Source organism: Ruegeria sp. HKCCA5463, assembly GCF_013034175.1.
GTDB lineage: Bacteria > Pseudomonadota > Alphaproteobacteria > Rhodobacterales > Rhodobacteraceae > Ruegeria.
This window is the reverse complement of record NZ_WQFL01000001.1, coordinates 851,080-905,706: the sequence shown is the minus strand read 5'-3', so window position 1 is coordinate 905,706 and position 54,627 is coordinate 851,080. Positions and strand designations below refer to the sequence as shown.

The window sequence follows — 54,627 nt, the reverse complement described above, 5'->3', positions numbered from 1 at the left end:
GCCGAGGGCGTTGTTCTGGGCCGTCTTGCGTCGATCGTCGCCATGCGTCTGCGTGGCAAGCACAAAGCGTCGTTCACCCCGAACATGGACATGGGCGACAACGTCATCGTGATCAACGCTGACAAGATCCAGATGACCGGCAAGAAGCGCGAAGAAAACTTCTACTGGCACACTGGCCACCCGGGCGGCATCAAGTCGCGCACCAAACAGCAGATCCTGGAAGGTGCACACCCCGAGCGCGTCGTGACCCAAGCGGTCAAGCGCATGCTGCCGGGCAACCGTCTGGCGCGTCAGCAAATGACCAACCTGCGCGTTTATGCCGGTGCCGAGCATCCCCACGAGGCGCAAGCGCCCGAAGTTCTGGACGTCAAGTCCATGAACAAGAAAAACACCCGGAGCTAATGACCGATGGCTGATCAGATCAATACTCTCGAAGAGCTGAGCGCCGTCGCAGGCGTTGAAACCGTGGCCGAAGAAGTCATCGTGCGTGAACCCGTACGTGACGAGCTGGGCCGTTCCTATGCCACCGGCAAGCGTAAAGACGCTGTTGCCCGCGTTTGGATCAAGCCGGGTTCCGGCAAGGTCACCGTGAACGGCAAGGATCAGGACGTCTATTTTGCACGCCCCGTTCTGCAACTGATCCTGCGCCAGCCGTTTCAGGTTGCTGGTGTCGAAGGCGAGTTCGACGTTGTCGCCACTGTCAAAGGCGGTGGCCTGACCGGTCAGGCCGGTGCGGTCAAGCACGGCATCTCGAAAGCGCTGCAACTGTACGATCCCAACCTGCGCGGCGCCCTGAAAGCCGCTGGCTTCCTGACCCGCGACAGCCGCGTTGTGGAACGTAAGAAATTCGGTAAGCGCAAAGCCCGCCGTTCGTTCCAGTTCTCCAAGCGTTAATTCGCCGGGAAAACCCAACAAAGAAAGGGCTCGCAATTGCGAGCCCTTTTGCATTGTTTTGCGGGAAATCTTATTCTTCGTAAACCAGTTTCCATGCGCCGTTTTCAACGACATTGACGAAAACCGTATCCGCCCCCTGGTGATCATCCGGGCCATAGGTAATGTGGTTGCCGACCAGGTCATCCTGATAGTCCAGCGACTCCATCGCTTCGATAAAGCTGTCATGCGTCAGGTCAGGGCCCGCTGCTTCAAGCGCCTTGACCATCATTTCGGCAGCGGAATAGCCCAACATGGCAAATCCAACCGGATCTTCGCCGGTCGCGGCCTTGTATTCTTCGATAAATGCCGCCGGGGCAGGTTGGTCCGCACGCGCCCAAAGATCCTGCCACGAGGCTGCTGCATAAAACCCGTCAGTCACCCCACCGGGAACCTGTGCCACGACAGTCAGGAAACTGGCCGAAGTCCCGAGGAACTTCATGTCCGTCAGACCCATCTTCTTGGCCGTGCCTACTACGGTGATCGCCTGCCGCACGCCAAGCGCCATGGTGACGATATCGCAGCCCTCTTCCTTTAGCTTGCTGAGCGACCCGACAAAATCTGTCTCATCCGGCTTGTGGGTCGTTTCAGATCCAAAAGCAATCCCGGCTTCTTCGGCGCCGGTCTTGCTGCCTTCAAGAATTTCCTCACCGAAATCTGTTGGCAGATACATGGTGCAAACCGTCTTTGATCCAAATTCGCCGGCCAGATATTTCACACCGACACGCGCCTGATCATAGTAGGTCGAGAAAGACGTGAACTTGTTTCGCATCGGCTCTTGCAACATCTGACGCGCAGCGGTCAGAGGTGCCACGTTGGGAATGCCCTTGGGATCCAACAACTTGAACCCAGCCATGTTCATCGGCGTGCCAAGCGATTGCAGCATGGCGAACACCTTGTCGCGGTTCAGCAGTTTGTTGTAGCCCTGCATCGCACGCGGCATCTGGTATCCGTTGTCCTCGACCACATAGCGGATTTTGCGCCCGTGTATGCCACCGGCTTCGTTCACCCGGTCGAATACCACGTTGGCACCTTTGGTCGCCGGGACACCCACCGCGGCAAAGATGCCGCTCAGGTCGTTGACGGACCCGATGACAATCTCATCATCCGTCACGCCCTGCGTCTGAGCCCAACCGATGCTTGCCGAGGCGGTCAACGCCGTGGCGGCGGCCAGCCATTTGAATGACTTCTTCATCTTTCTCCTCCCGAAAACTCTTTGGCTAAGTGTACATGTCTTCAATCAGATGTCCGTGTTTCTTTTCGACCAGGCCGCGTTTCAGCTTCATTGTGGCGGTAAGCTCATCATCCTCGGCGGTCAGCAGAACGTCGATCAGGCGAAAATCCTTGATCTGCTCGACCCGTGCGAATTCCTTGTTCACCGCGGCCACTTCGGCGCCGATCAGCTCCTTGACTTCGGCCGCGGCGCAAAGCGAGGCAAAGTTCGAGAAAGGGATTTTCTGGTCTTGCGCATATTTTTCGACATTTTCCTGATCGATCATGATCAGCGCCGTGAGGTATTTGCGCCGGTCGCCGATGATCACCGCGTCCGAGATGTAATGGCTGAACTTCAGCCGGCTTTCGATTTCGGCCGGGGTTATGTTCTTGCCACCGGCGGTGATGATGATGTCTTTCAACCTGCCGGTGATGGTAACGTACCCGTCCTTGTCGATACGCCCCATATCGCCGGTGCGCAGCCAGCCATCGGCGGTAAAGCTTTCCGCCGTCTTTGCGTTGTTGCGCCAATAGCCCTGAAAGGTGTTCATGCCTTTGAGCTGAATTTCACCCTCGTCCGAGATGCGGATATCGCACCCCGGGACGACCTTGCCGATGGTTCCGATCTTGTTGCTTTCCACGGTGTTGAGTGTGGCAAGGCCGGACGTTTCGGTCATGCCGAAGCCCTCGACGATCGGCACGCCGATGGCCCAGTACCATTTCAACAAATCCGCCGAAATAGGCGCAGCACCCGTGCCACCCCGGCGCAGTTTGTCCAAACCGAGCATCCGGCGCAAATTCTTCAGAACCAACTGATCCCAAAACCAGAACCGGGCCGCGATGGCGGCGGGAACGGGTTTTCCTGAACTCACGTAATCGGCCCGCCGTGCGCCGGCCTTCAGGGCAAGACCGTATGCCATTCGACCCAACGGCGTTGCATCCTGCGCCAGGATTTGCACATGCGCATAGATCTTTTCCCAAACTCTCGGCACCGCCGTGAAGGTCGAAGGCGAGACCTCTTGCAGATTTGCAAAGACCGTCTCGGGGCTTTCCGCGAAATTCACGGTGCAGCGGGCGGCCAGTGGGAAATAGACTGATACGTCGCGTTCCAAGATATGGCAGAGGGGCAGGAAACACAGTTGTTCGTCACTGGCCTGCGTTGGCAATGACCAGGCACCGGCCTCGATGCCGGCCAGGATGTTCTCATGGCTTAACATCGCACCCTTGGGCTGGCCGGTGGTGCCGGATGTATAAACCAGCAAGGCTGTATCCTGAGGTTTGGCCAATGCGATTTCGGCTTCGAACCGTCCCGGATCTTCCTGTTCGGCCTGCTGGCCCAAAGCGTAAAGATCGTCGATCATCATGCAGCGCGGATGGGTCAGGTCGTGCAAGCCTTCGTCTTCCAGAATGATCACCTTGATCAGATCCGGAATTTGATTTTCGACTTCCAGAAACTTGTCCAGATGCTCTTCGTCCTCGACGATGAGGAACTTGCTGCCACTGTTGTTGACCAGATATTGCAGTTGATTGGCCGAATCCGTCGTGTAGACGCCAGAAGAAATACCCCCGACGCACTGAATACCCATATCGAACCACATCCATTCCTTGCGGTCCTCGGACAGGATCGAAACAACGTCACCGCGTTCCAGGCCCAGCTTGCGCAGGGCAAGCCCGATCCACTTGGCGTGCTGCCAATAGTCGGCCCAGGAATATGACTTCCAGATGCCCAAATCCTTTTCGCGATGGGCTGTACGATCCCCCAGTTCCGCGCAACGGTGTTGAAACAGCATGCTGATGGTGGTGCACCCATCTACGCGCAACGGGCGTTGTCCGGGGGTTGCATTCAGTTCAACGCCGTTGATCTTGACCTGCGAGGCGAGGGGCGTGGCATCCATCTTGCTTACCTCCACGTCTTCTTGCGTTTCCAACGGCGGCTTTCGCGTGCGCCTTCTTCCTGCACGCCAAGATAGAAGTTCTGGATGTCTTCGGATTTCAGCAACGTATCCGCAGCGCCGTCCATGACGATGCGGCCTACCTCCATCACGTATCCATGATGCGCCAGCCGCAACGCCGCATTGGCGTTCTGTTCGACCAGCAGCATCGTCATATGCTGTTCTTCGTTCAGACGTTTCAGAATGGCGAATATTTCCTGCACCAAAAGCGGTGACAGACCCAGCGACGGCTCATCCAGCAGCATGATGCGGGGACGGGCCATCAGCCCACGTCCGATTGCTAGCATTTGTTGCTGCCCGCCCGAAAGGGTGCCGGCCTCTTGCGTGTGACGATCTTTCAGAACGGGAAAGTAACTGAAAACAAGCTCGCGATCCTGGTCGATCTGCACTTTGTCCGTTCGGGTATACGCGCCGAGGCTCAGGTTTTCATCGACGGTGAGCAGAGGAAACACCTCGCGCCCTTCGGGTACATGCACGATCCCGCGCTGGACGACGGTATGCGGCTCGGCCCCCTGAATGTCGTCTCCATCAAAGGTGATCGTGCCTTTTTCCGGGTCCATCACCCCCGAGACGGTTTTCATCAACGTCGTCTTGCCGGCACCGTTTGCGCCAAGGATCGAAACAATCGTACCTTCGTGAACGTCCAGCGAAACACCGCGAATGGCCATGATCGGGCCATAAAAGCTTTCGACATTTCGGATTTTCAGGATTGGCGCGCTCATGAAGCCTTCCCAAGATAGGCTTCGATCACTGCCGGGTGCGATTGAACTTCGGCCGGGGTCCCAAGCGCCAGTTTTGCGCCGTCTGCCATGGCCAGAACCCGGTCTGACACGCCCGAGACCAGGCCCATGTCATGTTCTACCATCAAAACGGTGATGCCCATCTGCCGTCGGATATCATCGATCCACCAACGCATGTCCGTTGTTTCTTCCACGGACAACCCCGAGGCCGGCTCATCCAGCAGCAAGAGTTTTGGGTCAGTTGCCAAAGCCCGTGCAACTTCGACCACTTTGCGCACGCCGTAGGGCAGCCCCGATATCATCTTGTCGCGATAGGCTTGCAGATCGAGAAAGTCGATTATCCGTTCGACTTTATCGCGGTTTTCCAGTTCCTGTCGCTTTGCCGACGGGGTGAACAGAATCTCGGAAATCAAGTTTGTCCTGCGGTGGCGGTGGCGTCCGACCAGCAGGTTTTGCAGAACGGTTGCGTGTTCGAACAGCTCGATGTTCTGAAATGTCCGCGCCACGCCATAAGCGGCGACACCGGACGGTTTGACCCGAAGCAGATCATGACCGTCATACCGGATCGCCCCGTCAACGGGATCGTAGAACCGGGAAATCAGGTTGAAAACAGTGGACTTGCCCGCACCGTTTGGACCGACGATGGCAAAGACTTCACCTTCCCGAACGTCGAATGACAGGTCATCCACCGCCGTCAGGCCGCCGAACTTGAGGGTGACATTTTCGAACTCCAGCAAGCTCATCTCAGACGCTCCGTCTTGAGATAGGATTTCTGCCGTTTGAACATGTCTTTTCGATAGAAGGGGAACAGCTCGAACCACGTGCGGATTTTCAGCCAGCGGCCATAGATGCCCATGGGTTCGAACAGGATGAAAGCGATCAGGATCATGCCGAAGATGCCGAACTCCAACCCCGGAATGGCGACTGTATTGCCGCCGAACAGGGCGCCGGCATATTCTTTTGAGATCGACAGAAACTGAGGCAGGAACCCGATCACGATCGCGCCCAGAAACGCGCCGTGGATCGACCCCAGCCCGCCAATGACGATCATCATAAGCAGTTGGATCGAGATCAGAACGCTGAAGGTTTCGTTGTTGAACGCTCCGGCGAACAACCCCATCAGCGCCCCGGCCCAGCCTGTCACCGCGCAGGACAACGCGAAAGAGATCATCTTTGTCCGCGCGATGTCGATGCCCATCGCCTGTGCCGAAACCTCAGAGTCGCGCACCGCGATGAAGCTGCGCCCCAAAGGCGCGCGCAGCAGGTTGATATATCCCAGTGTGACCAGCACGGCGACGGTTAGGACCAGCCAGAAAAACTGATCGGGCGTTCCCCAGCGGTCCACCAGATGGCCGAAGATTTCGACCCCGCCGACATATTTGCCCGCAACGCCGCCAGTGATGGGTTCGGACAGAACGATGATGTCGTCCATCAGGATCGAAAGAGCCATGGTGAAGATGGCCAGATAGATGCCATGCAGGCGCAGGGCAGGGACCGCAACGGTCACGCCCGCGATCCCCGTCAGGATGCCGGCCAGCGGAAAAGCGAGAAGAAAGGGCACCCCGGCTTCAATCAGGGCAACGTTGGCATAGCAGCCAAAAGCCAGAAAGGCCGCGTGGCCCAGACTGACTTGCCCTGTATGCCCGGTCAGGATCATCAGGCCCAACCCGGCAATGGCCCAGATCAGGACGTTGGTCAGTTCACCCAGATAGAACTCGTCAAGCCACCAGGGGGCTGCGGCAACAACCGTCAGAAGGATCAGATACAGGACAAGCTGATAGCGGTCTTTCCACGGGCGGATATCCTGCATGTAGTCGGTTTTGAAGACGATCCGCATGGCTCAGACCTTTTTGACCCGAACCTGACTGAACAACCCGTTGGGGCGAAAGATCAGCACGGCAAGCAGCAGGGCGTATGGCGCGATCTGGCTGTAACCCGCCGCGATATAGCGGCTGGCAAAAGGTTCGATCACGCCGACAATAAGTCCACCGGCCAATGCACCGGGCAGGCTTCCGAATCCGCCGATAACGGCGGCGGCAAATGCCTTGATGCCCAGCAATCCGGTTGTCGGATCCACCGCGCCCTTGGCGGCGAACAGAATGCCCGCAATCCCCGCAACGACACCGGCCAGCGCCCAGATGAACCCCTGAACCCGCTTGACAGGTACGCCCATGTAATACGCTGCCAGCTGGTTTTGCGACGCCCCCTGCATCGCCAGCCCAAGTTTGGAGCGTTTGAAAAAGACGTAAAGGCCCCATGTCAGCAGGATGGTCACGACGATCACGGCGACATCCTCCAGCCCCAGCACAAGGCCGCCAAAGCGCAGATCTTTCCCCGCCAGCGGGTTTTGCAGTGTTTGCGGTTCGTGCCCCCAGATCAATCCGGCCACGAAACGGATCACAAAGCCCAGGGCGATGGTCAGGATAACAACGGCGGTCTGACTTTCGCCAAACAAGCGACGGATGATCAGGCGATCCAGAAGATATCCCAATGCCCCCATGATCCCCAGTGATATCGGCAGGGCCAGCCAGAACGGCAGGCCCATGTACTCGGTGTTGGTCAGGCCGATGGTGACAAAGGCCCCCAGCATCATGAAATCGCCCTGCGCGAAATTTACCGCTTCGGTCGCCTTGTAGATCAGAACAAAGCCAAGCGCGATCAGGCCATAGACACATCCGTTTGCCAGTCCGCTGATCAGCAGCTGTGCGTTATCCAAACTGTCCTCCCTCGACCGGTTTGCCGGTGTCGCGTTCCGCCCGCGCGCGTCGTTCGGTAACGCAGGTTTGTTCTACTATGGCGTGATAATCACCTTGCCGTCACTCTTTTTCAGCGCATCTGCCAGATTTGGCACAAGATTTTTCAGCCTAAGATGTTCTGAAACATCCGTTTTCCAGCGCCCGTCGGCAAACCGGGCCTGAACCTCGGCCACGACGCGCATCTGATCGGCGGGCGGGGTCGACATCATCCAGTTTGTCAGCCAGAAGCCTTCGATCCGCTTGCTCATGAAGATCAGCTGTCCGGTCTGCGTCAGCGTCGGCGCCTCGGTAGACAGCTTGCCATAACTGATCCAGCGCGCCCGGTTGGGCATGGCGCAGAACAATTGTTCAGACAACTGGTCCGTCACGGCATCCAGAAACACGCGCGGTTTCAGCTGCGCGCTCAGATCCGCAAACTTGGCGACAACGTCTTCATCGGTTGTCACCAGCACTTCGGCCGCGCCAAGGTCTTTCAACATCCCTGTCGTCTCGGCCCGGCGCACCAAGGCGATCGGCTTCAACCCCAGGTCGCGGCCAAGGCTGCACATCAGCTTGCCCAATTGGCTGGTCGCGGCTGATACGACAAAGGCATCTCCATCAGCCTTGGCCATATCCACCATGGCCATCGCCGTCATTGGATTGACGATCTGAGCAGCCCCATCATCGTCCGAGATATCAGGGCGCAGAGGGATGCACATCTGCATCTGCGTAACGACATATTCCGCCCAGGCCCCCGATCCGGCGGCAACAAACGCGACGCGTTGCCCTTGCAGGGCTTCGGCGCCCTTGCCGGCGGCCACGACGTCTCCGCATCCTTCAAAGCCGGCGGGGGATCCCTTGACCCTCGGCTGCCCGTATTCACCCTTGATGAAATGCAGATCTGACGGATTGACCGAAGCCGCGCGCAACCGGATCAGCACCTGACCCGGGCCGGGTTCCGGCGTGGGAACTTGGGCTTCTTCCAACCAGTCGGCGGCGTTTTCAATGGCCGGTCCGGTGGCCGTGCCGGAATACCCGTCATGCTTCAGGATTGCGGCGAACATAGTCTGGGGCAGGTCGGTCATCGGATCATCCTTGAAATGGCTAAAGCACAGCGCGCAGCATATCTGGAAAGCCCCCGATAGTACGGGCAAGGTGCGGGCTGTTTGTCAGGCACAGCCAATCAAAAGCCGCGAAGGAGGTCAATTCAACCACGCCCTAACGTAGGGGCAGCGCAGATGCGCCCTTGGGAAAGGCCGACCCGTGGATCGGCCTTCAACACTTTACTGTTGGGTCAGCAGGTTGGTCAGTTCCTGAATTTTCTGAACAATCGTTTCAGGCGAATCCTTGATATCATTCACAATCTTGATCGCCTGATCTTTCAGATCGGTGGCCAGAGTGCTGTCCTGAAGGGATGTCATAATGCCATCATAGTCGAAGTTGGTCGGGTCCAGCTTGCCTTCCTGAATCCATGAGTTCAGCAACTCCTGCCCTTGACCGGCCAGCGCGGCCACCTGATCGCTGGCCTCCTGAGCAGCATCAGAGGCCTGATCCGCCACCGATGACGCCGCTTCGCTTGCCTGATCTGCAACCGATGACGCCGCTTCTGTCGCTTGGTCCGTCAGCGACGAAGCTGCTTCGGCGGCTTGTTCGGTCGCGGCATCGACAGCGTCAGAGGCAGCGTCCTGTACAGATGAAGCTGCGTCTGTCACCGCTTCGGCGGCTTCTTCTGCCGCGGTTTCCAAACGCTCGGCGGGTGTGGGTTCGGGTTGATTCAGGTAATAGTATCCGCCGGCGCCAATTGCGGCGATGACGATGGCAAGAATTAGAGTACGCGACATGTGTGTCTCCTTTGGAAATTGTGTCGCCGGGATGCGCTAAAAATAACTCAGGTACAAAGGGGAATTCCCGATAATTCTCAGCAGAATAGAGTATAAGCCGGGCTATGCTCATTGTCCTTTGAAACGCGGCAAGAACACGCCGGCACAAAGATGTCGCGCCCTGTTTTGGCGGCGATCCGCCGGGAATGACCCGCAGACGCAACCAATTTTCGGGCGCTTCTTGTGGGCCAAAAGGCAGCATTGAGCCTGCATTGGGATAGTGGCGGAGAGACAGGGATTCGAACCCTGGGTGGGCTTGCACCCACAACGGTTTTCGAGACCGCCCCGTTCGACCACTCCGGCACCTCTCCGCGGGGGTCTGTGAGGGGGGGATTTAGTGAGGAACGGGCAGGGGTGCAAGCAGAAAATTCGGGAATTGAAGAAACCCGGGATTTTCCGTTGCCTGCCAGCGCAAAACTCCTAGTCTGATATCCATGATACAGTTTGTACGCCGCTCCGCCTTTTGGTTTCTGGCCCCGCTCTTTGCGCTTGTTGTGATCCCGTTGGAACTTTCCGCCGCCAGCCGTGATCGGATAGAGGCCTTTCTGACCACGACCGGGTTTGACGTTGCCCTGGAAAGCATCGCGCTGAGCTCGAGGTCTGCCCCCCAGATGCTGGGGATTGATCCCGATGGCTTCGGTTCGGACTGGACGCGTCTGGCAGACGAAGTCTTTGACGTCGGCGCCATGCACGAGACCGCGGTTTCCATCCTCGAACAAACCCTGAGTGATGAGGCTCTGACACACGCGGTTGACTTTTATGCATCGGATCTGGGTCAGCGCTTGGTAGAGGCCGAAAACGCCTCGCATATGCTCGAGGACGATGAGGCCAAGCAGCTGGAAGGCCAAAAAATCATCGCAGACTTGATCAAGGACGGATCGCAACGGGTCGAAAGTTTCAAGCGTATGAACAAGGCGATCGATTCGACCGGTACCGCGGTGCGGGCCCTGCAAGAAATTCAGGTGCGTTTTCTTCTGGCAGCCAGCGCATCAGGTGTCATCGAACTGCAACTGGATGCCGATGAATTGCGTGCGCTGATGAAGCGGAACGAAGCCGGTATGCGCCAGTCACTGCAACTGTCCAGCCTTGCGGGGGCAGCTTATACCTATCAGGACTTTTCTGATGCGGATGTCGACTCGTATGTCGAGGCGCTGGAACAACCCCTGATGCAAGAAGTGTATGAACTGCTGAACGCGATCCAATACGAAATCATGGCCATGCGGTTCGAAGTACTTGCGGCCCGAATGGCCGAACTGCACCCCGCACAGGATATTTGATGCACCGCGTTTTTCTGGCGATTGCGTTTGTTCTGTGGGGCGCTCAATTGCTGGCCGATCAAAGGGTCGACCGGCTGGCGCAGGCCATGCATCTTTCGCATGTGATGGAAATTCTCGTACAGGAAGGTCAAGGGCACCGCGAGGAACTTGACGAAACGCTGTTGGACAATACCGGCGGCGCGTATTTTGAAGCGCAGGTCAAAGATATTTACGATCCGGTCTGGATGCAGAAATTCCTGACGGATGCCTTTGAGGCGGGTCTGTCCGTTGCGCAGCTTGATCAGGCGATCCTGTTTTTCGAAAGCGATCTTGGTCAGACGATCGTGTCGCTGGAAAACTCGGCCCGTCAGGCGATGTCGGACCCGGCCATTGAGGACATGGCCCGCGAAGCTTATGAGTCCGTTGAGCGCGTCTCGACTCGTTTCGAGTTGGTCGATGAGTACATCCAGGCAAATGACCTTGTCGAAAAGAACGTTCATGGGGCGCTGAGTTCCGACTACAGCTTCTTTCAGGGTCTTGATGTCGACGCGCAAGGCGACGATCAGGAATTGCTGGCCGAACTTCTGTCACAGAAAGAAAGCCGCGCAGCGGAAACCGAGGCGTGGCTTTATTCCTTTCTTCTGATGGCCTATCGGCCGTTGGACGAGACCCAGATGCGTGAGAATATTGCGTTCTCCAGAACCGAAACCGGACGCGCCCTGAATGAGGCGCTTTTCGACGGCTTTGACCGGATGTTCAACGATATCTCTTTCCGGTTGGGGCGGGCGGTTGCACAGACACTCAGGGCGTCTGATCTCTGACGACGCTTTGGTGTTGACTTTTCCCGGCGATCTATGGATAAGCGCGCATCCCGGCCGGTTTTCCGTGCCGGGTATAGTTATTATTTGACCCTTGGGATGTCCTGATGGTCATTCACACAGCCCGAAAAGGGCGCGCTGTTCGAGGTGGCTTTCAAGTGTCTTGGAGCCGGAAACTCCCGGAAGGGGACCACAGAACGCGGTTAGACAAAGGAAAGACGCATGTTTGCGGTCCTCAAGACTGGCGGCAAGCAGTACAAGGTTCAGGCGGGTGATATCCTCCGCGTTGAAAAGTTGGCTGCCGACGCAGGTGAAAAAGTTCAATTCAACGATGTTCTGATGCTGGGTGGCGACGCTCCGGTCGTTGGCGCACCGTTCATCGAAGGCGCAGGCGTTCAGGCCGAAGTTATCGAACAGATCAAAGGTGACAAGGTCATCAAGTTCGTCAAGCGTCGTCGTAAGCACAGCTCGAAGCGTACCGTTGGCCACCGTCAGAAGCTAACACTGGTCAAGATCACCGACATCCTGTCGTCGGGCGCTGACAAGTCGGGCATCAAGGCTGCAACCGGTTCGGCTCCGGCTGGCGAAGCGGCACCTGCTGCAAAACCTGCCAAGAAAGCCGAAGCCAAGGCAGAGGCACCTGCCGCTGCTGCTGCGGACGATCTGACCAAGCTGAACGGTGTCGGCCCTGCCGCTGCCAAGAAGCTTGCCGAAGCCGGTATCGAGAGCTTTGCCGCTCTGGCCGCCTTGTCGGACGAGCAGATTGCTGCTATCGAAACGGTCAAAGTGAAACCCGAATGGGTTGAGCAGGCCAAAGAGCTGGCCAAAGGCTAAGGAGAGAGAGAATGGCACATAAAAAAGCTGGCGGTTCCTCCCGTAACGGCCGCGACTCAGCGGGTCGTCGCCTTGGCGTCAAACTGTATGGTGGCCAGGCTGCCATCGCAGGCAACATTATCGTGCGTCAGCGCGGCACCAAGTTCTGGCCGGGCGAAGGCGTAGGCATGGGCAAGGATCACACCATCTTTGCAACTACTGATGGCGCCGTGAAGTTCCACAAGGGGCTCAAAAACCGCACCTTCATTTCGGTCCTGCCAGTGGCGGAGGCCGCAGAGTAAGCCGAAACCCAGAAGGTTTAAGAAAAATTCATGGGGGACCGGCACAAAGTGCCGGTCCCTTTTTCGTTTTAACGCAGTCGTGATCAAACAAACCGATGACAGTTGCAACCACCAGTTTCCTGATCTTTGCTGCCAGCCAGGTCGGCACGCCGGGACCGGCCAACATGGTCCTGCTGGGTACTGGTGCGCGCTTTGGCTTTCGCGCCGCGTTGCCTTTTGTCGGGGGTGTTATCCTTGGGAAGCAGTTGATCATTTGGCCGGTCGGCTTTGGGTTGCTGCATCTCGCGGATCAGGCGCCCGCGGTGTTTACGGTGCTTAAATACGCGTCAGCGGCCTATATTTTTTGGCTGGCGTGGAAGATCGCCAACACGCGTTTGTCGCGACAACAGGCTGAAGGGAACGCCCCCGGCTTTCTGGCCGGGCTGATTGTTCATCCGCTCAACCCCAAGGCCTGGGCCATGATCATTGCCGGGTTCACCGGGTTCGTGGCTGCGGGCACCCCCAGTTTCGAAGCGACGGTTACGATTGCTCTGTGTTTGTTGTTTTGCCAGGTGATCCTTCATCCGATCTGGACTTTTGCGGGCGATAGAATTGCCCATGCGGTTGAAGGACGACCCGTTGAAAAATATCTGATGTGGACGTTGGCAGGCCTTACGGTTGCGTCCGTACTTTTCGTGTTGTTCGGAGGAGGAACACACCCATGAAACTTGAAACAATAATAAATCAGCCGGTCATCGAAACCGAGCGGTTCGATCTGCGCCCTCTGCGTCGGTCGGATATGGGGCTGATCGAGCACTATGCCGGTGATGAGCGTGTGGCGCGCATGACGACGAGTATCGCGCATCCTTTGGCCCCCGGCTCGACCGAGGCCTTTGTGACGCGCTCAATGGCCGAGGACCGGGACGAGGACGTCTGGGTCATGGATGCCACCAAGGACGGCGGTCCGGAACTGATTGGTCTGATCACGCTTAAGCGGCTGGATCGGAACCAGTCCGAAGTGGGCTATTGGGTGGCGCCGATCTACTGGAACACCGGCATTGCGTCGATGGCTGTCGAAGCACTGGTAAATGCCAACCCGCTGAAAAACGCGACGATGTTTGCCAGCGTGTTTCAGGACAATCCGGCCTCGGCCCGGGTCCTGACTCATTGCGGGTTCCAGTATCTTGGCGATGCAGAAAGCTATTCGGTGGCGCGTGATGCGAATGTGCCCACCTGGACATACAGTAAAAAACTCTGACTTGTGGCCGATGGGGCCTTTGCAGTAGGGGACAGACCATGAAATTTCTCGATCTTGCAAAGGTCTACATCCGGTCCGGGGCCGGCGGTAGCGGCTGCGTCAGCTTCCGACGCGAAAAATACATCGAATACGGCGGCCCTGATGGCGGGGACGGCGGTAAGGGCGGGTCTGTCTGGGCCGAAGTCGTGGACGGGCTGAACACCCTGATCGACTTCCGGTATCAGCAGCATTTCTTTGCCAAGAACGGCCAGCCGGGCAGGGGCCAGCAACGTACCGGCAAGGATGGCGATGACATTGTCCTGCGCGTGCCTGTCGGCACCGAGATCCTGGATGAGGATGAAGAAACCGTCATCTGCGATCTGACCGAGGTGGGACAGCGCGTTCTGCTTGCAAAAGGGGGCAATGGCGGTTTCGGCAATCTGCACTTCAAATCGGCCACCAACCAGGCCCCCCGGCGTGCAAATCCGGGGCAGGCGGGCATTGACCGCACGATCTGGCTGCGTCTGAAGCTGATCGCCGATGTGGGCCTGCTGGGCATGCCAAATGCAGGCAAATCGACCTTTCTTGCAGCTACCTCAAACGCGCGGCCCAAGATCGCGGATTATCCGTTTACCACGCTGCACCCAAATCTGGGTGTCGTGGGGGTCGACAACGTGGAATTCGTGGTGGCTGACATCCCCGGCCTGATCGAAGGCGCGCATGAGGGCCGTGGGATCGGAGACCGCTTTCTTGGTCATGTTGAGCGCTGCGCCGTGCTGCTGCATCTTGTCGATGGTACCTCTGAAACGGTTGCCGATGACTACCGCACGATTATCCACGAGCTTGAGGCCTATGGCGGCGAACTGGCCCAGAAACCCCGGATCACCGTCCTGAACAAGGTCGATGCACTGGATGACGAAGAACGTGATTTGGCCAAAGCCGAGCTTGAAGAGGCCGTTGGCGGCCCGGTGATGATGATGTCCGGTGTTGCTCATCAAGGTGTAACCGAGGTTTTGCGCGCGTTACGCGGCCGGATCGATGACAATCGTGTGCGTCAGAAACCCGCTGAGGAGGCGCAGCCTTGGCAACCCTGACTTCAGCACGTCGATTGGTTGTCAAAATCGGGTCGGCTTTGTTGGTTGATCGCGAAACCGGCCTGTTGCGCAAGGAATGGTTGTTTTCGTTGGCGCAGGATGTCGCGTGGCTCAAGGGGCAGGGGACAGATGTAATCCTCGTCTCGTCCGGATCGATTGCACTGGGCCGCGGCGTTTTGGGTCTGCCCATGGCGACATTGCCGTTGGAAAAGTCGCAAGCTGCGGCCGCCGTCGGGCAAATTCGTCTGGCGCGCGCATATGAAGAGGCGTTGACACCTCATGGGATCACCACGGCGCAGGTTTTGGTGACATTGGAGGACAGCGAGGATCGCCGCCGCTATTTGAATTCACGCGCGACCCTGGAGACTCTGCTGGGTTTGGGTGTCGTGCCGATCGTCAACGAAAATGATACCGTGGCAACGGATGAGATCCGGTATGGCGACAATGATCGTCTGGCCGCGCAAATTGCCGTGACCGTGGGGGCGGATCAGTTGATCCTGCTTTCGGATGTCGATGGATTCTATTCGGGCAACCCCAACGAGGACGCCTCGGCCACGCGTTTCGAAACGATCGACAAGATCACGCCCGAGATCGAAGCCATGGCGGGCGATGCGGGCTCTGGCCTGTCAAAGGGCGGAATGAAGACAAAGCTGCTGGCCGCCAAGATGGCCACCGCGGGCGGATGTGCGATGGCGATCACTGAAGGATCGATTCTGAACCCTCTGAAAACGCTGGAAAATGGCGCGAACTCGACGTGGTTTACCGCAACGCTGGATCCGCATGCTGCGCGCAAACGTTGGATTTCGGCCATGAAACCGCGTGGCGAAATCACCATCGATGAAGGGGCTGCCAACGCGCTGGCAAATGGCAAAAGCCTGTTGCCCGCGGGTATTGTCGAAGTGACCGGCGATTTCGGGCGCGGCGACCCTGTCGCGATCCTTGACCCCATGGCCCGCCGGCTGGCGCAGGGGATCAGCCGTTACACCGCGCAGGAGGCTGACGCGATCAAGGGGCGCAAGTCGTCCGAGATCGAGGCGACACTTGGATATCCCGGCCGTGCGGCCCTGATTCACCGGGATGATCTGGCCCTGTAAATACTGAAAAGACGACCTGAAAGGCACGCGACATGAAAGATTTCGACAGCATTCCCGCTCTGATGGCTGATCTTGGGAAACGTGCCAAAGCGGCATCGCGCGATCTGGCTTTTGCAAACCCAGAACGCAAACATACCGCCCTGATTGCAGCGGCCGACGCGGTTTGGGCCAATCGGGCGCAGATCATCGAAGCCAACCGGAAGGATCTGGAGTTCGGCCGCGAGAAAGGTCTGAGCCCGGCGATGATGGATCGGTTGATGCTGGATGAGGCGCGTGTTCAGGGCATGGTCGATGGTCTGCGCGCAGTGGCTGATCAGACCGATCCGGTGGGCGAAGTGCTGGCCGAATGGGACCGCCCGACAGGATTGAAAATCCAACGCGTACGCACCCCGCTGGGTGTGATCGGCGTGATCTATGAAAGCCGCCCCAATGTCACGGCTGACGCAGGTGCGCTGTGTCTGAAATCCGGAAATGCCGTCATTCTGCGTGGCGGCTCCGAGAGCTTTCATTCTTCGACAGCGATTCATGCCTGCCTGGTCGAGGGGCTGAAGGCCGCCGATCTGCCGGAAGATGCGATTCAACTGGTGCCGACACGTGACCGTGCGGCGGTTCAGGAATTGCTGACCATGACCGACTATGTCGACGTCATCGTTCCGCGCGGCGGCAAGGGGTTGGTCGGGCTGGTCCAGCGTGAGGCCCGTGTGCCTGTTTTTGCCCATCTTGAAGGCATCGTGCACATCTATGTCGACAAGGCCGCTGATCCGCAGAAAACGCTGGACGTGGTGTTGAACGCCAAGACACGCCGTACCGGGATCTGCGGCGCTGCCGAATGCCTGCTGATCCATCAGGACATCGCCGAAACGCTGGGGCGTGACGTGATTGCCGCGTTGCTGAAAGCAGGGGTCGAGGTTCACGCCGAAGGCGCACTTGCGGTCGAGGGTACAATTCCCGCGACGGCGGAGGATTGGGGAAAAGAGTTTCTGGACAGCGTGATCGCGGCCAAGCCCGTCGCCGATATCGATGCTGCCATTGCGCATATCCAGCATTACGGGTCGAACCATACAGATTGTATCATGACCGAGGATGACACGGCCGTGGCCCGTTTCTTTGAGCGTTTGGATAGCGCGATCCTTATGCACAACGCTTCGACTCAGTTCGCCGATGGTGGTGAATTCGGGATGGGCGCCGAGATCGGTATCGCCACGGGCAAAATGCATGCCCGCGGCCCGGTGGGGGCCGCACAGTTGACCAGTTTCAAATATCTGGTGCGCGGGAACGGAACAATTCGGAATTAAAAACGCAGCACAAGGCGGGGCGCGGCGGTTTCCACGGAAACGCGTCGACCCATCGCATTTGCCGTTTCCGGCAGCAGAGCGAACTGGACCTGCGCGGGGGTAATCTTGTTGGGGAACCGGCCGGTTGCAACGTGTTTCCATAAGGTATTGTCTACGTTCAACTTGTCGGCAGTTCCGGTCACTGTCCAATTGGTGCCTTGGTTCTCGATCTCAACCTCTCCGCCCATCGGCATGGCACTTTCGCAGCACATGAGCGCAAGGAACGCCAGCTTGATTTGGTTGCGCGGCATGGGCTCGGTCATAAACCAGTTTACCCGCACCCGTCCGGTGCGTTCGATGTCCTTGAGCAGTTCGGCCACTTCGGCCCGGCCCAGCGGCTGTTCTCCTGCTGATCCGAAGGCAACCCGAAAAAACCGGATACGCGCGCCCGCACTGCCGACGCTGCCCGAGATCAACTCCATCTCGGGGCCCTGAACAGCACCAACCATGTCCAACAGTTCCAGCCCGTTGGTGATTGCCCCGATCGGGCTGATCAAATCGTGGCAGATCCGTGAGCCGATCAATTCAGCCAGGTTGACGTTCGTGTTGCCCATGCGTACCTCCTGCGGTATCTGCCACAGGAACCGGAAGCCCCAAATGACAGACATGAATGCTATTCTTGCACCGGGCATGTTTGTTCGCCACCCGGATTTCCCCGAATGGGGTGTCGGACAGGTTCAATCCAACATCGCAGGCAAGATCACCGTAAACTTTCGCGAGCAGGGGAAAGTGGTAATCGACGGAACACGCATCGCCCTGATGCCGGTCTTTGATCCGTGAAACTGGTTTAAGAAGAGTTAACGGAAAAGACCAGATCTCCACTTGTTGCCTTCCCCCGAAGAACTGAGGTATCAGCCGCGTTGATAAAACAGGATTGATAAATCTGACATGCCGGACGCTGACCCCTCGTTCACGATCAAACTGGCGGAAACCCAGGACGAACTGCGCGCAGCGCAGCGGTTGCGTTATGACGTATTTGTGCGCGAACTCGGCGGCGGAGGGGCGCTGGTCGATCATGTGGCCGGGCTGGAACGGGACCGGTTTGATCTCTATTTCGATCACATGCTGGCCATTGATGATGCGACCGGAGAAGTTGTCGGCGTTTACAGGCTGTTACCGGGGAATCGCGCCGCTGAATTGGGGCAGTTTTATTCCGAGGATGAATACGATCTGAGCGTTCTCAAGCAAAGTGGCCGCAAGTTGCTGGAACTGGGCCGGTCGTGCCTGCACAGGGACTACCGGGGCGGTACGGCCATGTATCATCTCTGGAATGGTCTCTCTCGCTATGTGGCCGAACGCCAGATCGAAGTTCTGTTCGGCGTCGCCAGCTTTCACGGCACGGATGTTCAGGAACTGGCCCAGCCGCTGTCGATGCTGCATCACAATCATCTGGCGCCGCCAGACCTGCGGGTGCGCGCCCAGCCGAGCGTGTTTCAGACCATGGATCTTGTCGCACCGGACGCGCTGGATCGTCGCCGTGCCATGGTGCGGGTTCCGGCCCTGATCAAAGCCTATCTGAGGCTTGGCGGTTTTGTGGGTGAAGGGGCGTTCATCGATCATACCTTCAATACCACCGATGTGTGCCTGATCCTGGATACGACCCGTATGAACGAGCGGCAGAAGCGCATCTATGGCGGGGCTTGATCCGGTGAATGATCCGCTTTGGAACAGTGAGGATGCGCCGGATCCGATCGAACTGGGTTTTGTCGGCTGGATTCTTGTGATCCTGAGGGGCTTGCCCTTGGCCATCCTTGTGTTCGGTGGGCTGCTTGTTCTGTTGGCCATTCGACTGATCGAGTTGCCACTCTGTGGTGTTCGTCGCCCCGTTACACCGTTCATCAGCCAGTTCGTGTGCCGAAACGCGTTCCGAATCCTGGGAATCGGATTTCGCTGCTCGGGCGCGTTGATGAAGGAACACGGTGCCGTTGTCGCCAATCACACATCCTGGCTGGATATCTTTGCCCTGAACGCCCGCAAAAGGGTCTACTTCGTGTCCAAGGCAGAAGTTGCGAACTGGCCGGGTATCGGGTGGTTGGCACGGGCCACCGGGACCGTATTCATCGAAAGGGATCGCAAAAAGGCGCGCGAGCAGACGGCGATCTTCGAAGAACGCCTGAAGGCCGGACATAAGCTGTTGTTTTTCCCCGAGGGCACCTCGACCGACGGATTGCGTGTTTTGCCATTTAAAACAACGCTCTTTGCCGCTTTCTTCGCAGACGAGCTCCGGGATTTCATATATGTTCAACCGGTCTCGGTGGTGTTTCACGCGCCGAAAGGTCAGCCTGACCGGTTCTATGGCTGGTGGGGCGATATGGATTTCGCGCCTCATCTGCTCAAGACATTGGGCGCGCGCAGGCAGGGGTCTGTTGAACTGATCTATCACTCTCCCGCCCGGGTCAGGGATTTCGCCGACCGCAAGGAACTGGCGGCCCATTGCGAGGCAGCAGTGCGCCACGCGCATGCATTGGCGCGGCTTGAAAAATAAGGCTTTGACCCTTGCGCTGCCTTCAAACCTGCCGTATACGCGCGCCATTCAAACCCGCAGGCGGGGTTTGGGCCTTGTAGGGGAGACATCCCTATCTGGCCCGCCGGTTGGAGCATTCGCTTCTTTCACCCCCGCCGAGGCGTAAACCGGAAAAGGAAAACACAGCATGGCTCTTCCCGAGTTCACCATGCGTCAGCTGCTGGAAGCTGGCGTTCACTTCGGCCACCAGACACAGCGTTGGAATCCCCGCATGGGCCCGTTCATCTACGGCTCGCGCAATGGCATCCACATCATGGACCTGACCCAGACCGTTCCGATGCTGGACCAGGCGCTGCAGGCCGTTCGTGACACCGTGGCCAAAGGTGGCCGCGTTTTGTTCGTTGGTACCAAGCGTCAGGCTGCTGGCCCGATCGCAGAAGCCGCTGAAAAGTCGGCTCAGTACTACATGAACCACCGCTGGCTGGGCGGCACGCTGACCAACTGGAAAACCGTTTCCCAGTCGATCAACCGTCTGAACCAGATCGACGAAGCGATGGAATCGGGCGCCGAAGGCCTGACCAAGAAAGAGCGTCTGGGCATGGAACGCGACCAGGCCAAGCTGCAAGCATCGCTGGGCGGTATCCGCGAGATGGGCGGCGTACCTGACCTGCTGTTCGTCATCGACGTCAAGAAAGAAGCACTGGCCATCGCCGAAGCCAACAAGCTGGGTATCCCGGTTGTGGCTGTTGTCGACACCAACTGCTCGCCCGACGGTGTTGATTACATCATCCCCGGCAACGATGACGCAGCCCGCGCAATCTCGCTGTACTGCGATCTGGCCGCACGTGCCGCTCTGGACGGTATGACCGCTCAGCTGGGTGCCGCTGGCGTTGATTTGGGTGAATTCGAAGAAGCGCCGGTTGAAGAAGCCGTTGCGGAAGAAGCACCCGCTGAAGAAGCTGCTCCGGAAGCCAAAGCCGAAGCGTAAGCTGCCCGTCACGTAAATGACATATGGGGCAGGGTAGACCTGCCCCAATTCCATTTGAATTGAGGAGAGCCTAAAGATGGCAATCACAGCAGCAATGGTTAAAGAACTGCGCGACTCGACCGGCGCAGGCATGATGGACGCGAAAAAAGCGCTGACTGAAACCGGCGGCAACATGGATGAAGCCGTTGACTGGCTGCGCACCAAAGGTTTGGCCAAGGCGGCCAAGAAATCGGGCCGTACCGCAGCTGAAGGTCTGGTTGCAGTTCACGTCGATGGCGGCAGCGGTGTTGCTGTTGAGGTGAACTCGGAAACCGACTTTGTCGCGAAAAACGCCGAGTTCCAGGAAATGGTCGGCAAGATTGCATATGCGGCTGAAGGCGTCGACAACGTAGAGGAACTGCTGGCAGCGGATCTGGGCGGTAAGTCCGTCGCGGACACCCTGACCGACAAAATCGCCACCATCGGTGAAAACATGTCGGTGCGTCGCATGGCGAAACTGTCGGGCGACACCGTTGTGTCCTATGTCCACAATGCGGCCACCAACGGCATGGGCAAAATCGGCGTTCTGGTTGCTTTGACCGGTGGCGACGAAGCGATCGGCAAGCAGGTTGCAATGCACATCGCGGCCGTGAACCCGGCGGCCCTGTCCGAAGCAGACATGGACCCTGCAGTTGTCGAGAAAGAAAAGCAAGTCCAGATGGACATCGCCCGCGAATCCGGCAAGCCGGAGCAGGTGATCGAAAAGATGATCGAAGGCCGCATGAAGAAATTCGTCGCGGAATCGACTCTGCTGAACCAGCAATTTGTCGTGAACCCTGACCTGACCGTCGAAGCAGCGGCCAAGGAAGCAGGCGCGACCATCACCGGCTTCATCCGTCTGGAAGTTGGCGAAGGCATCGTGGTTGAAAAAGAAGATTTCGCCGCTGAAGTCGCCAAAGCCGCGCAAGGCTAAAAGGGCACAGGGAAAGAACCGGCAAAGGCCTTTCCCAACAAATCTAAAGGGTTACGCACTGCGTAACCCTTTTTTTCTGCCATCGGCGGATTTCTAAATTCTGAAATGTAGAGAAGAATTGGAGGGCCCCGCATGATGGGGATGGTCGAGGCCCCCCAAAATTCCGACACCGGTACGCGGACAAATAGGCGCCCCCTTGTCAGAGTGATCGGAGAGCTTTGTTATTGCAAAGATCCAATCCAATGTTCCCTGGCTAAAGCCACCACTCACGGAACACCCTCACTTTGCAACTTTTAGGATTGGTTTGAAAAGTAGTGATTTCCTTACCTAGGGTAAACTGACGCGAGATAGCGTCAAAATATTGCGGTTATGCTTCCATAATGAACATCTGGTTGTGCAGTGACGCCTTGAGAACCGCTTGCGCCGTCGTTTCGACCGAAAGCGCCTCGCGCGCGAGTCGCAGGTGCTTTTCCACCGTTGCAGATGTCAGTCCCATCAACAGCGCGATATCCTGAGTGGTTTTTCCGTCACCAACCCACTGCAAAGCTTCGCGTTGGCGTTTGGTAAGTGCCCGGTTCGGCGGATGGAACGGCAATGTCAGGATTTTCAGGTGGGCGACATTGTTCATAAGTAGAATGTCGTCGCCGTGCTCTTCCCAGACCGCATCCACATCCTCCTGGCTCAACCCATTATTGGCCGACAGGGAAATCGCCCCTTTTGAGCGCATGGAAACCGAGTTGAAGCTGACGGTATAACCCGAAACCACGCCCATGGATTTGTTGAACTCGAAAACTTCGCGTTCCTTCGCGGTCATCGTCCCGCCCGAGTTCATGTCCTGCAACATTTTCCAGCTGGCGGCGCCTTCGTTGTCCAAGGCCCACTTCAACATCGGAGCGTGAAAATACAGTCCATCCTTGATGAATCCGTCCACATAGGCCCGCTTGTGGTTCGTCAGGATTACGAAATCTTCTGGATCACCCAGAGACGTGGCCGTCCGGAATTGCGTGTACCCATAGATCAGGCGGGTAAAACCAAATTCGGCCATTTGGCGGCAATGTGCATCCCACAGGTCTTCCAGGGTTTTGGCGTAGCTGACAAACCGAAGATATTCCTTGAGCTTCATGTCGTGCTGCCTGCTTTCAGATGAGCCGCGAGCGCATCCAGCGCGAGGATATAGCTGTGGGCACCGAATCCACAGATCTGACCCAGTGCGACAGGGGCTATGTAGGACCTGTGCCGAAACGTTTCCCGGGCATGAATGTTGGAAAGATGCACTTCAACAACCGGCAGTTCCACCGATGCAATCGCATCCATAAGGGCAATCGACGTATGCGTGAACGCGCCTGCGTTCAGTATCAGCCCGCTTTGTACACCGCGGGCCGCGTGAATGGCGTCAAGCAGCACACCTTCGTGATTGGATTGCAGGTGGGTGACGTCCAGCCCAATGGAGGCGCCATGCCGAACGCAACGATCCTCGATCATATGTAGTGTCGTGCTGCCGTAAACCTCGGGCTGCCGTGTTCCAAGCAGATTGAGGTTTGGGCCATTCAATACCAAAACGTTATGCATGTTTTCACGATCCCCATACTTGGTTCATAGACGCGAAAAGGCCGGGTTGTCTACCTGACTTTGGTGGATTGAATACAGACAGTTGCCCTGAAAACAGACCTTGAGATGGAAGAGGAAACCAAGTTCAGTCATTCGACATGACGACACCACGCGTCCGTTTGGACTTGGGCCGTGCATTTACGTCCGTTTTTCGATTGCCGGAAAACAGGTTTTCGGGCGCATCGTCGTCGGTATCAGTATCGGAACATTGGAACTATCCGGGCTTACCAGCCGGCGCTTTGCGACGCTGAGTAATCCTTGCAAACTGTCTCTGATGCGATTGAAGATTGTCATGTGGAGTTTTGGTGCAACCCGATTTCGTGCCAACGCAGCGGGCGGCTAATTGCCGTAAAGACAACGAGGCTTTGAACCGGGTCGGAATGCAACCGAAATCAGATTTAGCAGAGGAACACGACAATGACCCCCGATACCCTTTTCTCGCTACCCGGCAAAACCGCATTGGTCACCGGAGGCGCCACGGGTATCGGTCGGATGGCCGCAGAGGCGTTGGTCAGGGCCGGCGCGCGCGTGTTGATTGCTTCTCGAAACGGGGACGCCTGTGTCGCGGCCGCCGCTGAGCTGAATGCACTGGAGGCACCGGGAAGTGCCGAAGGGTTTGCCGGAGACATCAGCAGCGAGGCAAGTATCGCTAAACTGGTTTCGGACATTCAGGAACGGACAGAAAGGCTTGATATTCTTATGAATAACTCTGGCGTGACCTGGGGGGCACCCTTGGGCCAGTTTCCGTATGACGCGTGGGACAAGGTGATGTCGGTCAACGTGGCCGGGGTATTCGAGCTTACCCAGAGGCTGCTGCCGATGTTGATGCAATCCGGAACCGCAGACGATCCGGCCCGGGTCGTGAATGTTGGATCCGTGATGGGAGAGGTTCCCATGGGGGATGGCGCCTATAGCTATTCAGCCTCGAAAGCTGCGGTTCTGCATCTGACAAAAATCATGGCCAAGGAACTGTCGCCCTACCACGTGACGGTCAACGCGCTGGCTCCGGGGCCGTTCGTATCGCGGATGACAGCCTTTGCTACGGCGGATGAGGACAAGCGTGAAAAGGTCGGCAAGTCAGTGCCTCTTGGGCGCGTCGGCTGTGATGAAGATATAGCGGGGTGCGTGCTGTTTCTGTGTGGACGCGGGGGCAGTTATGTAACCGGTTCGATCATCCCGGTTTCTGGTGGAATCAACGTTGTAACGTCGGGCAATATCTTTGCCGAAGCTTTCTAAGTCGCGCTGCGATCAAAACCGATCCCGTTCACAACGTGTTGGATTTGTGTCGTTTCTTGTTTTTCGACAGTTCAATTTCCAGGTTCGGCAAGCTGTTCTTGCCAAAGAACATTTCAGAGCCGTAAAACAGGCTGGGAACGCCAAAAACGCCGCGGCGCACGAACGATTTGGTCTGATCCTTCAGATCCTGTTTGATTTCAGGGCTTGTCATGGCCTCGCGCAGCTTGCGAACCGGCAGTTCATTTTCCTGTAGAATGTCAATCAGAACGGCCAGTTCATCCGCCTTTTGGCCATGCACCCATATGGCATCAAAGATGGCGTTTATGTATTTGATTTCCCATGATTTACCACTAGCGAACCGGGCGCCGCGCATCGCAAATTTCGTATTGATCGGAAAATGCGGGCTCATGTGAAAGCTCAGCCCGCGACGCCGCGCGAACCGATGCAAGTCATGAGTAAGATAGGCGGTTTTCTGGCGGTTTTCGGAAAACGCCTGAAACGGGCTCTGGTTGTGCGTTGCCTTGAAGACAACGGGCAGAAGGACAGGGGAATACCTGATCTTGGCATTATGCCGCGCGGCCAGCTCTGGCAGCATCTTGTGGGCCAGAAAGGCACTTGGGCTGCAAAAATCGTAAACGAAATCTATGCTTTGCGTCATGCTATTCCTCCAGGCCAATCCGGCACGTCGCCGTCCAACAATTTACAAGCGAATCTGTGACGGTTTCACTGTATCACTTGGATTTAAGGCGTGCCTCTTGGCTCTGCTTGTATAACCATTCATTTCAGCCCGGGTTTTGCTGTTGTTTCAGGCCCTACGCGTACACGATGTTAGTCAACTTCTGGTGGAACTCAAAAATGCTTCGAAAACAAGTCATGTTCGATGAAACGCGCCTGAACTGGATTCGCATCTGGATGGACCGCTATGTTGAGCAGCGCAAATACGCGGGCTCTTCCTTTTTGCTGAAGCACAAGGGGGATGAGGTCTTTTTCCACTCCAGCGGCCTGCGAAATCTTGAAGAGGACTTGCCGTTCCAACGCGATACGCTGGTGCGCATCTACTCGATGACCAAACCCGTTACGTCTGTTGCCTTGATGATGCTGGCGGAACGTGGGCTGTTTCACCTCGACGCACCGCTTTCGGATTTCCTTCCCGAGTTCAAACAGATGCAGGCTCTGGTAACCGGCGCGGACAAGCTGGATCAAACCGAGGACGCGGCAAGCCCGACCCTTCATCAGTTGCTGACCCATACCAGCGGTTTCAGCTATCCGTTCAACCCTGGGATTCTACCGGAGGCGATGGATGAAAAGGACCTTATAATCATACCAAATCAGGGTCTTCTGAAAGATCGCGTACGTGAACTGGCAGAGTTACCCTTGGCTTTCCAGCCCGGAACACGGTGGGAATATTCGGTTGGAACCGATGTGCTTGGGCGCGTTGTCGAGGTCGTCTCGGGACAGACCCTGGAACAATTCTTCCGGCAGGAAATCTTGGCGCCCCTCGAGATGCGCGAAACCGGGTTTTCCGTGCCCGACGGGGCAGGGGACCGGTTCGCCTCGCTTTATACGCCGCTGGCCGGCGATGCGATGGCGTTGAATTCCGCGGAACAGGGAGGCGATACCTTGCGTCTGGTGGATGCCCACGAAACCTCTCCATTTGCGAATGCGACAACGTTCTCGGGCGGCGGCGGGCTGGTTTCCACAATCGATGACTATGTCAAATTCGTCGACATGCTTCGCAATCGCGGGTCCGGCAACGGGCATCAACTGCTTGGCCCGAAAACGGTGGACTTCATGATGCGCAACCACTTGCCGGGCGATATCGCCTCGATGGGACCAAAGAGCTTTGCGGAACAGCCCATGGAAGGCATGGGATTTGGCCTTGCAGGATCTATAGTCCTCAATCCGGGTCGGGTGCGCGTGCCCGGATCCGTTGGTGATTTCAGCTGGGGTGGCATGGCCTCGACCTATTTCTGGATCGACTGGCAGAACGATCTGACGGCTGTGTTCTTCACGCAATTGTCGCCGTCCAGTTCCTATCCATCCCGGGCTGAACTCAAGGCCTTAGTGCACGCCGCCATGATTGAATGATTTTGCTCAGGCTGATACCCGGGTTTTGATCAATTAGCCCATGAGCAGACAATGACCGAAGCGGAACGCATCTTACTGGACCTTCTGGATATCGAACGACTTGAAGTCGATCTTTTCCGCGGCACAGGATCGGGTGGAGAAACACCGACCCGAATTTTCGGCGGTCAGGTCATTGCGCAGGCCCTGGCCGCGGCATACAGAACCGTGGAAGACCGGTTGTGCCATTCCCTGCACGCCTATTTCATCCGCCCCGGGGATCCAGTTAAACCCGTTATTTATCAAGTAGATAGAGCGCGTGACGGGGGGTCGTTCACAACCCGTCGCGTTGTTGCCATTCAAAATGGCAAGCAGATCCTGAACATGTCAGCTTCCTTTCACGTTCAGGATGAAGGTTGGGATCATCAGCATCCGATGCCAACCGTTAATCCACCCCAGACGTACCCATCGCGTTCTGAGCTTCGACACGCATATGTCGATCGCGTGCCCGAAGGTTTTCGCGGTGAGCTTCTGCGTGAACGCCCGATCGAAGTGCGGGAGGTGGATCATCTGGATCCGTTCAACCCCGAAGTGTCGGACGACCGCAACAAAACCTGGTTTCGCATGGCGGCTGCCGCGTCTGCGGACGCAAAAACTCAACATCTGCTTTTGGCCTATGCGTCAGATATGAACCTGATGTCGTCAGGTTTGCGACCGCACGGGCTGAGCTGGTTTTCCGGAGAGTTCGACGGCGCCAGTCTGGACCATGCTTTGTGGTTTCATGCACCTGTGAAATTTCAGAACTGGCATCTGTATGTGATGGATTCTCCGTGGACGGGGCAGGGACGCAGCTTCAATCGCGGATCGATCTATTCAGAAGACGGAACCCTGGTCGCGTCGGTGGCTCAGGAAGGTCTTATGAGGAAGGTTCAGAAAAAACGTTAAGTATCTGGCATAAACTGTTGATTCAACTTTCGCATCCCGCCCAGCCAGCGATCGTAGTCAGCCGCTTTGAGTTGCAGATAATCCAAAACCTGCGGATGCGGAAGAACCAGAAATCGTTCTTCCCGGATGGCTTGTACGCAGGTTTCAGCGACGTCTTCCGGCTCCAGCATTCCGTCGATCGATGCTACAGAAACCTCATGTCCTTCAGTCATTTTTGACCGAACCGCCTGAGGACAAAGAACCGAAACCCGCAGACCTTTGGCGCCATATGTCAGCGACAGCCACTCGGCAAATCCGACCGCCGCGTGTTTCGTGACACCGTATGGCGCTGCTCCCGGTTGGTTTAGCAAACCCGCCGCAGAGGCCGTCGTCAGAATATATCCGCCGCCGCGACCGATCATACGAGGCACCAAATGGCGCGCGGTCCACACGTGCGACATCACGTTGATTTTCCAAATTTTTTCCCATTGATCATCGGGAACATCCAGACCGCCAAGCGTCAGGATGCCGGCATTTGCGCAGAACAGATCAATTGGGCCAACGGTATCTTCGGAGAAATCAATCAACGCCTTGATCTGTTCCTCATCCGAGACGTCACATGTGAACGCAACGCCGCCGGTTTGGGTTGCGATGTCACGGGCTCCGGCCTCGTCAATATCCGAACAGATGACGCGCGCACCTTCCTGAGCAAAACGTTCCGCCAAACCCCGGCCAATGCCATCTGCGGCACCGGTCACGATGACAGTTTTATTTCTGAGCTCCATGGCGCATTCCAAAACAAGTCTTATGTGTTCTGGGCAGAGTGTTCACTTTGCTGCCAAGTTACAAGCCGCCATTAATTACCATAATACCGATTATACGAATACCGACTACCGCCACGGGGCACCACCCACAAATACGGCTCCTGTCAAAATTCAAACGATTTTGGCGCCATATACGCAGGATGTGGTTATCCCAAGGCGTATCCAGCGCCGCGGACGGTTCGTACTGGATCGGTCCCACCATATTGCGTCAAAGCTTTGCGCAATCGCCCGATATGCACATCAACGGTTCGGGTATCGACATAGATGTCGCGACCCCAAACCCGGTCCAGCAATTGCTCGCGGCTCCAGACCCTGCCCGGCTTTTCCATGAATGTGCTGAGAAGACGGAACTCGGTCGGCCCGAGTTTTAGGGGTTTGTTGTCCCGGCTGACCTTGTGCGTCTCGGAGTCAAGAATGATGTCATCGAATTCCAGGCGCAAACCAACGGTCGAAGGACGGACGCGGCGCAATTGCGTGCGAACGCGCGCCATAAGCTCGACCACGGAATATGGCTTGACCACGTAATCATCCGCGCCGGTCTCAAGACCGCGGACTTTGTCGACTTCTTCGGTCCGGGCCGACAACATGATAATCGGGATTGAACGCGTGTCCGGACGGCTTTTCAGGCGTCGGCAGACTTCGATACCGCTCAGATTGGGCATCATCCAGTCCAGAACAATGATGTCCGGACAGTCTTCGTCAACCAACAGCATGGCTTCTTCGCCGTTGCCAGCCTTGGAAACCCGAAACCCTTCAGCTTCAAGGTTGTAAGCCAAAACCTCACGCTGGGCCATTTCATCCTCTACAACCAAAACGGTAGGTTGATCTGCGGACATCTCGCTCGTCTCCTAAACGGTTTGCGACGTGTTGTCAGCCTTGGGCCGGGCTTCGGCCGGGCGGTCGCCGGTGACCAGATACACGACCTGTTCAGCGATCGAGGTTACGTGATCGCCCATGCGTTCGATGTTCTTGGCGATGAAATGCAGGTGCATGCAGGCCGAGATATTGCGTGGGTCTTCGGCCATGAATGTCAGAAACTCCCGGAACAGGCCGTTATACATCTGGTCAACTTCTTCATCACGGTTGATGACGTCTGTGGCCAGTTCCGCATCGCGCTGAATATAGGCATCCAGCGCATCACGCAGCATCCGCTCGACCTCGCGTGCCATACGGCGCAGGGCCGCAGCGCTTCCGTTAATCTCGCTGGCATTGACCAGAACCGTAGTTCGTTTGGCGATATTCTTGGCATAGTCGCCAATGCGCTCAAGGTTGCCGGACACCTTCAGAACCGACAGGATCAGCCGCAAGTCACTGGCCGTGGGTGCCCGCAGCGCAATCAACCTGGCCGTTTCTTCGTTGATCAGTTCTTCAAGCGCGTCGATGGCTTTGTCGCCTTTTCGCACCTCTTGCGCCAACTCTTCATCACGGGTTTCCAGCGAGCGGGCCGCGCCTATGATGGCGGCCTCGACCAGTCCGCCCATCTTCATGATATGCGCTTGGATCGCCTCGAGGTCGCGATCAAAAGCAGTTGCAATATGTTGTTCGCTCATTGTCAGATACCTGTGCTTAGCCGATACGGCCTGTAATGTAGCTTTCCGTGCGCGGATCTATCGGATTGGTAAAGATCTGGCCGGTTTCACCGAATTCAACCAGATTACCCAAGTGGAAGAAGGCCGTTTTCTGACTGACCCGTGCCGCCTGCTGCATCGAGTGGGTGACGATCACAACAGAAAACCGCGACCTCAGTTCATCGATCAACTCTTCGACCTGTGCGGTCGCAATCGGATCAAGGGCCGAACACGGCTCGTCCATCAACAGAACTTCGGGTTCGGTGGCGACGGCCCGGGCGATGCACAAACGCTGCTGCTGGCCGCCGGAAAGGCCGGTGCCCGGTGCATCCAGACGATCCTTGACCTCATCCCAGATCGCGCCGCGGCGCAGGGATTTTTCCACGATTTCATCCAGTTCCGCCTTGTTGCGGGCCATGCCGTGAATGCGCGGGCCATAGGCCACGTTGTCATAGATCGATTTCGGGAACGGGTTGGGTTTTTGAAACACCATTCCGACCTTGGCGCGCAACTGGACCGGATCGACACGCTTGTCATAGATGTCTTCACCATCCAGCAGGATGTCGCCTTCGACACGACAGATATCGATGGTGTCATTCATTCGGTTCAGGCAGCGCAAGAAGGTGGACTTGCCACAACCAGATGGCCCGATGAATGCCGTGACGGTCTTGTCTTCGATCTCAACGCTCACGTCCTTGATGGCATGGGTTTCACCGTAGAAAACCTGTACGTTCTTGGCGTTGATCTTGATGTCTTTGGAGTCCACGGTTCTCTCCACTCGTGTCATGTCGTTCATTCCAGCCCCCATTTACCAGCGACGTTCAAAGCGGCGGCGCAAGATGATTGCGATGATATTCATGGTCAGCAGGAACATCAAAAGTATGATGATCCCACCCCACGCCTTCTCGTAAAAGCCAACGTCAGCACGTGCGGCCCATGTATAGATCTGGGCGGGCATGGCCGAATTCGGCTCGGTAAAGCCTGCAAGAAAGCCGTCGGGATATCCGCGTGCGACAAACCCCACCATGCCGATCAGCAAAAGAGGTGCGGTTTCACCCAAGGCTTGCGCCAGACCGATGATGGTACCTGTCAGAATGCCCGGCGCAGCCAGCGGCAACACGTGGTGAAACACCGCCTGCATTTTCGACGCCCCTACCCCAAGCGCCGCGTCGCGTATCGACGGAGGCACGGCCTTCAAGGACGCGCGGGTCGAGATGATGATCGTCGGAAGCGTCATCAGGGTCAGAACCAGACCACCGACCAGCGGTGCCGATTGCGGCAGATGCATGAACTGAATGAAAACGGCCAGGCCCAGAATACCGAAGACGATAGACGGAACCGCGGCTAGGTTCGAAATGTTCACTTCGATCAGGTCAGTCAACTTGTTCTGCGGCGCAAATTCTTCGAGATAGATCGAAGCTGCAACGCCAATCGGCAGAGACAGACAAAGAACGACCAGCATCATGAAGAATGATCCCACAACCGAGACACCGATGCCTGCGCCGCCGGGGTTGTCCACGCCTGCGTCCGCGCCGGTGATGAAGGGCCAGTTGAATGCCTGCTTGATGATGCCAGCCTGTTCCAGCGCATCGACCAGATCCAGATCGCTTTTTTGCAGAAACCGGCTGTCCTGTATCGTGTCGCGGGAAACGCGGCCTTTGAAGTATCCGTCCACCCGGCTGGACGCTGCCAGATCGAATTGGACCGGCTCACCCAGCTTGTCGGGGTTTTCGGTGTAAAAGGTCCGGATCGTCCCGCCGACTTTACCCAAAAGACGCTCGATCGCGGCCTCATCAAAATCAACGCTGATCCCGCGTTCAGCAAGTTCACTGTTCAACTGAGCGACGAACAGGTTGGAATAGACTTTTGTCTTGAACAGGGCCCCTTCGGCCTCGTCCCGCTGCGGTTCGGTCAGTGTGAAATCAATGCTGACGACCGTGCGCTGGAAGGCCGGAATCCCCTGCGACAGGATCGAAGCGAACAGAACAACCAGAAAGAACAGACCGGTTGCGATTGCGGCGATGCCATAAGCACGGAACCGTTTCTCGGCTTTGGCACGTTTCTTCGTGCGTTCATCCGAAGCCGTGAGCGAGATCGTATGGCGACCGGATTGGGGGCTTTGCATACTGGTGTCGGTCATTCGTACTGCTCCCGGTATTTGCGCACGATATACAGGGCACACACGTTGAGCCCCAAGGTTAGAATGAAAAGGGTCATGCCAAGTGCGAAGGCGACCAGCGCCTCGGGCGAGGCAAAGTCGGCGTCCCCCGTCAACTGGCTGACGATCTTGGCTGTCACGGTTGTCATGGCTTCGAACGGGTTCAGGCTGAGGCGGGCCGCGGCCCCTGCCCCGAGAACCACGATCATGGTCTCGCCGATGGCGCGCGATGCCGCCAGAAGGATCGCGCCGACGATACCGGGCAACGCGGCGGGCAGAACGACCTGACGGATGGTCTCCGATTGCGTGGCGCCAAGACCGTAGGAACCGTCACGCATGGCCTGAGGCACCGCGTTGATGATGTCGTCAGACAGTGATGAGACAAACGGGATCAACATGATCCCCATCACCAGACCCGCAGTCATGACGGCGGTGCCGGCTTTCATCCAGCCCAGGCCGCTTTCACCAAAAACATCCAACAGCAGCGGGCCAACGGTCAACAAAGCGAAGAGACCGTAAACGATGGTCGGAATCCCGGCCAGCACCTCAAGCAGCGGCTTGGCGACAGACCGCAAGCGGGACGAAGCGTATTCGCTGAGATAGATCGCGGCGAACAACCCGATCGGCACCGCAACCAGCAATGCCACGACAGAGATGTAGAGCGTCCCCCACAGCAGCGGCAAGATACCAAGTTCGGACAACCCGCCTCGGCCCGAAAAGCTGGGCGCCCAGGTCATGCCGAAAAAGAAATCTGACGCCGGGTATAGTTTGAAGAACTCCCAGGTGTTGAACACAAGAGACAGGACAATGCCCACCGTTGTGAGGATTGCAACCGACGCGGCCGCCAGAAGCAGGACACGAACCCCCTGTTCCACAACGTTGCGCGCACGGTATTCGGCGTTGGTTTGCAACCAGCCCGCTACGGCACCGATCAAGGCAACCGCGACAACGGCAATGGACATGATCGCATACCCGGTCGAGCTCATGGCGCGATAGCTCTGCGCAGCGCGCAATACCGGTTGAGTGATGTCCGAGGTCACCACCTGCCCCGCATCCTTCAAAAGCTGTGTGATCTCGGCGATATTTGCATCGGCATCACTGGCGGCGTTCTCGGTCAGGTTTCCTTGCGCGACCGCATTGTCCAGCCCGGCGGCGGTGCGGCGTACTTCGGCCATCACCAGGCTGCGGGAGGAACCTTCCTTTATCACGGAGTCCGGTATCATGTCCGACACCTGCGCATTGAGGAAGAAAGGCTGCGCCAACAGCCACACGATCAAGAGACCGAAGGCCGGAACAAGTGTCTTCAGCGCAACGTTTGCGCCGTAAAATGATGGCAGGGAATGCAGATTCCGACTGTCACCATCTGCGTTTTGCAGTGCGCGTGTGCGTCCCAACAGATAGCCGACAGCCGCGATCGCCGAAACGATCAGAAAGAGCCAAAGTATCGGCATGACACCCCCATTGCCTTCGATTGCGAGTAGTAAAAAGACAGTGAAGGGGCGACTGATCCGTCGCCCCTATTTGCATTAGAACGGTGTCAGGCTCAGCTGCCCGAACCCATGGTGACTTCGTTGGCGATCGCGTCCTGAGTTTTTGCCAGCTCAGGATCGGCGACTAGACCATAGTTGGCAAGCGGGCCCGACGGACCGGCGATTTCGTCATGGGTGAAGAACTGCGCGTATTCCTTCAGGCCCGGGATCACGCCGATATGAGCTTTCTTCACGTAGAAGAACAGCGGGCGAGAAACCGGATATTCGCCGGTCGAGATGGTTTCGGTCGACGGTGCGACGCCCGACATGGTGGCAACCTTCAACTTGTCGGTGTTGTTCTCGTAGAACGCCAGACCAAACACGCCGATACCGTTGGGGTTGGTGTCGATACGCGCCAGGGTTTCGGTGTAGTCACCGTCGATATCAACCGATTTGCCATCGGTGCGAACCGCCAGACAGGCATCTTCAGCGTCGTCTTCGCTCATGCCGCCCGCGATCATGGCTTCCATGGCGCCGGTTTCTTCACAACCGATCAGCAGAACCTTTTCTTCGAACACTTCACGGGTGCCGTGCTTGGTGCCCGGGATGAAGCTTGCGATTTCAACATCGGGCAGTTCCGGGTTGAACTCGGCCCAGGTGTTGTACGGGTTGTCAACGATCTCACCGTCTTTCAGAACTTTTGCACCCAGAGCGTTGAAAATATCGGACGGTTCGAACGCGTTGAAGGCAGGCCCGGTCTGCTGGCTAGCGAATACGATGCCGTCATAACCGATGCGGACTTCCATAATGTCGGTCACACCGTTTTCGGCGCAGGCTTTGATCTCTTTTTCACGGATCGCGCGCGACGCGTTTGCAACGTCGATGGTGTTTTCGCCAACGCCTTCGCAGAAACGCTTCAGACCAGCCGACGAACCGCCGGATTCAACAACCGGAGTTGGAAAGTCTGTGTTTTCACCGAACAGTTCGGCTACGATCGAGGCATAAGGCAGAACGGTCGACGAACCGGCGATCTGAACGTTGTCACGCGCCGCAGCAGTGGTCGCCGAGACGGCAGCGATAGCCAGCGCAGATGCCGACAGTTTTACAAAGGACATTTCAGTCTCCCTGAAAAGGTGTACTTGATCACCACCATGATGATCCTGCGGGGACCCCTATGGGGCGTGCGTAAGCCTTTTGTGACACATGCGTAACGGTTTTATGACAGCAGGGGATTTTTTTGCGTTTGCCCCATGAAAATGCCAATGCCTCAAAGGGTCAGAATAAAAGCAGACTTGCATTCCAGGCTGTTTCAACGGGGCAAAATTACCGTAAAAACAGAACCTTTTCCCAATTCGCTTTCGACACGAAGTCTTCCACGATGGCGATTGACGATGTGCTTCACGATCGCAAGGCCAAGCCCGGTTCCGCCCAGCTGCCGCGACCTGTGGCTGTCGGCGCGATAGAATCGCTCTGTCAGGCGCGGCAGGTGAACGGCATCTATGCCGGGCCCTTTGTCTATGAACTGGATTCGGACAGCCGGGCCGCGCATCGCCGGATCCCTGTCCGCCGGCAGGACACGTACCGTAACACTACCGCCACTGGCGCCATACTTGATCCCGTTCTCGATGAGATTGGTGAAAACCTGTCGCAACTGGTCGCTGTCACCGGTGACTGAAAGCGGACCGTTTTTCACATCCAGCGACAAAACCACGCCAGCATCCTCCGCAAGGGGCCGCAGCGAGTTTATTGTGGATTGAAGAAGACCGGTAAGTTCCAGCTGTTGCCTGGGTCGCACACGTTCTTCGCTTTCGACCCGGTTCAACGACAACAGATCCCCGACCAGACGGTTCATCCGGTTGGCCTCGTCGGCCATGATCTTGAGGAACCGGTCACGCGCGGCGGGATCGTCCCGGGCCGGACCGCGCAGGGTTTCGATAAACCCCATCAAGGCAGTCAACGGCGTGCGCAATTCATGGCTGACATTGGCCACGAAGTCCCTCCGCATCTGGCTGGCGTGCTCCAGATGGGTGGTATCCTGAAACGTGACCATGACGGCCCCTTCGGAAGCGACCCCGTTCATGTATCTGCATTCAACTGTGTATGTTGTGTCCTGCGCACCGTCATTGGACAGATGACGTGCTTTCTTTGCGCTTCTGCTTGTCAGGCTTTGCTCGATCGCGTCCAGAACCTGCGGCTGTCGCAATATGGTCGCAAAATGACGTCCAACGATGTTCTGGCCCAGAAGTGACGTTGCATCCGTGTTCGCGGCAATGATCCGTTCGGTCTGATCCACCATCAGCGCCGGCAGCGGGATCGCAAGAACAATGTCCTCAAGAACGTCTTCGGTCATGCGTCAAAACCCACTCATTCCGTGGCGTCAAAGCGCAAGTTTCAGGGTTTCGCGGAATTTGCGCATGTTTTCCTGATAGTGCAGCGCACTGAACGTGATCCTTTGGGCTGCGGCCTCATCCAGCTGACGCACGACCTTGCCCGGCGATCCCATGACAAGCGAATTGTCGGGGATTTCCTTGCCCTCGGTGATCAGGGCCCCTGCTCCGATCAGACAGTTCCGGCCGATCTTTGCCCCGTTCAGGACGATTGCGCCCATTCCGACCAAAGTGTTTTCGCCTATGGTACAGCCATGCAGCATCACCTTGTGGCCGATGGTGCAATTTCGACCAATCGTCAGGGGAAAACCGGCATCGATATGCATCACGCAGTTTTCCTGAACGTTGCTGCCCTCGCCGATCCGGATTTCTTCGTGATCCGCGCGAATCGTGCAGCCGAACCACACCGAGGCCCCCTGCTCCAGCACAACCTTGCCAATCAGATTGGCATCCGGCGCGACCCAGGTGTCGTCGTGAATGTGCGGAGCGTGCTCGCCCAAAGCGTAAATGGTCATGACAGTCCCTCGAATTCTCTCTGCAACTTGCGGACGTGCTGTTGCAACCTGGGTTGCTGAATGCGACGCATCCGTTCCGCGCTGACGATGGTTTTCAGCTTTTCTTCGGTTGCCTCGAGGTCATCGTTGATCAGGACGTAGTCGTAATAGCCCCAGTGGCTGATTTCATCCCAGCTTTTGAGCATTCTACGGGCGATGACGTCATCACTGTCCTGCCCGCGTGTTTCCAGCCGGCGGCGCAGCTCGGGGATGGACGGCGGCAGAATGAAGATCGACAACGCGTGTTTGCCCAGATCCGAGTTTCGGATCTGCACTTCACCCTGCCAGTCGACGTCGAACAATACGTCCTTACCGGCATTGATCGAATTTTTGACCGGCTCGGCAGGCGAACCATAGAAGTTTCCGAATACATGGGCGTGTTCCAGCATCTGCCCATCAGCGACCTGCTGTTTGAACTCGTCCTCGGACAGGAAGAAATACTCGCGCCCATGCTCTTCCCCGGGGCGCGGGGCACGGGTCGTCGCCGAGATCGAGAATTCCAGATCCGTATCCCAGGCCATCAGCCGTCTGGCCAGGGTCGATTTGCCCGCTCCGGACGGAGAAGACAGGATGATTAGTAGGCCTCGGCGGTCCGCCATGTCAGTCGTTCCCATTCTTATTCCACATTCTGCACTTGCTCGCGCATCTGATCGATCACCGCTTTCAGTTCCAGCCCGACCGATGTCAGGTCCGAGCTTTGCGCCTTGGAACACAGCGTGTTGGCTTCGCGATTGAACTCTTGCATCAGGAAATCCAGCTTGCGGCCCACGGCCCCGTCCTGTGCCAACAACTCACGAGCGGCCGCCGCATGCGCGGTCAGGCGGTCGATTTCTTCGGTGATATCCGCCTTGACCGCGATCATCGCAAGCTCTTGCGCGACACGATCGGGATCCGCGCCCTGCGTATTCTCCAGCACCCGCGCGAGATTCTCGCGCAGCCCCTCGGTCATCTTGTCCTTGCGTTGCTCGGCAATCTCTGCGGCCTGCGCCGTCAGCTCCGCGACCTGATCCAGTTGCGTGTTCAAGACAGCGGCCAAAGCTGCCCCTTCGGCTTTGCGCATATCTATGAACGCCGCCAGAAGATCTTTGAATTCGGACGTTAGATGAGCAACAAGCGGAGCCGGATCGTCGGCCTCGGTTCCTGCATCCATCATCCCCTTGAGCGCCAAAAGATCTGACGCACGCGACGGCGCAAGCGTGATGCCGCGCGCAGCTGCCCGCGCTTCAGTTCGCTCAAGAGCCGTCAGGGCCGCAGCCATCGCGGTTTCGTTCAAGGCCAGTTCCGGGGCAGAATCCTCGCGGTTCAAGCGCATCGACAGGGTCACGTTTCCCCGGCTCAGGGATTTGGACAGGGACGCCCGCAACGCGACTTCGAGGCCGGTCAACCAGTCGGGCACGCGCAGACGCATGTCCAGCCCCTTGCCATTTACGCTGCGAAGTTCCCACGACCAACTGTGCGGGCCGAAAGTTCCCTTCCCCGCGGCAAACCCGGTCATGGATCTGATCATGATGGCCCTTTCCTGTTCCCCTGCTGTTTCGAGCATGTGCCGCACCTAATGCCATTGACTGGTGCAGAGCAAGAGTTTGCTGACGACGCAATTGTTTGGCGCAAGTTAACCATTCGTTAAAGAATTGCTCCAAAATTGAATTAACCCGAGTCAAAATGCCTATAGCAATGGTTTGCGGGCCGCAGATGCTTCCAATGTGTTGCATTTTATGAAAAAGGCGGCCAATTGACGGTAGGGTGATGAAAATGAAAACCTTTTTCGGGATAGGTTCCGGGTCAGAATTTGGAAAGATCGTCGCAATGGATCGCTTTGACAGTGGGCGCAGCCTATCGCCGATCCGCCAGGCCGAGGCGTATTGGACCGCATTGTTGAGCGGCGACAGCGTGCCGATGCGGTCTCAAATCGACCCGCGCGGTCTTGAGAATGTTCTTGAATATACGTTCATCCTGGAACGCATCGCACCCGGCCTGGCCCGTTTTCGTCTGGCAGGCAGTCATCTGAACGCGCTTGCAGGTATGGAAGTGCGGGGGATGCCGTTGACCGCGTTTTTTCAACCCGATGCCCGCGCGCAAACCAAGGATGTACTGGAACAGGTATTTGCGTCCCCCGCTGTTGCCGAATTGAGTCTGAACTCGGGCGGGACGTTGGGATGTACCCGGATGCAGGCCCGGATGATCCTTCTACCGCTGAAAAGTGACCTTGGGGATGTCAGTCGTATTTTGGGGGTCATGATCGCCGATGGCGCAATCGGCAAGACACCGCGCCGGTTTACTCTGACCGATACGCGGATCAAACCGGTTTCTGAAATTCAGGTGCCCGCGCCCACACTGCGCCGGCCTGTGGAAGGTTTTGCCGAGGAACAACGCGAATTCAAACGCTCTGCAAGCCATCTTCATCTGGTGGTGTCTCGCGACGATTGAGACCCGCCGATTACCTTGAGCGGAAACAGCGGGCCGATGGCCCGCTGTTGTCAGTGTTTCAGATGTGCTCAGCTTACCGCGCGTTTTGAGCCGTTGCGGCGCAGGTTGGTCAGCTCTTCCGCCACCAGGAACGCAAGTTCCAGCGACTGCGACGCGTTCAAGCGCGGATCGCAAGCGGTGTGGTAGCGGTCCGACAGGTCCTCTTCAGTCACGGCACGTACACCGCCGGTGCATTCGGTCACATCCAGCCCGGTCATTTCGAAATGCACGCCACCGGGGATGGTTCCCTCGGCCTGATGCACTCCGAAAAAGTCACGCACCTCGCGCAGAACAGAATCGAACGGGCGGGTTTTATAGCCCGTGGCCGATTTGATCGTGTTTCCGTGCATCGGGTCGCAGACCCAAGTGACCTTGGCGCCCTCTTCCTTGACCGCCTTGATCAGACGCGGCAGATGCTCGCCCGCCTTGCCCGCACCGAAGCGCGCGATCAGGGTCAGGCGCCCCTCTTCGTTGTCGGGGTTCAGCTTGGACATCAGAACTTTGAGGTCCTCGGCCGTGGTGGTCGGGCCGCATTTCAGACCGATCGGATTCAGAACCCCGCGGCAGAACTCGACATGCGCGCCGTCGGGCTGACGGGTGCGGTCGCCGATCCAGATCATGTGACCAGAGCCAGCCAGCCAGTTGCCCGAGGTGGAATCCAGACGCGTCAGTGCCTCTTCGTATTCAAGCAGCAGCCCTTCGTGGCTGGTGTAGAATTCGACGGTCGAGAATTCATGGGTTGTTTCCGCAGTGATTCCAGCGGCTTCCATGAAGTCGATGGTGTCCTGAATGCGATCGGCAACCTCGGAATATTTCTGAACGTCCTGTTCATCCGCGAAACCCAAAGTCCAGGCATGCACGCGGCTCATATCCGCGAAGCCGCCGGTCGAGAACGCACGCAGCAGGTTCAGCGTCGCCGCCGCTTGCGTGTAGGCCTGCAACATCTTGTTGGGATTCGGAATCCGGGCTTCGGGCGTGAAGGCCAATTCGTTGATGATGTCGCCGCGGTAGCTTGGCAGTTCCACACCATTCACGACTTCGGTCGGGGCACTGCGTGGTTTGGCAAATTGCCCGGCCATACGACCGACTTTGACCACTGGCACCTTGGCGCCATAAGTCAAAACCATCGCCATTTGCAGCATCACCTTGAACGTGTCACGGATCGCATCAGCGCTGAATTGTTCAAAGCTTTCAGCGCAATCCCCACCTTGCAGAAGGAAGGCCTCGCCGCGCCCGGCGGCACCCAGATGCTGTTTGAGACGCCGCGCCTCGCCGGCAAAGACCAGCGGGGGATACTTTGAAAGCTGAGCCTCGACCTTGGCCAGCGCGGCCGCGTCGGTATAATCTGGCATCTGAACCCGGGGCTTGTTGCGCCAGTTCGATTTTTGCCATTCGGTCATAGCTTTGATCTCCGCTGAAGTTTTCAGGTGGTCTCTATACAAAATGCAATGAAGAGTGACCATATCCCATTTGCGCCTCTTGACGACGTAAACAAGCTTTGATCATGGTGGCTGTCAAATCTGCTGCTGGATAATCAACTGACCAGCAGCGAAGCAAGGACATCTCGCCATGCAAGAGCAACGCCAAGTTGTCACGGTGGAAGACACTGCGGCCCCACCCCGGAATTTCGTGTTTGTCCTTTTGGACAAATTCTCGCTTCTGTCCTTTGCTTCGGCGCTTGACAGTCTGCGCATCGCCAACCGCATGGCAAACAGACAGCTTTACACCTGGAAGCTGATGGGAGAAGGCGGAGAGACGGTAACCTGCTCGGCCGGGACCGAGTTCAAGCTTGACAGTGATCTGGTAGAGCTGCAGCGAGACGACGTTGTTCTGATTTGCGGTGGTGTGGACGTTCAGGCGGCCACCAGCAAGCGCGTGCTGAACTGGCTGCGGCGCGAAGCCCGAAGGGGATTGCGGATCGGTGGCCTCTGCACTGCGGCCTATACTCTGGCAAAGGCCGGGTTGCTGGACAACAGGAAGGCAACGATCCATTGGGAGAACTCTGACAGTTTCATCGAGGAATTCGATGAGGTCGAACTGACCAAAGCCGTCTTTCAGATCGATGGCAGCCGCATGACGACTGCGGGCGGCACCTCGTCGATTGACCTGATGCTCAAGCTGATTGCAGATGACTATGGCGAGGATCTGGCCAACGCGGTGGCGGATCAGATGATCTATTCCTCGATTCGAACCGACCAGGACACGCAGCGCCTGTCAACTCCGACCCGAATCGGTGTGCGGCATCCGAAGTTGAGCCAGGTTATCCTGATGATGGAGAAAAACATCGAAGAGCCGATCTCGCCCTCGATCCTTGCCAAGGACGTGGGTATGTCAACCCGCCAGCTGGAGCGTCTGTTCCGCCGGTATCTCAGCCGTTCCCCCAAGCGCTATTACATGGAACTGCGCCTGCACAAGGCCCGCAACCTGCTGATGCAGACAGACATGAGCGTCATCAACGTGGCGCTGGCCTGTGGTTTCGCCTCGCCCAGCCATTTCTCGAAATGCTACCGGGCGCATTACAACACCACGCCCTATCGCGAGCGTGGTGCGCAAAGTGGAAGACTGTCAGTCTAAGGCTCAGCGTCAAAGCTCTTTGACGAAATAGTGCAAGTACGGTCGGAGCATGGGCTGATCTTTGTAGGTTGTTGTCTCGATCGGAGAGTCCAGTTCCACAAACCCGAGCTTGGGATACAAAGACCTCATTTCCACATTTGGGGTGAGTGTATCTGCGATTAACCGCTTCAGCCCCATAGCTCTGGCGGCTTGTTCTCGTGCTTGAATCAATGCGCGCCCGACTCCGGTACCCCGAGCGTCTTCGGTTACAAATACACGTTTCAACTCGCCGGTAGACTGATCAAACCGTTTCATCATTCCACACCCCACGATTTTGCCACCTCGGTTTCTTGCGACGATTAGGCATCCGTTCGGAGGCATGTAGTCATCCGTGTTCGCCCAGAATTCCTCAAGTGCGCTTTGCGGTGCGGAAGGATCCAATTCGAACCCCATACCCTGCATTCTTTGAGCGATAAGAGCATAATATTGCTCCAAAATAATATTCAGCTCGGTTCTTGGCGGGATACTTGTGCACAATTCAATGTCGAAATCACTCATTGATATCCCCTTAACCGTGTAACCTGTTGGACAGAGTGACTGCGACGATGGAAACGCGCAAATGGAATTGTAAAGTCTGCCGGCACGCTTCGTATGTCACTGTTTGACAGACATCCTGTAAACCGCGCCCTGCCCGACTGAAATGAACCAGATCGCCCCATCCGGGGCCTGCACGATGTCGCGGACTCGTTCGGTCTCGGGGCCCTTGATCTGCTCGACCTTGCGCAGCGGATCTCCAGACAGCCGCGCGATATAGTCGAATTTCAGCGAGCCTACGAAAATGTCGCCCCGCCATTCTGGAAACATGTCGCCGGAATAGACCATCAACCCCGACGGCGCGATAGACGGGTCCCAGTACAGGCGAGGCTGTTCCATACCGGGCTTGCTGGTGCCCTCGCCAATCTTCTCTCCGGAATAATGTGTGCCGTACGAGATAACCGGCCAACCGTAATTGGCGCCGGGTTTGACGAGGTTAACCTCGTCACCGCCGCGCGCACCGTGTTCCGACACCCACAATCGGCCGCGCGCATCCAGATCGGCCCCCTGTGGGTTGCGGTGCCCATAGGTCCAGATTTCAGGTCGGATATCTGCCTGTCCGACGAAAGGATTGTCCGACGGCACCGAGCCGTCGCGTTTGATACGGATCACGGACCCTATTGCGTTCGAGCGATCCTGCGCCTGCGGCGCATCCCCTCGATCTCCGATGGTTACAAAAAGCGTGCCGTCATTGGCTTCTACAACACGTGAGCCGAAATGCCGCCCGCCTGATCCGCCGGGGGAAGCCTCGAAAATGACCCGCAGATTCGTCAGACGCGTGCCGTTCTTAGACAGGCGCGCGACGGTGACAGCCGTGCCTGCGCCACCCTTTTGCGGTTTTGAAAAGGTCAGAAAGACCTCGCGGCTTTGATTGAAATCGCGCGGGATCGTGATGTCCAGCAATCCGCCCTGCCCCGAAGCTGCAACCTTGGGAACGCCGGATATGGCTTTCGCCTCTCCGTCCTTAACATACAGCAGGTTTCCGTCCCGTTCGGTGACAAGAAAACTGCCGTCAGGCAGGATGCCGACGGCCCAGGGCGTATCCAGCCCGCCTGCCACTTCGGTGATTTCAATATTCCCGACCGAGGTCGACAACGCCTGTGCCAAGGCGCTTTGAGCGCCAAAAGTGAAGAACAGAATCGCGGCAGCTCTGAGCATGTTGACCCCTCTCCGGACAATCTTGGGCAAACCCTAACAAAACAGATAGATTTCCGATCGATAAAGGCACGATTGCGTTAGGACTTTTCTTTTCCGGGCAGCTTGCCTAGGTTCGTGGCCAGAACGAATACGTTCACAATAGGGAGTAACCATATGAAAAAGCTGCTTACAGCAACTGCAGCATCCGCTTTGCTGGCCGGACCTGCGCTGGCCGAAGACATTACGCTTGGTGTTTTGTTCGGTTTCACCGGCCCAATTGAATCGCTGGCACCCGCAATGGGTTCGGGCGCTGAATTGGCGATGGCGGAAGTCACCGAATCCGGAAAACTGCTGGATGGATCCAAAGTGACCGCATCGCGCGCCGACACCGGCTGCATTGATAACGGTCTGGCCACTTCGAACGGCGAACGCATGATTGCCGACGGTGTTGCCGGCATCATTGGCGGCGATTGCTCGGGCGTGACCGGTGCGATCCTTCAGAACGTCGCGATTCCGAATGGCATGGTCATGATCTCGCCCTCGGCGACCTCGCCGGGCTTGTCGACCATGGAAGACAACGGCCTGTTCTTCCGCACCGCGCCTTCAGATGCGCGCGAAGGCCAGGTGATGGCGGATATCCTGAAGGATCGCGGCATCAACTCGATCGCTCTGACCTATACCAACAACGACTACGGCAAGGGTCTGGCGGACGCGATCCAAACCTCTTTCGAGGCAGCAGGTGGTGAAGTGACCATCGTTGCAGCGCACGAGGATGGCAAAGCCGACTATTCGGCTGAAGTTGGTGCTCTGGCCTCGGCCGGTGGCGACATTCTGGTCGTTGCGGGTTATCTGGATCAGGGCGGTCTGGGCATCATCCAGTCGGCGCTGGACAGCGGTGCGTTTGACACCTTTGGCCTGCCCGGCGGCATGATCGGTGACTCGCTGCCGGCCAATGTCGGCCCCGACCTGAACGGTTCTTTCGGTCAGATCGCCGGTTCGGGCGGTGAAGGCGCCGAGAAGTATTTTGCTATGGCCGAGGCAGCAGGCTTCGACGGTTCGTCGCCCTATTCGCCCGAATCCTATGACGCTGCGGCTCTGTTCATGCTGGCCATGCAGGCTGCCGGATCGACCAATCCGGCCGAATATGGCGGCAAGATCATAGACGTCGCCAACGCTCCGGGCGAAAAGATCTATCCCGGCGAACTGGCCAAGGGTCTGGAATTGCTGGCAAACGGTCAGGACATCGACTATGTCGGTGCGTCCGGTGTTGAGCTGATCGGCCCCGGCGAAAGCGCGGGTTCCTATCGTGAGATCGAAGTGACCGACGGTGAAAACAAGACCGTCAACTTCCGTTGATTGATCGCCAAAAGCTATGAATGCAAGCAGCCCGGGCCTTGTGTCCGGGCTGTTTCAATGAAAAAAGACCGCACCCGGCAAACGGGGTCGAGACAACAGCGCCGAACAGGCGGCAAGGGGAAAAGATGATCGTCGTCGAGGACGTGCACAAGCATTTCGGCGGATTTCATGCGGTGGACGGGGCATCGCTGGAAATCCAGAAAGGGTCGATCACCGGCCTGATCGGGCCCAACGGGGCAGGAAAAACCACTCTGTTCAATGTGATCGCAGGTGTTCTGCCGCCGACCAGCGGCAAGGTGGTGATGGACGGCGAGGATATCACCGGTCTGCCCCCGCATGAACTGTTCCACAAGGGTCTGTTGCGCACGTTTCAGATTGCACATGAATTCCCGTCTATGACCTGCCGCGAAAACCTGATGATGGTGCCCGGCGCGCAATCAGGCGAGTCGCTGTGGAACACGTGGTTTGGCCGCAAGCGCATCGCTGATGAAGAACGCGCGTTGAAGGCCAAGGCCGATGAGGTGCTGGAGTTTCTGACGATTGAACATCTGGCCGACCACAAGGCGGGTCAGGTCTCGGGTGGTCAGAAAAAACTGCTGGAGCTGGGCCGCACGATGATGGTGGACGCCAAGATCGTGTTTCTGGACGAGGTCGGCGCGGGTGTGAACCGCACCCTGTTGATGACCATTGCCGACACGATCCTGCGCCTGAACAAAGAGCGCGGCTATACCTTCGTCGTCATCGAACATGACATGGATTTCATCGGCAAGATCTGTGATCCAGTCATCTGCATGGCTGAAGGCAAGGTTCTGGCCGAGGGTACCTTGGACGAGATCAAGGCGAACGAGCACGTGATCGAAGCCTATCTGGGCACCGGCCTTAAGAACAAAGACAAACTGGAGGCAGGCGCGTGAGCGACAACCCCTATCAGGATGACAAGGGCAACAAGGACGCCTCGATCACCAATCCGCACGGTGTCGGCACCATGACGCCGGCCCATCGCAAAAGTGGTGCGACGCATAAGGTCGGGGGCGGCCCGTTTCTGATCGGCGACACCATGACGGGTGGCTACGGCAAAGGGCCCGACATCCTGCATGATTGCACCATCGCGGTGGACAAGGGTGAAATCGCAGTCATCGTCGGCCCCAACGGTGCGGGAAAGTCTACGGCGATGAAAGCTGTGTTCGGGATGCTGGATGTCCGTTCAGGGTCTGTGCGTCTGGACGGCGAGGATATTACAAACCTCACCCCGCAGGATCGGGTCATGCGTGGCATGGGCTTTGTGCCGCAGACACAGAACATCTTTACCTCGATGACGGTGGAGGAAAACCTGGAAATGGGCGCCTTCATCCGTCGCGACGACATCAGCCAGACGATGGAGCAGGTCTATGACCTGTTCCCCATCCTCCGCGACAAGCGCAATCAGGCCGCCGGAGAACTGTCGGGCGGACAACGCCAACAGGTCGCCGTGGGCCGCGCCCTGATGACCCAGCCCAAGGTGCTGATGCTCGACGAGCCTACGGCAGGTGTTTCGCCGATCGTGATGGATGAACTTTTCGACCGGATCATCGAAGTGTCCCGCACCGGCTTGCCGATCCTGATGGTGGAACAGAACGCCCGCCAGGCCTTGGAGATTGCCGACAAGGGATATGTTCTGGTTCAGGGGCGCAATGCCTATACCGGAACGGGCAAGGAACTGCTGGCCGACCCCGAGGTGCGAAAGTCGTTTTTGGGCGGCTGATCGACGCTTTTCAATGGCAGATTTTCATGTGGGGCCAGTCGAGATTCTCGGCTGGTCCTTTTGCTTGATCGCAATGCGCAAAATTGAAGGCCAGAACGTGGCAACCGGTGCTTCAAACCGAGGATCAGGACATGAGAACCTTTATTAGGTATCTGAAAAATATCAATTAATCTCCTGCGGGCCGTTGCGGAAAAAAGACTTTGAAAACGCGCCGAATGCCAATCTGCTGCTTTAATCAGGCCCAATTTCAAAAATATCGCTGCGCCCGAACACCTAAACCAATCCCCGAAACGCGCCCCGGTTGGGGACACAAGAATTGGAAGTCAAAATGAAAAAATGGATGATCGCCGCCCTGGCCGCACAACTGGCAACCGGTGCCGTCGCTCAGCAGCGCGAATTTGTGTGTACATCGGAAATTGATGGAACCGAGTATCGGCTGACACGGTTCGAAGGTGCGCAAAAGGGATCGGTCAAGTTCGGTGACACGACCGGGGATGCGCAGGTGTTTCCGGGGCTGAACAACTTGACGTTCATCCTGACGACCGAGCAGCATGTCATGACGTTCTTCGTCAAAAGCCCGGATCTGTCCTACAACCTGTCCATCCGCCGCCCGGTTCTGCAAAATGATCGCGGCCAATGCACGGAAACCGGTGCCTAGACCCGCGATCTTTCATGATTTCGGACCGCGCCCCTCAGTGTGGCGCGGTCTTTTTCTTTGGGGAAGAACCAAGGGGCCTCTGCCAGCGTGTCCGAAGCCTGCCAAGCGGCATAAAAACATGCATAAAGCCCTAAAAATCATGTTCCAAATTGTTGTGTCTTTCGTCGGCGTCGTGCCATAAAGCCGCACCCGGACAGTGAGAAGAAATAATGGATCTACTCAACGCGCTTGTTGCGCTTGCGAATTTTGTGTTGGTTCCAGCGGTCGCTTATGGCAGCCAACTGGCATTGGGCGCGCTTGGCGTGACCCTGATCTACGGCATCCTGCGGTTTTCGAACTTTGCCCATGGTGACACCATGGCCTTTGGCGCGATGGTCGCCGTACTGGTCACATGGGGGTTGCAGGCCGCCGGAATCAGCTTTGGACCGTTGCCAACCGCCCTGCTTGCCCTGCCCTTTGCCATCCTGGGCTGTATCGTGCTGGTGCTGATCACCGACAGGCTGGTCTACAAATTCTACCGTGAACAAAAGGCAAAGCCCGTTATTCTGGTGATCGTCTCCATGGGCGTGATGTTCATCATGAACGGCCTTGTCCGGTTTATCATCGGGCCGGATGACCAACGGTTTTCGGATGGGGCTCGGTTCATTGTTTCGGCACGCGATTTCAAGGCGATGACCGGTCTGCGTGAGGGTCTGGCCATCAAGACGTCGCAAGGTATCACGGTGATCGTGGCCGTTGTTGCCGTGGCGCTGCTGTTCTGGTTTCTGAACAAGACGCGCACCGGCAAGTCGATGCGGGCCTATTCGGACAATGAGGATCTGGCGCTGTTGTCAGGCATCAACCCGGAACGTGTGGTGATGATCACATGGATCATCGTTGCGGCGCTGGCCACAACTGCTGGCGTTCTTTACGGGCTGGACAAAAGCTTCAAACCCTTCGTCTATTTCCAGCTTCTGCTGCCGATCTTTGCCTCGGCCATCGTGGGTGGTTTGGGCAATCCTCTGGGCGCCATCGCAGGCGGGTTTATCATCGCGTTTTCCGAAGTGACGATAACATACGCTTGGAAGAAGGTGCTGACCTATGTGTCGCCTGAAAGTCTGGCGCCGTCAGGTTTGGTCCAGCTCCTCTCGACCGATTACAAGTTCGCGGTCAGCTTTGTCATCCTGCTGATTGTGCTTCTGTTCAAGCCCACGGGACTTTTCAAGGGAAAGGCCGTATGACCGACTCTGTCAAAAACACGCTGCTGTTCGCAATTGTCGGCGGCCTGATCCTGTTGACCGGTTTCACGCAAAGCTGGAACACCGCGATCCTGATCCTGAATATGGGGCTGATTTCCGCCATCATGGCGATCGGTGTAAACCTGCAATGGGGTTTTGCCGGTCTGTTCAATGTGGGCGTGATGGGCTTTGTCGCCTTGGGCGGTCTGGCCGTCGTACTGGTTTCAACGCCGCCCACGCCCGGTGCTTGGGCTGCCGGAGGTTATGGCATCGTTCTGTCTTTGCTGCTGGGTGCCGCGACAGTGGTTGCCGCCGTTCTGGTGGCAACAAAGCTGCCGAAAGGCCGTGTGCAAACCCTGACGATCATCGCCGTTCTTGTCGTGGGCTTTTTTGTCTATCGCGCGGTGTTCGATCCCAGCATTGCGGCGGTCGAGGCCATCGACCCGGCAATTGCCGGCAATATCGGAGGTTTGAATCTGCCGGTTCTGCTGGCCTGGCCGGCGGGTGGTTTGCTGGCGGCGGGTGCTGCGTGGCTGATCGGTAAAACGGCGCTGGGCCTTCGCTCGGATTATCTGGCGATTGCCACATTGGGGATCGCCGAAATCATCATCGCCGTCATGAAAAACGAAGACTGGCTGGCCCGGGGCGTCAAGAATGTCTACGGCATTCCTCGCCCGTCCCCCGTTGTGGGCTACGAAGTGGATTTGCAGAACGACCCGGCCTTTCTGGCGCGGGCCGAATGGTTGGGGTTGGACCCCGTCACCGCGTCCACCCTCTCGGTCAAACTCGGCTATTCGCTGCTGTTCATGATAGTACTTCTGGTTCTGCTCTGGATGGCACAGATGGCGCTGAAAAGCCCGTGGGGCCGGATGATGCGCGCAATCCGTGACAATGAAGTGGCGGCTGAGGCCATGGGCAAGGATGTCACCCGTCGTCATCTGCAAATATTCGTACTGGGTTCGGCCGTTTGCGGTATCGCGGGTGCGATGATGACAACGCTGGACGGCCAGTTGACGCCAAGCGCGTATCAACCGCTGCGCTTTACCTTTCTGGTCTGGGTGATGGTGATCGTGGGTGGTTCGGGCAACAACTTCGGGGCCGTTCTGGGCGCATTCCTGATCTGGTTCCTGTGGGTTCAGGTTGAACCGATCGGGTTGTGGCTGATGAATGTCATTACCGCCGGCTTGCCGGACGGAAGTGCATTGAAAGCCCACCTGCTGGACAGCGCTGCACATATGCGCCTGTTCACGATGGGTCTGATCTTGTTGATTGTTCTCAGATTCAGCCCAAGAGGGCTGATCCCAGAGAAATAGATCACTTCCACCTTCAATAAGCGAAACCGCGCCTCTCATCCGGCGCGGATTCTTGATTCTTAACGATTTTTTGAATAAACGAACACACCGCAGTGTTTTCTTTTTGCGGTATGTCGCCGGCACTCACATCCGTCTACGCAGATCTGTAACGATCATTTACACGTTTTGAAAAGAGTCAAAAATGAAAGCACCACGGTTCAAGACACTGCTTCTGTTTCCGGTTGTTGCCATCGTAACAACCGCCTGCATTCCCACTCCGGAAGAACTTGAAACAACTCCCGTCAAGGTTCAAACGCCCAAAGGTGTCGTAACTTGTCAGCTATACCGTCACGACCGGGTGACCTGGGACCGGGCGATTGACTTCCCGGCTTCAAAAATGTCCGTGCCGGAGGCTGACGCCTACTGCCGTCAGGAAGGCCAGCGTCGTCTGAAGTAAACATTGCGGCGCCCATCATGGGCGCCGTCCCGTCATCTGTTGCGGAACAATCCACCCAGAATACCACGAACGATCCGGCGTCCGGTCGTTCCTTTCAGTTCTTTAATCACCGCGTCGGTCATCGCCGATGCAAACGTGTCTTTCCTCCGTTGCACCCGGGACGAGGATCTGCCAACCCGGCTTCCTGAAAATCTGCGAGCCGAAGAATACTCTCGTTCCATCGGTGATTGTGCCTCCAGCACTTCATCGGCCTCTGCCTGTTCAGCGGCCTTAGCGGCGGCCTCAGCCCGAGCCTGAAGGATTTCAAAGGCCGATTTTCGATCAATACCATCGTCATATTTAGACGCCATCGGCGAGGCATCGAGAATGGACCGCCGCTGGGCATCAGAAATGGGCCCCAACTGGGATCCCGGCGGACGAATCAATGTGCGCTCGACAATTCCGGGAACACCTTTTTTCTGCAGCATCGACGTGACAGCCTCACCAACGCCCACCTCACGAATTGCGGCTTCGGTGTCGAAGGCGGGGTTTTCGCGATAGGTTTCCGCCGCCAGACGCAGGTTCTTTCGGTCACGCGCCGTGAAGGCCCGCAAAGCATGCTGAACGCGATTGCCCAACTGCCCCAGAATATCCTCGGGAATATCGGCGGGATTCTGGGTGATGAAATAGACTCCCACGCCTTTGGACCGGATCAGGCGCGCAACCTGTTCGACCTTGTCCACCAGCACTTTCGGAGCACCGTCAAACAACAGATGCGCTTCGTCGAAGAAGAACACCAGCTTGGGTTTGTCAGGATCACCGACTTCGGGAAGTTCCTCAAACAATTCGCTCAGCAGCCACAGCAGGAATGTCGCATAAAGCCGTGGCGCGGCCATCAGTTTGTCCGAAGCAAGGATGTTCACCATCCCCTGCCCGTTTTCATCGGTGCGCATCAAATCGGACAGATCCAGCGCGGGTTCGCCAAACAGCTTTGTTCCGCCCTGATTTTCCAACACCAGCAATCGCCGCTGGATCGCACCGATCGAAGATGTCGATACATTGCCATATCGCAATGAAAGCTGGGCCCGGTTCTCGCCGATCCAGACCAGCAGCGCCTGAAGGTCTTTGAGATCCAGAAGAGGCATTCCCTCTTCATCGGCCACGCGGAACGCGATGTTCAGGATGCCTTCCTGCGCTTCGCTCAATTCCATCAACCGGGACAGCAGCAAAGGGCCCATTTCAGTGACCGTCGTCCGCACCGGATGGCCCTGTTCGCCAAAAAGATCCCAGAACGCAACCGGGCAGGCAGAATAGGAAAAATCGTCGAACCCAATGCGTTTGGCACGATCCATAAATGCCTGATGCATTTTGTGCGCGTCGCTTCCGGGCAAAGCCAGGCCCGAAAGATCACCTTTGACATCGGACAAAAACACCGGAACTCCGGCTTGGGAAAAGCCTTCCGCGAGGATTTGCAACGTTACGGTCTTACCGGTCCCGGTGGCGCCGGCAATCAGCCCATGACGGTTCGCATATTTCAGCGCCAGTTCCTGCGGCTGGCCATAGCCTTCGCCTCCGCCACCCAAAAATATATTCTTGCCCATTAACATTGCCTTATGTTTCACCGATCCGTGACCAGCATACAAAGTTAACCTTTGACTGCGATAGTCAATTTGCCCCGCGTTTGTTTCCCTTACGTGGGGCAGACTTCCTCCCTGTCGACTGGCCGTGCCTTCGGGCACGGCTTTTTTGCAGGTTCGAATTTGGTTTCAAAGTTCTGACCGTAATATTAAAATTTGAGGATAGCTGTTGACCCGTCTGCGCCCCTTTCGTAGGGTTTGCGCATAAATAAGTCGGCCAGTCCGACGGGGAGAACCTTTTGGAAAAGAGAGCTGGCTTATACAGCTCTCTTTTTCTGTCTCAGGGCAGTTGGTTTCTGGTGTTCTGGCAAGAATCCGTTCACGTTCAGACATGGCGTTCTGTTAGTGCCTGACACCAGTTCAGAAGAGTGTTAAACGAAGCAAAAAGCTCAAGCATCAAGTCGAGGCATTCATGATCAAGAAAATCCTCTCGCTAAGTACAGTGGCGGCAATTCTTCTATGTGGCGCAGGATATGCGCAGGACACAACGACATCCGAACCGGACAACGGTCTCGATTTGGGTCAGGAAGGCCCGCGCCCCGGAGAACAGTTCGTCAAGGAAAAGTTCGGCGACTGGGACTTGTCCTGCATCAAGGCGCAGCAAGGCGAAGACCCGTGCGCCATCGTCCAGATTCTGAAGGGCAACCAGGGTGATCCGATAGCTGAGGTGTCGATTGGAAGACTGCCCGAGGGCGGCGCGGCAGTTGCATGGGCGAATGTGATCGTTCCGTTGGAAACACTGCTGCAAGCTCAGCTCGCCCTGTCCATCGATGGTGCGCCCCGCAAGTTGTACAACTATCATCATTGCCTGCCTGTTGGCTGCGTCGCACAGCTGGGCCTAAGCCAAGGCGATATCGATGCAATGAAAGCTGGCACCAAGGCGATCTTCTCGCTGGTTCCGGCCCGCTTCCCTGATCAGGTACTGGAGATGGAGATGTCGTTGTCCGGCTTTACGTCCGGCTATGACACTCTGACCGTCAACGCGAACTGAGGGTGCGTTTACGATTGTGCCGCCGCACCGATTGCGGCGGCGCTTCGCTGATTAAATTCGCTTCAACGCCAAAACCGCATTCAGCCCGCCGAAAGCAAACGCATTGCTGAGCGCGACGTCAACTTTGGCTTCCCGAGCCTCGTTCGGCACAACATCAAGCGCGCATTCCGGATCGGGTTCCTCGTATCCGATGGTGGGTGCAATCACACCGTCCCGCAGCGCCATGATACATGCCAAGAGTTCCACCGCGCCGGTTCCACCAATCAGGTGACCATGCATGGATTTGGTCGACGATATCATCAGGTCGTCAGCATGGGGCCCAAAAACATCCGCAACGGCGGCGCATTCGGTTTTGTCATTCGCGGCCGTCCCGGTGCCGTGTGCGTTGATATAGCCCACATCGCTTGCATTCAATCTGGCGTCGGCCAAGGCACCTGACATGGCCCTTGAAGCCCCTTGCTTGCTGGGCATCACGATATCGGCCGCATCCGACGACATGGCAAAACCAACGACTTCGCACATGATCTCGGCGCCACGGGCGCGGGCGTGCTCGTATTCCTCGAAAACAAAGATACCGGCCCCTTCGCCCTGTACCATTCCGTTGCGGTTGGCGCTGAACGGTCGGCACGCATCCTTGGACATGACGCGCAACCCTTCCCAGGCCTTGACGCCTCCAAAGCACAACATGGATTCAGATCCGCCAGTGATCATGACCGGGGCCATGCCGCTTCGGACCATCTGAAAGGCCTGTGCCATGGCATGGTTCGACGACGCGCAGGCGGTCGACACGGTGAAGCTGGGGCCTTTGAGATTGTGTTCCATAGAAACATGGCTGGCCGCCGCATTGTTCATGAGTTTGGGAACAACAAACGGGTGTACCCGGTTCTTTCCGTCCTCATAAACCGAGCGATAATTGTCATCCCAGGTCGATACGCCACCGCCGGCGGTCCCCAAAACAACACCTGATTTTGCGGCCAACTCTCCGTGAAACTCGATGCCGGATTGATCGATGGCCTCTTTGGCGGCGGTCAGAGTGAACTGAGTGAACCGGTCATACAGCGACATCTGCTGACGGTTGAACCGACCTTCAGCCTCAAAGCCGCGAACCTGCCCGCCGATTTTGATGGCCAACCGATCAACATCCCGAAATTCCAGTTCCGAGATGCCGCAACGGCCTTCGCGCATGGCTTCTAGGGTGTCAGGAACCGAATGGCCCAGTGAATTGATCGTACCTGCGCCGGTAATGACAACACGTTTCATGAGCGTCAGTCAGACCTTTTCCGACACGAGCTTTTCGATCCCGGCAATGATCGCAGCGACATTGGATATGTCAAAATCGTTGGCCTCGGGTTCGTTGGCGTTGAACGGAATTGAAATGTCGAACTCTTCCTCGATGGCGAAAATACTTTCGACCAGACCAAGGCTGTCGATTCCCAGATCTTCCAGCGTGCTTTCGGGCGTCACATCCGATGGCTCCAGCACGGCCTGCTCTGCAATGATTGCGATGACGCGGTCGCTGATGCTCATGTCGATCCCCTGATTTTCAGTTTGACGATGATTTAATCGCTTGGGGTCTGTTTGAAAACAGCCTTTTTCAGTGCCTCAACGTCGCGTGCCATTCGGGGCAGTCGCCGCTGCGCCTTGTAGACATCGGTATGGGTCTCCATTTTGATGCCTGGATACCCCATGATGACGCGCCCGGCGGGCACATTTGACAGAATCTTCGTGCCCCCGCCCGAAATGACGCCGTCCCCTATGAAGATATTGTCGACCACTCCGGTCTGGCCACCCAGAACAACGTTGTTGCCGATCTCGACCGAGCCGGACACACCCGTCTGACCGCACAGCAGACAATCCCGCCCGACGCGGGTGTTGTGCCCGACATGGACAAGATTATCCAGCTTGGTGCCGTTACCGATCCGCGTGTTGCGGATGGTTCCATTATCGACGGTGCAATTGGCGCCAACCTCGACATCG

Annotated in this window: 59 protein-coding genes and 1 tRNA gene (2 of these 60 cut by a window edge); 29 read left to right on the top strand and 31 right to left on the bottom strand. The window is 57.1% G+C overall.

Going from position 1 to position 54,627, the window contains the following annotated elements; translation table 11 throughout:
• Window positions 1–402: the 3' portion of a 50S ribosomal protein L13 gene (rplM, locus tag GOW09_RS04515; RefSeq protein ID WP_039536983.1), read on the top strand. It extends 57 nt beyond the left edge of the window; only the last 402 of its 459 coding nucleotides appear in the window; the start codon falls outside the window, past its left edge; it ends in the stop codon at window positions 400–402.
• 6 nt (window positions 403–408) lie between these two features.
• A complete protein-coding gene (rpsI, locus tag GOW09_RS04510; RefSeq protein ID WP_152457951.1) occupies window positions 409–894 on the top strand; it encodes a 30S ribosomal protein S9 in 486 nt (161 codons plus the stop codon).
• Window positions 895–964: 70 nt separating this feature from the next.
• Here rpsI and GOW09_RS04505 read toward each other — a convergent pair whose 3' ends face one another.
• The 9 genes from GOW09_RS04505 to GOW09_RS04465 form a co-directional block, all read right to left on the bottom strand.
• Window positions 965–2,125: an ABC transporter substrate-binding protein gene (locus tag GOW09_RS04505; RefSeq protein WP_171115963.1), complete on the bottom strand. Its 1,161-nt coding sequence runs from the start codon at window positions 2,123–2,125 to the stop codon at window positions 965–967.
• A 25-nt stretch (window positions 2,126–2,150) separates the two neighbouring features.
• Window positions 2,151–4,037, bottom strand: coding sequence for a long-chain fatty acid--CoA ligase (locus GOW09_RS04500; RefSeq protein ID WP_171115960.1), 1,887 nt, complete (start codon window positions 4,035–4,037; stop codon window positions 2,151–2,153).
• Between the two features lie 5 nt (window positions 4,038–4,042).
• A complete protein-coding gene (locus GOW09_RS04495; RefSeq protein WP_171115958.1) occupies window positions 4,043–4,816 on the bottom strand; it encodes an ABC transporter ATP-binding protein in 774 nt (257 codons plus the stop codon).
• Window positions 4,813–5,577 carry an ABC transporter ATP-binding protein gene (locus tag GOW09_RS04490; protein WP_152457955.1) on the bottom strand — a complete coding sequence of 255 codons (765 nt, stop codon included), beginning with the start codon at window positions 5,575–5,577 and terminating at the stop codon, window positions 4,813–4,815. Before GOW09_RS04490 ends, GOW09_RS04495 begins: the two co-directional genes overlap by 4 nt.
• Window positions 5,574–6,671 (bottom strand): branched-chain amino acid ABC transporter permease, encoded by a 1,098-nt coding sequence (locus GOW09_RS04485; protein ID WP_171115956.1) that lies wholly within the window; start codon window positions 6,669–6,671, stop codon window positions 5,574–5,576. The genes GOW09_RS04490 and GOW09_RS04485 overlap by 4 nt, the downstream gene beginning before the upstream one ends.
• A 3-nt stretch (window positions 6,672–6,674) precedes the next feature.
• On the bottom strand, window positions 6,675–7,550 hold the full coding sequence (locus tag GOW09_RS04480) for a branched-chain amino acid ABC transporter permease (RefSeq protein ID WP_170344324.1): 876 nt from the start codon (window positions 7,548–7,550) through the stop codon (window positions 6,675–6,677).
• A gap of 75 nt (window positions 7,551–7,625) precedes the next feature.
• A complete protein-coding gene (locus tag GOW09_RS04475) occupies window positions 7,626–8,654 on the bottom strand; it encodes an alcohol dehydrogenase catalytic domain-containing protein (protein ID WP_171115954.1) in 1,029 nt (342 codons plus the stop codon).
• A gap of 198 nt (window positions 8,655–8,852) precedes the next feature.
• Window positions 8,853–9,410: a hypothetical protein gene (locus GOW09_RS04470; protein WP_152457959.1), complete on the bottom strand. Its 558-nt coding sequence runs from the start codon at window positions 9,408–9,410 to the stop codon at window positions 8,853–8,855.
• 260 nt (window positions 9,411–9,670) lie between these two features.
• Window positions 9,671–9,760 (bottom strand) — tRNA-Ser (locus tag GOW09_RS04465).
• Between the two features lie 123 nt (window positions 9,761–9,883).
• Here GOW09_RS04465 and GOW09_RS04460 point away from each other — a divergent pair.
• The 9 genes from GOW09_RS04460 to GOW09_RS04420 all read left to right on the top strand — a co-directional run bounded on the left by GOW09_RS04460 (window position 9,884) and on the right by GOW09_RS04420 (window position 17,337).
• Entirely contained in the window at window positions 9,884–10,726 is an 843-nt protein-coding gene (locus GOW09_RS04460) for a DUF2059 domain-containing protein (RefSeq protein ID WP_171115952.1), read from the top strand.
• Window positions 10,726–11,526, top strand: coding sequence for a DUF2059 domain-containing protein (locus tag GOW09_RS04455; protein WP_171115950.1), 801 nt, complete (start codon window positions 10,726–10,728; stop codon window positions 11,524–11,526). Before GOW09_RS04460 ends, GOW09_RS04455 begins: the two co-directional genes overlap by 1 nt.
• Window positions 11,527–11,745: 219 nt before the next feature.
• On the top strand, window positions 11,746–12,357 hold the full coding sequence (locus GOW09_RS04450; RefSeq protein WP_152457962.1) for a 50S ribosomal protein L21: 612 nt from the start codon (window positions 11,746–11,748) through the stop codon (window positions 12,355–12,357).
• A gap of 11 nt (window positions 12,358–12,368) precedes the next feature.
• Window positions 12,369–12,638, top strand: a complete 270-nt coding sequence (gene rpmA, locus GOW09_RS04445; protein WP_039535512.1) for a 50S ribosomal protein L27 — start codon at window positions 12,369–12,371, stop codon at window positions 12,636–12,638.
• A gap of 95 nt (window positions 12,639–12,733) precedes the next feature.
• Window positions 12,734–13,342: a LysE family translocator gene (locus GOW09_RS04440; protein WP_152457963.1), complete on the top strand. Its 609-nt coding sequence runs from the start codon at window positions 12,734–12,736 to the stop codon at window positions 13,340–13,342.
• Complete coding sequence (locus GOW09_RS04435) at window positions 13,339–13,875, top strand: GNAT family N-acetyltransferase (RefSeq protein ID WP_152457964.1); 537 nt, start codon at window positions 13,339–13,341, stop codon at window positions 13,873–13,875. Before GOW09_RS04440 ends, GOW09_RS04435 begins: the two co-directional genes overlap by 4 nt.
• 38 nt (window positions 13,876–13,913) lie before the next feature.
• Window positions 13,914–14,948 (top strand): GTPase ObgE, encoded by a 1,035-nt coding sequence (gene obgE / locus GOW09_RS04430; RefSeq protein WP_171115948.1) that lies wholly within the window; start codon window positions 13,914–13,916, stop codon window positions 14,946–14,948.
• Entirely contained in the window at window positions 14,936–16,042 is a 1,107-nt protein-coding gene (gene proB / locus GOW09_RS04425) for a glutamate 5-kinase (protein ID WP_171115946.1), read from the top strand. The genes obgE and proB overlap by 13 nt, the downstream gene beginning before the upstream one ends.
• Before the next feature lie 32 nt (window positions 16,043–16,074).
• Entirely contained in the window at window positions 16,075–17,337 is a 1,263-nt protein-coding gene (locus GOW09_RS04420) for a glutamate-5-semialdehyde dehydrogenase (protein ID WP_171115945.1), read from the top strand.
• Here the strand turns inward: GOW09_RS04420 and GOW09_RS04415 are convergent.
• Window positions 17,334–17,930: a histidine phosphotransferase family protein gene (locus tag GOW09_RS04415; RefSeq protein WP_171115943.1), complete on the bottom strand. Its 597-nt coding sequence runs from the start codon at window positions 17,928–17,930 to the stop codon at window positions 17,334–17,336. The genes GOW09_RS04420 and GOW09_RS04415 overlap by 4 nt on opposite strands.
• Window positions 17,931–17,973: 43 nt before the next feature.
• Here GOW09_RS04415 and GOW09_RS04410 point away from each other — a divergent pair, with 43 nt between their 5' ends.
• From GOW09_RS04410 to tsf, 5 genes are all read left to right on the top strand, one after another.
• Window positions 17,974–18,156 carry a DUF3553 domain-containing protein gene (locus tag GOW09_RS04410; protein ID WP_050602459.1) on the top strand — a complete coding sequence of 61 codons (183 nt, stop codon included), beginning with the start codon at window positions 17,974–17,976 and terminating at the stop codon, window positions 18,154–18,156.
• A gap of 108 nt (window positions 18,157–18,264) precedes the next feature.
• Window positions 18,265–19,020, top strand: coding sequence for a GNAT family N-acetyltransferase (locus tag GOW09_RS04405; protein WP_171115941.1), 756 nt, complete (start codon window positions 18,265–18,267; stop codon window positions 19,018–19,020).
• Window positions 19,007–19,861 (top strand): 1-acyl-sn-glycerol-3-phosphate acyltransferase, encoded by an 855-nt coding sequence (locus GOW09_RS04400; RefSeq protein ID WP_171115939.1) that lies wholly within the window; start codon window positions 19,007–19,009, stop codon window positions 19,859–19,861. The genes GOW09_RS04405 and GOW09_RS04400 overlap by 14 nt, the downstream gene beginning before the upstream one ends.
• A 166-nt stretch (window positions 19,862–20,027) precedes the next feature.
• Window positions 20,028–20,828, top strand: a complete 801-nt coding sequence (gene rpsB, locus GOW09_RS04395; protein WP_152457971.1) for a 30S ribosomal protein S2 — start codon at window positions 20,028–20,030, stop codon at window positions 20,826–20,828.
• A 76-nt stretch (window positions 20,829–20,904) separates the two neighbouring features.
• Window positions 20,905–21,780, top strand: a complete 876-nt coding sequence (gene tsf / locus GOW09_RS04390) for a translation elongation factor Ts (RefSeq protein ID WP_171115937.1) — start codon at window positions 20,905–20,907, stop codon at window positions 21,778–21,780.
• Window positions 21,781–22,147: 367 nt separating this feature from the next.
• Here the strand turns inward: tsf and GOW09_RS04385 are convergent, their stop codons facing one another.
• Both GOW09_RS04385 and aroQ read right to left on the bottom strand, forming a co-directional pair.
• On the bottom strand, window positions 22,148–22,903 hold the full coding sequence (locus GOW09_RS04385) for an autoinducer binding domain-containing protein (RefSeq protein WP_152457973.1): 756 nt from the start codon (window positions 22,901–22,903) through the stop codon (window positions 22,148–22,150).
• A complete protein-coding gene (aroQ, locus tag GOW09_RS04380; RefSeq protein WP_171115935.1) occupies window positions 22,900–23,349 on the bottom strand; it encodes a type II 3-dehydroquinate dehydratase in 450 nt (149 codons plus the stop codon). Before aroQ ends, GOW09_RS04385 begins: the two co-directional genes overlap by 4 nt.
• A 456-nt stretch (window positions 23,350–23,805) precedes the next feature.
• Between aroQ and GOW09_RS04375 the strand changes: the two genes are divergently transcribed.
• Entirely contained in the window at window positions 23,806–24,624 is an 819-nt protein-coding gene (locus GOW09_RS04375; RefSeq protein ID WP_171115933.1) for an SDR family oxidoreductase, read from the top strand.
• Between the two features lie 28 nt (window positions 24,625–24,652).
• On the opposite strand, the gene GOW09_RS04370 is transcribed toward GOW09_RS04375, so the two are convergent.
• Window positions 24,653–25,282: a 2-hydroxychromene-2-carboxylate isomerase gene (locus tag GOW09_RS04370; protein WP_171115930.1), complete on the bottom strand. Its 630-nt coding sequence runs from the start codon at window positions 25,280–25,282 to the stop codon at window positions 24,653–24,655.
• A gap of 215 nt (window positions 25,283–25,497) precedes the next feature.
• Here GOW09_RS04370 and GOW09_RS04365 point away from each other — a divergent pair, with 215 nt between their 5' ends.
• Both GOW09_RS04365 and GOW09_RS04360 read left to right on the top strand, forming a co-directional pair.
• Window positions 25,498–26,712, top strand: a complete 1,215-nt coding sequence (locus GOW09_RS04365) for a serine hydrolase (RefSeq protein WP_254442693.1) — start codon at window positions 25,498–25,500, stop codon at window positions 26,710–26,712.
• Between the two features lie 51 nt (window positions 26,713–26,763).
• Window positions 26,764–27,633 (top strand): acyl-CoA thioesterase II, encoded by an 870-nt coding sequence (locus GOW09_RS04360; protein WP_171115925.1) that lies wholly within the window; start codon window positions 26,764–26,766, stop codon window positions 27,631–27,633.
• Here the strand turns inward: GOW09_RS04360 and GOW09_RS04355 are convergent.
• The 11 genes from GOW09_RS04355 to GOW09_RS04305 form a co-directional block, all read right to left on the bottom strand.
• A complete protein-coding gene (locus GOW09_RS04355; protein WP_171115923.1) occupies window positions 27,630–28,397 on the bottom strand; it encodes an SDR family oxidoreductase in 768 nt (255 codons plus the stop codon). The two genes, GOW09_RS04360 and GOW09_RS04355, sit on opposite strands and share 4 nt — an antisense overlap.
• A 185-nt stretch (window positions 28,398–28,582) precedes the next feature.
• Window positions 28,583–29,272 carry a phosphate regulon transcriptional regulator PhoB gene (phoB, locus tag GOW09_RS04350; protein ID WP_152457978.1) on the bottom strand — a complete coding sequence of 230 codons (690 nt, stop codon included), beginning with the start codon at window positions 29,270–29,272 and terminating at the stop codon, window positions 28,583–28,585.
• A gap of 12 nt (window positions 29,273–29,284) precedes the next feature.
• Entirely contained in the window at window positions 29,285–29,986 is a 702-nt protein-coding gene (gene phoU, locus GOW09_RS04345) for a phosphate signaling complex protein PhoU (RefSeq protein ID WP_171115921.1), read from the bottom strand.
• Window positions 29,987–30,002: 16 nt separating this feature from the next.
• Window positions 30,003–30,800, bottom strand: a complete 798-nt coding sequence (gene pstB / locus GOW09_RS04340) for a phosphate ABC transporter ATP-binding protein PstB (protein WP_152457980.1) — start codon at window positions 30,798–30,800, stop codon at window positions 30,003–30,005.
• Between the two features lie 12 nt (window positions 30,801–30,812).
• Complete coding sequence (gene pstA / locus GOW09_RS04335; protein ID WP_171115919.1) at window positions 30,813–32,144, bottom strand: phosphate ABC transporter permease PstA; 1,332 nt, start codon at window positions 32,142–32,144, stop codon at window positions 30,813–30,815.
• Complete coding sequence (gene pstC / locus GOW09_RS04330) at window positions 32,141–33,613, bottom strand: phosphate ABC transporter permease subunit PstC (protein ID WP_171115917.1); 1,473 nt, start codon at window positions 33,611–33,613, stop codon at window positions 32,141–32,143. Before pstC ends, pstA begins: the two co-directional genes overlap by 4 nt.
• A 92-nt stretch (window positions 33,614–33,705) precedes the next feature.
• Complete coding sequence (locus GOW09_RS04325) at window positions 33,706–34,746, bottom strand: substrate-binding domain-containing protein (RefSeq protein ID WP_171115915.1); 1,041 nt, start codon at window positions 34,744–34,746, stop codon at window positions 33,706–33,708.
• 194 nt (window positions 34,747–34,940) lie between these two features.
• Window positions 34,941–35,981 (bottom strand): cell wall metabolism sensor histidine kinase WalK, encoded by a 1,041-nt coding sequence (locus GOW09_RS04320; RefSeq protein ID WP_171115914.1) that lies wholly within the window; start codon window positions 35,979–35,981, stop codon window positions 34,941–34,943.
• A gap of 27 nt (window positions 35,982–36,008) precedes the next feature.
• Entirely contained in the window at window positions 36,009–36,533 is a 525-nt protein-coding gene (locus GOW09_RS04315) for a gamma carbonic anhydrase family protein (protein WP_171115912.1), read from the bottom strand.
• Window positions 36,530–37,171, bottom strand: coding sequence for a guanylate kinase (gene gmk, locus GOW09_RS04310; RefSeq protein ID WP_152457986.1), 642 nt, complete (start codon window positions 37,169–37,171; stop codon window positions 36,530–36,532). Before gmk ends, GOW09_RS04315 begins: the two co-directional genes overlap by 4 nt.
• A gap of 17 nt (window positions 37,172–37,188) precedes the next feature.
• Window positions 37,189–38,079, bottom strand: a complete 891-nt coding sequence (locus GOW09_RS04305; protein ID WP_171116548.1) for a YicC/YloC family endoribonuclease — start codon at window positions 38,077–38,079, stop codon at window positions 37,189–37,191.
• A 245-nt stretch (window positions 38,080–38,324) separates the two neighbouring features.
• On the opposite strand from GOW09_RS04305, the gene GOW09_RS04300 reads away from it, so the two are divergent.
• On the top strand, window positions 38,325–38,999 hold the full coding sequence (locus tag GOW09_RS04300; RefSeq protein WP_171115910.1) for a PAS domain-containing protein: 675 nt from the start codon (window positions 38,325–38,327) through the stop codon (window positions 38,997–38,999).
• 68 nt (window positions 39,000–39,067) lie between these two features.
• Here GOW09_RS04300 and GOW09_RS04295 read toward each other — a convergent pair whose 3' ends face one another.
• Entirely contained in the window at window positions 39,068–40,438 is a 1,371-nt protein-coding gene (locus tag GOW09_RS04295) for a class II 3-deoxy-7-phosphoheptulonate synthase (RefSeq protein ID WP_171115908.1), read from the bottom strand.
• 169 nt (window positions 40,439–40,607) lie between these two features.
• Here GOW09_RS04295 and GOW09_RS04290 point away from each other — a divergent pair, with 169 nt between their 5' ends.
• Window positions 40,608–41,612 (top strand): GlxA family transcriptional regulator, encoded by a 1,005-nt coding sequence (locus GOW09_RS04290; RefSeq protein ID WP_171115906.1) that lies wholly within the window; start codon window positions 40,608–40,610, stop codon window positions 41,610–41,612.
• A gap of 9 nt (window positions 41,613–41,621) precedes the next feature.
• Here the strand turns inward: GOW09_RS04290 and GOW09_RS04285 are convergent, their stop codons facing one another.
• Complete coding sequence (locus GOW09_RS04285) at window positions 41,622–42,149, bottom strand: GNAT family N-acetyltransferase (protein ID WP_171115904.1); 528 nt, start codon at window positions 42,147–42,149, stop codon at window positions 41,622–41,624.
• Window positions 42,150–42,245: 96 nt separating this feature from the next.
• Window positions 42,246–43,343 carry a PQQ-dependent sugar dehydrogenase gene (locus tag GOW09_RS04280; protein ID WP_171115901.1) on the bottom strand — a complete coding sequence of 366 codons (1,098 nt, stop codon included), beginning with the start codon at window positions 43,341–43,343 and terminating at the stop codon, window positions 42,246–42,248.
• A 153-nt stretch (window positions 43,344–43,496) separates the two neighbouring features.
• On the opposite strand from GOW09_RS04280, the gene GOW09_RS04275 reads away from it, so the two are divergent.
• The 7 genes from GOW09_RS04275 to GOW09_RS04245 all read left to right on the top strand — a co-directional run bounded on the left by GOW09_RS04275 (window position 43,497) and on the right by GOW09_RS04245 (window position 50,043).
• Window positions 43,497–44,678, top strand: a complete 1,182-nt coding sequence (locus tag GOW09_RS04275; RefSeq protein ID WP_171115899.1) for an ABC transporter substrate-binding protein — start codon at window positions 43,497–43,499, stop codon at window positions 44,676–44,678.
• A gap of 125 nt (window positions 44,679–44,803) precedes the next feature.
• Window positions 44,804–45,592, top strand: coding sequence for an ABC transporter ATP-binding protein (locus GOW09_RS04270; protein ID WP_152457994.1), 789 nt, complete (start codon window positions 44,804–44,806; stop codon window positions 45,590–45,592).
• A complete protein-coding gene (locus GOW09_RS04265) occupies window positions 45,589–46,419 on the top strand; it encodes an ABC transporter ATP-binding protein (protein ID WP_152457995.1) in 831 nt (276 codons plus the stop codon). Before GOW09_RS04270 ends, GOW09_RS04265 begins: the two co-directional genes overlap by 4 nt.
• A 328-nt stretch (window positions 46,420–46,747) precedes the next feature.
• Window positions 46,748–47,077 carry a hypothetical protein gene (locus GOW09_RS04260; RefSeq protein WP_171115897.1) on the top strand — a complete coding sequence of 110 codons (330 nt, stop codon included), beginning with the start codon at window positions 46,748–46,750 and terminating at the stop codon, window positions 47,075–47,077.
• 209 nt (window positions 47,078–47,286) lie between these two features.
• A complete protein-coding gene (locus GOW09_RS04255; RefSeq protein WP_152457997.1) occupies window positions 47,287–48,297 on the top strand; it encodes a branched-chain amino acid ABC transporter permease in 1,011 nt (336 codons plus the stop codon).
• Window positions 48,294–49,607, top strand: coding sequence for a branched-chain amino acid ABC transporter permease (locus GOW09_RS04250; RefSeq protein WP_171115895.1), 1,314 nt, complete (start codon window positions 48,294–48,296; stop codon window positions 49,605–49,607). The genes GOW09_RS04255 and GOW09_RS04250 overlap by 4 nt, the downstream gene beginning before the upstream one ends.
• 181 nt (window positions 49,608–49,788) lie before the next feature.
• Complete coding sequence (locus GOW09_RS04245; protein WP_171115893.1) at window positions 49,789–50,043, top strand: hypothetical protein; 255 nt, start codon at window positions 49,789–49,791, stop codon at window positions 50,041–50,043.
• A gap of 32 nt (window positions 50,044–50,075) precedes the next feature.
• Here the strand turns inward: GOW09_RS04245 and GOW09_RS04240 are convergent, their stop codons facing one another.
• Window positions 50,076–51,623, bottom strand: a complete 1,548-nt coding sequence (locus tag GOW09_RS04240; RefSeq protein WP_171115891.1) for a helicase HerA-like domain-containing protein — start codon at window positions 51,621–51,623, stop codon at window positions 50,076–50,078.
• Window positions 51,624–52,071: 448 nt separating this feature from the next.
• On the opposite strand from GOW09_RS04240, the gene GOW09_RS04235 reads away from it, so the two are divergent.
• A complete protein-coding gene (locus tag GOW09_RS04235) occupies window positions 52,072–52,650 on the top strand; it encodes an invasion associated locus B family protein (RefSeq protein WP_171115889.1) in 579 nt (192 codons plus the stop codon).
• A gap of 51 nt (window positions 52,651–52,701) precedes the next feature.
• Here the strand turns inward: GOW09_RS04235 and GOW09_RS04230 are convergent, their stop codons facing one another.
• The 3 genes in view from GOW09_RS04230 to lpxD are tightly spaced (at most 32 nt apart) and all read right to left on the bottom strand, a layout consistent with a single transcriptional unit that may run on beyond the window.
• The gene (locus GOW09_RS04230; RefSeq protein ID WP_152458002.1) at window positions 52,702–53,910 is read right to left on the bottom strand and encodes a beta-ketoacyl synthase; all 1,209 of its coding nucleotides are present in this window, start codon (window positions 53,908–53,910) and stop codon (window positions 52,702–52,704) included.
• A 9-nt stretch (window positions 53,911–53,919) separates the two neighbouring features.
• The gene (locus GOW09_RS04225) at window positions 53,920–54,177 is read right to left on the bottom strand and encodes an acyl carrier protein (protein ID WP_152458003.1); all 258 of its coding nucleotides are present in this window, start codon (window positions 54,175–54,177) and stop codon (window positions 53,920–53,922) included.
• A 32-nt stretch (window positions 54,178–54,209) separates the two neighbouring features.
• Window positions 54,210–54,627 carry the end of a UDP-3-O-(3-hydroxymyristoyl)glucosamine N-acyltransferase gene (gene lpxD / locus GOW09_RS04220; RefSeq protein WP_171115887.1) on the bottom strand. It continues 674 nt past the right edge of the window, so 418 of the gene's 1,092 nt are visible here — the last part of the coding sequence; its start codon lies off the right edge, out of view; the stop codon is at window positions 54,210–54,212.

What these genes read in the sequence shown, in the direction of transcription:
- GOW09_RS04235 (WP_171115889.1), top strand. Translation starts at nt 52,072, where the DNA reads ATGATCAAGAAAATCCTCTCGCTAAGTACAGTGGCGGCAATTCTTCTA.
- pstA (WP_171115919.1), bottom strand. Translation starts at nt 32,144, where the DNA reads ATGACCGACACCAGTATGCAAAGCCCCCAATCCGGTCGCCATACGATC.
- GOW09_RS04375 (WP_171115933.1), top strand. Translation starts at nt 23,806, where the DNA reads ATGACCCCCGATACCCTTTTCTCGCTACCCGGCAAAACCGCATTGGTC.
- GOW09_RS04320 (WP_171115914.1), bottom strand. Translation starts at nt 35,981, where the DNA reads ATGACCGAAGACGTTCTTGAGGACATTGTTCTTGCGATCCCGCTGCCG.
- pstC (WP_171115917.1), bottom strand. Translation starts at nt 33,613, where the DNA reads ATGCCGATACTTTGGCTCTTTCTGATCGTTTCGGCGATCGCGGCTGTC.
- GOW09_RS04360 (WP_171115925.1), top strand. Translation starts at nt 26,764, where the DNA reads ATGACCGAAGCGGAACGCATCTTACTGGACCTTCTGGATATCGAACGA.
- GOW09_RS04270 (WP_152457994.1), top strand. Translation starts at nt 44,804, where the DNA reads ATGATCGTCGTCGAGGACGTGCACAAGCATTTCGGCGGATTTCATGCG.
- GOW09_RS04495 (WP_171115958.1), bottom strand. Translation starts at nt 4,816, where the DNA reads ATGAGCGCGCCAATCCTGAAAATCCGAAATGTCGAAAGCTTTTATGGC.
- GOW09_RS04505 (WP_171115963.1), bottom strand. Translation starts at nt 2,125, where the DNA reads ATGAAGAAGTCATTCAAATGGCTGGCCGCCGCCACGGCGTTGACCGCC.
- aroQ (WP_171115935.1), bottom strand. Translation starts at nt 23,349, where the DNA reads ATGCATAACGTTTTGGTATTGAATGGCCCAAACCTCAATCTGCTTGGA.
- GOW09_RS04420 (WP_171115945.1), top strand. Translation starts at nt 16,075, where the DNA reads ATGAAAGATTTCGACAGCATTCCCGCTCTGATGGCTGATCTTGGGAAA.
- tsf (WP_171115937.1), top strand. Translation starts at nt 20,905, where the DNA reads ATGGCAATCACAGCAGCAATGGTTAAAGAACTGCGCGACTCGACCGGC.
- GOW09_RS04460 (WP_171115952.1), top strand. Translation starts at nt 9,884, where the DNA reads ATGATACAGTTTGTACGCCGCTCCGCCTTTTGGTTTCTGGCCCCGCTC.
- GOW09_RS04405 (WP_171115941.1), top strand. Translation starts at nt 18,265, where the DNA reads ATGCCGGACGCTGACCCCTCGTTCACGATCAAACTGGCGGAAACCCAG.
- GOW09_RS04275 (WP_171115899.1), top strand. Translation starts at nt 43,497, where the DNA reads ATGAAAAAGCTGCTTACAGCAACTGCAGCATCCGCTTTGCTGGCCGGA.
- GOW09_RS04500 (WP_171115960.1), bottom strand. Translation starts at nt 4,037, where the DNA reads ATGGATGCCACGCCCCTCGCCTCGCAGGTCAAGATCAACGGCGTTGAA.
- GOW09_RS04470 (WP_152457959.1), bottom strand. Translation starts at nt 9,410, where the DNA reads ATGTCGCGTACTCTAATTCTTGCCATCGTCATCGCCGCAATTGGCGCC.
- GOW09_RS04410 (WP_050602459.1), top strand. Translation starts at nt 17,974, where the DNA reads ATGACAGACATGAATGCTATTCTTGCACCGGGCATGTTTGTTCGCCAC.
- GOW09_RS04300 (WP_171115910.1), top strand. Translation starts at nt 38,325, where the DNA reads ATGAAAACCTTTTTCGGGATAGGTTCCGGGTCAGAATTTGGAAAGATC.
- GOW09_RS04315 (WP_171115912.1), bottom strand. Translation starts at nt 36,533, where the DNA reads ATGACCATTTACGCTTTGGGCGAGCACGCTCCGCACATTCACGACGAC.
- GOW09_RS04355 (WP_171115923.1), bottom strand. Translation starts at nt 28,397, where the DNA reads ATGGAGCTCAGAAATAAAACTGTCATCGTGACCGGTGCCGCAGATGGC.
- GOW09_RS04385 (WP_152457973.1), bottom strand. Translation starts at nt 22,903, where the DNA reads ATGAAGCTCAAGGAATATCTTCGGTTTGTCAGCTACGCCAAAACCCTG.
- GOW09_RS04245 (WP_171115893.1), top strand. Translation starts at nt 49,789, where the DNA reads ATGAAAGCACCACGGTTCAAGACACTGCTTCTGTTTCCGGTTGTTGCC.
- GOW09_RS04280 (WP_171115901.1), bottom strand. Translation starts at nt 43,343, where the DNA reads ATGCTCAGAGCTGCCGCGATTCTGTTCTTCACTTTTGGCGCTCAAAGC.
- GOW09_RS04475 (WP_171115954.1), bottom strand. Translation starts at nt 8,654, where the DNA reads ATGACCGACCTGCCCCAGACTATGTTCGCCGCAATCCTGAAGCATGAC.
- GOW09_RS04255 (WP_152457997.1), top strand. Translation starts at nt 47,287, where the DNA reads ATGGATCTACTCAACGCGCTTGTTGCGCTTGCGAATTTTGTGTTGGTT.
- GOW09_RS04260 (WP_171115897.1), top strand. Translation starts at nt 46,748, where the DNA reads ATGAAAAAATGGATGATCGCCGCCCTGGCCGCACAACTGGCAACCGGT.
- rpmA (WP_039535512.1), top strand. Translation starts at nt 12,369, where the DNA reads ATGGCACATAAAAAAGCTGGCGGTTCCTCCCGTAACGGCCGCGACTCA.
- GOW09_RS04435 (WP_152457964.1), top strand. Translation starts at nt 13,339, where the DNA reads ATGAAACTTGAAACAATAATAAATCAGCCGGTCATCGAAACCGAGCGG.
- GOW09_RS04290 (WP_171115906.1), top strand. Translation starts at nt 40,608, where the DNA reads ATGCAAGAGCAACGCCAAGTTGTCACGGTGGAAGACACTGCGGCCCCA.
- GOW09_RS04415 (WP_171115943.1), bottom strand. Translation starts at nt 17,930, where the DNA reads ATGGGCAACACGAACGTCAACCTGGCTGAATTGATCGGCTCACGGATC.
- rpsI (WP_152457951.1), top strand. Translation starts at nt 409, where the DNA reads ATGGCTGATCAGATCAATACTCTCGAAGAGCTGAGCGCCGTCGCAGGC.
- GOW09_RS04400 (WP_171115939.1), top strand. Translation starts at nt 19,007, where the DNA reads ATGGCGGGGCTTGATCCGGTGAATGATCCGCTTTGGAACAGTGAGGAT.
- GOW09_RS04455 (WP_171115950.1), top strand. Translation starts at nt 10,726, where the DNA reads ATGCACCGCGTTTTTCTGGCGATTGCGTTTGTTCTGTGGGGCGCTCAA.
- GOW09_RS04285 (WP_171115904.1), bottom strand. Translation starts at nt 42,149, where the DNA reads ATGAGTGATTTCGACATTGAATTGTGCACAAGTATCCCGCCAAGAACC.
- obgE (WP_171115948.1), top strand. Translation starts at nt 13,914, where the DNA reads ATGAAATTTCTCGATCTTGCAAAGGTCTACATCCGGTCCGGGGCCGGC.
- gmk (WP_152457986.1), bottom strand. Translation starts at nt 37,171, where the DNA reads ATGGCGGACCGCCGAGGCCTACTAATCATCCTGTCTTCTCCGTCCGGA.
- phoU (WP_171115921.1), bottom strand. Translation starts at nt 29,986, where the DNA reads ATGAGCGAACAACATATTGCAACTGCTTTTGATCGCGACCTCGAGGCG.
- phoB (WP_152457978.1), bottom strand. Translation starts at nt 29,272, where the DNA reads ATGTCCGCAGATCAACCTACCGTTTTGGTTGTAGAGGATGAAATGGCC.
- GOW09_RS04450 (WP_152457962.1), top strand. Translation starts at nt 11,746, where the DNA reads ATGTTTGCGGTCCTCAAGACTGGCGGCAAGCAGTACAAGGTTCAGGCG.
- GOW09_RS04440 (WP_152457963.1), top strand. Translation starts at nt 12,734, where the DNA reads ATGACAGTTGCAACCACCAGTTTCCTGATCTTTGCTGCCAGCCAGGTC.
- pstB (WP_152457980.1), bottom strand. Translation starts at nt 30,800, where the DNA reads ATGAACGACATGACACGAGTGGAGAGAACCGTGGACTCCAAAGACATC.
- rpsB (WP_152457971.1), top strand. Translation starts at nt 20,028, where the DNA reads ATGGCTCTTCCCGAGTTCACCATGCGTCAGCTGCTGGAAGCTGGCGTT.
- GOW09_RS04365 (WP_254442693.1), top strand. Translation starts at nt 25,498, where the DNA reads ATGTTCGATGAAACGCGCCTGAACTGGATTCGCATCTGGATGGACCGC.
- GOW09_RS04485 (WP_171115956.1), bottom strand. Translation starts at nt 6,671, where the DNA reads ATGCGGATCGTCTTCAAAACCGACTACATGCAGGATATCCGCCCGTGG.
- GOW09_RS04490 (WP_152457955.1), bottom strand. Translation starts at nt 5,577, where the DNA reads ATGAGCTTGCTGGAGTTCGAAAATGTCACCCTCAAGTTCGGCGGCCTG.
- GOW09_RS04325 (WP_171115915.1), bottom strand. Translation starts at nt 34,746, where the DNA reads ATGTCCTTTGTAAAACTGTCGGCATCTGCGCTGGCTATCGCTGCCGTC.
- GOW09_RS04250 (WP_171115895.1), top strand. Translation starts at nt 48,294, where the DNA reads ATGACCGACTCTGTCAAAAACACGCTGCTGTTCGCAATTGTCGGCGGC.
- GOW09_RS04240 (WP_171115891.1), bottom strand. Translation starts at nt 51,623, where the DNA reads ATGGGCAAGAATATATTTTTGGGTGGCGGAGGCGAAGGCTATGGCCAG.
- GOW09_RS04295 (WP_171115908.1), bottom strand. Translation starts at nt 40,438, where the DNA reads ATGACCGAATGGCAAAAATCGAACTGGCGCAACAAGCCCCGGGTTCAG.
- GOW09_RS04370 (WP_171115930.1), bottom strand. Translation starts at nt 25,282, where the DNA reads ATGACGCAAAGCATAGATTTCGTTTACGATTTTTGCAGCCCAAGTGCC.
- GOW09_RS04305 (WP_171116548.1), bottom strand. Translation starts at nt 38,079, where the DNA reads ATGATCAGATCCATGACCGGGTTTGCCGCGGGGAAGGGAACTTTCGGC.
- GOW09_RS04225 (WP_152458003.1), bottom strand. Translation starts at nt 54,177, where the DNA reads ATGAGCATCAGCGACCGCGTCATCGCAATCATTGCAGAGCAGGCCGTG.
- GOW09_RS04230 (WP_152458002.1), bottom strand. Translation starts at nt 53,910, where the DNA reads ATGAAACGTGTTGTCATTACCGGCGCAGGTACGATCAATTCACTGGGC.